The 56405-nt window shown below is 72.3% G+C and carries 39 protein-coding genes and 2 pseudogenes (1 of these 41 running past the window's edge); 11 read left to right on the top strand and 30 right to left on the bottom strand.

From position 1 onward, the window contains the following. Positions 1-168: 168 nt before the first annotated feature. From ACFY23_RS10575 to ACFY23_RS10555, 5 genes are all read right to left on the bottom strand, one after another. A complete protein-coding gene (locus tag ACFY23_RS10575; RefSeq protein ID WP_350819566.1) occupies positions 169-621 on the bottom strand; it encodes an SUKH-3 domain-containing protein in 453 nt (150 codons plus the stop codon). 1 nt (position 622) lies between these two features. Continuing rightward, positions 623-9730, bottom strand: coding sequence for a DNRLRE domain-containing protein (locus tag ACFY23_RS10570; RefSeq protein WP_350819568.1), 9108 nt, complete (start codon positions 9728-9730; stop codon positions 623-625). A 227-nt stretch (positions 9731-9957) separates the two neighbouring features. Further along, positions 9958-10761: a L,D-transpeptidase family protein gene (locus tag ACFY23_RS10565; RefSeq protein ID WP_350819569.1), complete on the bottom strand. Its 804-nt coding sequence runs from the start codon at positions 10759-10761 to the stop codon at positions 9958-9960. A gap of 492 nt (positions 10762-11253) precedes the next feature. Next, positions 11254-11961, bottom strand: coding sequence for an HAD family hydrolase (locus ACFY23_RS10560; RefSeq protein WP_350819570.1), 708 nt, complete (start codon positions 11959-11961; stop codon positions 11254-11256). A gap of 112 nt (positions 11962-12073) precedes the next feature. Continuing rightward, a complete protein-coding gene (locus ACFY23_RS10555; protein ID WP_350684844.1) occupies positions 12074-14779 on the bottom strand; it encodes a glucosidase in 2706 nt (901 codons plus the stop codon). A gap of 42 nt (positions 14780-14821) precedes the next feature. Between ACFY23_RS10555 and ACFY23_RS10550 the strand changes: the two genes are divergently transcribed. The 3 genes from ACFY23_RS10550 (at position 14822) to ACFY23_RS10540 (ending at position 19287) form a co-directional block, all read left to right on the top strand. After that, positions 14822-16765, top strand: a complete 1944-nt coding sequence (locus ACFY23_RS10550; RefSeq protein WP_350819571.1) for an amylo-alpha-1,6-glucosidase — start codon at positions 14822-14824, stop codon at positions 16763-16765. Positions 16766-16905: 140 nt separating this feature from the next. Further along, the gene (locus tag ACFY23_RS10545) at positions 16906-18237 is read left to right on the top strand and encodes a glycosyltransferase family 4 protein (protein WP_350819572.1); all 1332 of its coding nucleotides are present in this window, start codon (positions 16906-16908) and stop codon (positions 18235-18237) included. A 240-nt stretch (positions 18238-18477) separates the two neighbouring features. Then, positions 18478-19287, top strand: coding sequence for a metal-dependent hydrolase (locus ACFY23_RS10540; protein ID WP_350819573.1), 810 nt, complete (start codon positions 18478-18480; stop codon positions 19285-19287). Positions 19288-19303: 16 nt separating this feature from the next. Here ACFY23_RS10540 and ACFY23_RS10535 read toward each other — a convergent pair whose 3' ends face one another. The 5 genes from ACFY23_RS10535 to ACFY23_RS10515 form a co-directional block, all read right to left on the bottom strand. Beyond that, the gene (locus tag ACFY23_RS10535) at positions 19304-20371 is read right to left on the bottom strand and encodes a phosphotransferase (RefSeq protein ID WP_350687312.1); all 1068 of its coding nucleotides are present in this window, start codon (positions 20369-20371) and stop codon (positions 19304-19306) included. A 2-nt stretch (positions 20372-20373) separates the two neighbouring features. Continuing rightward, the gene (locus ACFY23_RS10530) at positions 20374-20928 is read right to left on the bottom strand and encodes a hypothetical protein (RefSeq protein ID WP_350819574.1); all 555 of its coding nucleotides are present in this window, start codon (positions 20926-20928) and stop codon (positions 20374-20376) included. Positions 20929-21136: 208 nt separating this feature from the next. Next, positions 21137-21640 (bottom strand): hypothetical protein, encoded by a 504-nt coding sequence (locus tag ACFY23_RS10525; protein ID WP_387037516.1) that lies wholly within the window; start codon positions 21638-21640, stop codon positions 21137-21139. Positions 21641-21687: 47 nt separating this feature from the next. Beyond that, positions 21688-22281: a nucleotidyltransferase family protein gene (locus tag ACFY23_RS10520; RefSeq protein WP_350819575.1), complete on the bottom strand. Its 594-nt coding sequence runs from the start codon at positions 22279-22281 to the stop codon at positions 21688-21690. Between the two features lie 196 nt (positions 22282-22477). Then, positions 22478-23290 (bottom strand): NAD(P)H-binding protein, encoded by an 813-nt coding sequence (locus ACFY23_RS10515; RefSeq protein WP_350686727.1) that lies wholly within the window; start codon positions 23288-23290, stop codon positions 22478-22480. Positions 23291-23372: 82 nt separating this feature from the next. Here ACFY23_RS10515 and ACFY23_RS10510 point away from each other — a divergent pair, with 82 nt between their 5' ends. Further along, positions 23373-23786 (top strand): helix-turn-helix domain-containing protein, encoded by a 414-nt coding sequence (locus ACFY23_RS10510; protein ID WP_350686729.1) that lies wholly within the window; start codon positions 23373-23375, stop codon positions 23784-23786. A gap of 10 nt (positions 23787-23796) precedes the next feature. Here ACFY23_RS10510 and ACFY23_RS10505 read toward each other — a convergent pair whose 3' ends face one another. From ACFY23_RS10505 to ACFY23_RS10495, 3 genes are all read right to left on the bottom strand, one after another. Then, positions 23797-25470 carry a bifunctional 3'-5' exonuclease/DNA polymerase gene (locus tag ACFY23_RS10505; protein ID WP_387037512.1) on the bottom strand — a complete coding sequence of 558 codons (1674 nt, stop codon included), beginning with the start codon at positions 25468-25470 and terminating at the stop codon, positions 23797-23799. A 60-nt stretch (positions 25471-25530) separates the two neighbouring features. Further along, positions 25531-26751 carry an MFS transporter gene (locus ACFY23_RS10500; RefSeq protein ID WP_350819577.1) on the bottom strand — a complete coding sequence of 407 codons (1221 nt, stop codon included), beginning with the start codon at positions 26749-26751 and terminating at the stop codon, positions 25531-25533. Between the two features lie 75 nt (positions 26752-26826). Then, positions 26827-27309 (bottom strand): hypothetical protein, encoded by a 483-nt coding sequence (locus ACFY23_RS10495; protein ID WP_350686732.1) that lies wholly within the window; start codon positions 27307-27309, stop codon positions 26827-26829. Between the two features lie 163 nt (positions 27310-27472). On the opposite strand from ACFY23_RS10495, the gene ACFY23_RS10490 reads away from it, so the two are divergent. Both ACFY23_RS10490 and ACFY23_RS10485 read left to right on the top strand, forming a co-directional pair. Then, on the top strand, positions 27473-29161 hold the full coding sequence (locus ACFY23_RS10490) for an ABC transporter ATP-binding protein (protein ID WP_350819593.1): 1689 nt from the start codon (positions 27473-27475) through the stop codon (positions 29159-29161). Beyond that, positions 29158-30888, top strand: coding sequence for an ABC transporter ATP-binding protein (locus tag ACFY23_RS10485; protein ID WP_350819578.1), 1731 nt, complete (start codon positions 29158-29160; stop codon positions 30886-30888). Before ACFY23_RS10490 ends, ACFY23_RS10485 begins: the two co-directional genes overlap by 4 nt. A 63-nt stretch (positions 30889-30951) precedes the next feature. On the opposite strand, the gene ACFY23_RS10480 is transcribed toward ACFY23_RS10485, so the two are convergent. The 5 genes and pseudogenes from ACFY23_RS10480 to ACFY23_RS10460 form a co-directional block, all read right to left on the bottom strand. Next, the gene (locus tag ACFY23_RS10480; RefSeq protein WP_350686642.1) at positions 30952-31881 is read right to left on the bottom strand and encodes a carbohydrate ABC transporter permease; all 930 of its coding nucleotides are present in this window, start codon (positions 31879-31881) and stop codon (positions 30952-30954) included. Then, positions 31881-32789, bottom strand: coding sequence for a sugar ABC transporter permease (locus ACFY23_RS10475; RefSeq protein WP_350819580.1), 909 nt, complete (start codon positions 32787-32789; stop codon positions 31881-31883). The genes ACFY23_RS10480 and ACFY23_RS10475 overlap by 1 nt, the downstream gene beginning before the upstream one ends. A 20-nt stretch (positions 32790-32809) precedes the next feature. Further along, complete coding sequence (gene ngcE, locus ACFY23_RS10470; protein ID WP_350686645.1) at positions 32810-34246, bottom strand: N-acetylglucosamine/diacetylchitobiose ABC transporter substrate-binding protein; 1437 nt, start codon at positions 34244-34246, stop codon at positions 32810-32812. A gap of 26 nt (positions 34247-34272) precedes the next feature. Further along, positions 34273-34407 (bottom strand): annotated as a pseudogene (locus ACFY23_RS10465) (sugar isomerase); the annotation flags it as partial. Positions 34408-34424: 17 nt separating this feature from the next. Beyond that, positions 34425-35387, bottom strand: coding sequence for a MurR/RpiR family transcriptional regulator (locus ACFY23_RS10460; protein WP_350686647.1), 963 nt, complete (start codon positions 35385-35387; stop codon positions 34425-34427). 192 nt (positions 35388-35579) lie between these two features. Between ACFY23_RS10460 and ACFY23_RS10455 the strand changes: the two genes are divergently transcribed. Further along, on the top strand, positions 35580-36569 hold the full coding sequence (locus ACFY23_RS10455) for a BadF/BadG/BcrA/BcrD ATPase family protein (RefSeq protein WP_350819581.1): 990 nt from the start codon (positions 35580-35582) through the stop codon (positions 36567-36569). 339 nt (positions 36570-36908) lie between these two features. On the opposite strand, the gene ACFY23_RS10450 is transcribed toward ACFY23_RS10455, so the two are convergent. The 4 genes from ACFY23_RS10450 to ngcE (ACFY23_RS10435) all read right to left on the bottom strand — a co-directional run bounded on the left by ACFY23_RS10450 (position 36909) and on the right by ngcE (ACFY23_RS10435) (position 41709). Continuing rightward, positions 36909-38264 carry a HEAT repeat domain-containing protein gene (locus ACFY23_RS10450; RefSeq protein ID WP_350686166.1) on the bottom strand — a complete coding sequence of 452 codons (1356 nt, stop codon included), beginning with the start codon at positions 38262-38264 and terminating at the stop codon, positions 36909-36911. A 147-nt stretch (positions 38265-38411) separates the two neighbouring features. Continuing rightward, positions 38412-39317, bottom strand: coding sequence for a carbohydrate ABC transporter permease (locus ACFY23_RS10445; RefSeq protein ID WP_350686165.1), 906 nt, complete (start codon positions 39315-39317; stop codon positions 38412-38414). Beyond that, complete coding sequence (locus tag ACFY23_RS10440; protein WP_350686163.1) at positions 39314-40222, bottom strand: sugar ABC transporter permease; 909 nt, start codon at positions 40220-40222, stop codon at positions 39314-39316. Before ACFY23_RS10440 ends, ACFY23_RS10445 begins: the two co-directional genes overlap by 4 nt. A 68-nt stretch (positions 40223-40290) precedes the next feature. Further along, positions 40291-41709: an N-acetylglucosamine/diacetylchitobiose ABC transporter substrate-binding protein gene (ngcE, locus tag ACFY23_RS10435; RefSeq protein ID WP_350686162.1), complete on the bottom strand. Its 1419-nt coding sequence runs from the start codon at positions 41707-41709 to the stop codon at positions 40291-40293. Positions 41710-41904: 195 nt separating this feature from the next. Here ngcE (ACFY23_RS10435) and ACFY23_RS10430 point away from each other — a divergent pair, with 195 nt between their 5' ends. Next, positions 41905-43437 carry an acyltransferase gene (locus ACFY23_RS10430; protein WP_350686161.1) on the top strand — a complete coding sequence of 511 codons (1533 nt, stop codon included), beginning with the start codon at positions 41905-41907 and terminating at the stop codon, positions 43435-43437. Here ACFY23_RS10430 and ACFY23_RS10425 read toward each other — a convergent pair. The 4 genes from ACFY23_RS10425 to ACFY23_RS10410 all read right to left on the bottom strand — a co-directional run bounded on the left by ACFY23_RS10425 (position 43409) and on the right by ACFY23_RS10410 (position 48314). After that, positions 43409-44899 (bottom strand): CoA-acylating methylmalonate-semialdehyde dehydrogenase, encoded by a 1491-nt coding sequence (locus tag ACFY23_RS10425; RefSeq protein WP_350686168.1) that lies wholly within the window; start codon positions 44897-44899, stop codon positions 43409-43411. The genes ACFY23_RS10430 and ACFY23_RS10425 overlap by 29 nt on opposite strands. Positions 44900-44946: 47 nt before the next feature. Then, positions 44947-46251 (bottom strand): aspartate aminotransferase family protein, encoded by a 1305-nt coding sequence (locus ACFY23_RS10420; RefSeq protein ID WP_350686159.1) that lies wholly within the window; start codon positions 46249-46251, stop codon positions 44947-44949. 184 nt (positions 46252-46435) lie between these two features. Then, the gene (locus tag ACFY23_RS10415; RefSeq protein ID WP_350819582.1) at positions 46436-47413 is read right to left on the bottom strand and encodes a hypothetical protein; all 978 of its coding nucleotides are present in this window, start codon (positions 47411-47413) and stop codon (positions 46436-46438) included. Between the two features lie 31 nt (positions 47414-47444). Then, on the bottom strand, positions 47445-48314 hold the full coding sequence (locus tag ACFY23_RS10410; protein WP_350686744.1) for a hypothetical protein: 870 nt from the start codon (positions 48312-48314) through the stop codon (positions 47445-47447). 102 nt (positions 48315-48416) lie between these two features. On the opposite strand from ACFY23_RS10410, the gene ACFY23_RS10405 reads away from it, so the two are divergent. Together ACFY23_RS10405 and ACFY23_RS10400 are read left to right on the top strand one after the other, a co-directional pair. Beyond that, positions 48417-49394, top strand: coding sequence for a hypothetical protein (locus ACFY23_RS10405; protein WP_350819584.1), 978 nt, complete (start codon positions 48417-48419; stop codon positions 49392-49394). A gap of 276 nt (positions 49395-49670) precedes the next feature. Beyond that, positions 49671-49799 (top strand): hypothetical protein, encoded by a 129-nt coding sequence (locus ACFY23_RS10400; RefSeq protein WP_350686741.1) that lies wholly within the window; start codon positions 49671-49673, stop codon positions 49797-49799. A gap of 49 nt (positions 49800-49848) precedes the next feature. Here ACFY23_RS10400 and murD read toward each other — a convergent pair whose 3' ends face one another. Further along, positions 49849-51198 (bottom strand): UDP-N-acetylmuramoyl-L-alanine--D-glutamate ligase, encoded by a 1350-nt coding sequence (gene murD, locus ACFY23_RS10395; RefSeq protein WP_350686739.1) that lies wholly within the window; start codon positions 51196-51198, stop codon positions 49849-49851. A gap of 92 nt (positions 51199-51290) precedes the next feature. Between murD and ACFY23_RS10390 the strand changes: the two genes are divergently transcribed. After that, the gene (locus tag ACFY23_RS10390) at positions 51291-52640 is read left to right on the top strand and encodes a hypothetical protein (protein WP_350686738.1); all 1350 of its coding nucleotides are present in this window, start codon (positions 51291-51293) and stop codon (positions 52638-52640) included. A 12-nt stretch (positions 52641-52652) separates the two neighbouring features. Here the strand turns inward: ACFY23_RS10390 and ACFY23_RS10385 are convergent. The 3 genes and pseudogenes from ACFY23_RS10385 to ACFY23_RS10375 all read right to left on the bottom strand — a co-directional run. Next, positions 52653-54512: pseudogene (locus tag ACFY23_RS10385) on the bottom strand (PucR family transcriptional regulator); the annotation flags it as partial. Positions 54513-54545: 33 nt separating this feature from the next. Further along, on the bottom strand, positions 54546-55997 hold the full coding sequence (gene argG, locus ACFY23_RS10380) for an argininosuccinate synthase (RefSeq protein ID WP_350684029.1): 1452 nt from the start codon (positions 55995-55997) through the stop codon (positions 54546-54548). Between the two features lie 90 nt (positions 55998-56087). Further along, positions 56088-56405, bottom strand: partial view of a TrmH family RNA methyltransferase gene (locus ACFY23_RS10375; protein ID WP_387037531.1) — the 3' end only. Its footprint extends 561 nt past the window's final position; the window shows 318 of its 879 coding nt (coding positions 562-879); the start codon falls outside the window, past its right edge; its stop codon occupies positions 56088-56090.

Here is a 56405-nt window from a genome sequence, read left to right as displayed (position 1 = left end):
AACGGAAAGATCCACTCCTGGCGGGCCGCCGAGATCACCTGCACCCCGCCATGATCCACCATGGACCGGTCACCGAGTTACGAGACGTCCCTTAGTCGGACCACCCTTTCACCGAATGACCAGGGCCTACGCTAGGAAAGACCCCAAGCAGAACCTTACCTCCGAAGACTATTCCCAAGCACCTAGGGGAGGATCCGCAGCAACTCCTTGCACCAATCGCTCAATTGCTTCCGGAGCTCGCCCTAGGCGAGCAATAGTTTCCGCCAAGACATAGATCACTCCGCCTTCATCAATAGCAAGGAAAAATCTTCCATGACCAAGTTCTCCGACAGGAAACAGCCTTCCGCCGACAAACTTGCCGAGTTCACGAAACCTGTCATCCTCGCCAATCGCAAGCGTCGGATCGAATTCAAACGGCTCGCGTGCGCACGAAACTCCTGGACCCTCAACCTCAGAAGCAAGCCCTCCGAACTCGGAAAGAAAGTCACTAGCCGCTTGATGCATCCGGAACCATCCCGACTCCTCCAGCTGCAACCGCCACGGAGCTGTATCGATGTTGCGCCCGCGCTTCCATCCCGCAGCACGGAGAATCCGTGCAGTTTCGTCAGAAAAATCACTCACTTCACTTCGTCTTCCAGCGCAGGCTAAACATTCGGCTTAGAACTTGACAACTTGGGCAAGGTCCGATGCCACGTCCATGATTTCCGTTGGCGGGGCTACGGATCAGGACGGCCGCTGCCGAAGATCCGGTGGGATCAATCCCCTCGCTTAACGCCTCGCTAAGACACTGAGGCAGACCGCACTGTCCATGACCCTTTCCACGCTGCGACGTCGGAATCGCGTTGAGGGCTGCCTGCACGTCTGGATGCAGTGTGGGGGTGCCACCCTTCATGCTAGTTTTCGCAATCATCTGGCCACTGGGCAGTTGTATCGCCTCTGCAACCTGCGGGCGCGGGCGATCCGACTGGGCCCTGTCGGCCTCGGCCCGTGCCGCCGCGATCGGACATTCGTCGGGGTTAGTGTTGTGTACAAGGACCGGCGTTGCCCCTGCCAGGACATAGTAGGTGTGAACGCCTTCGATGGTGAGGTTGTGGACCCGCTGGTGTTGGGTCTGATGCTTGACGGCGGTGACCTGAACCCAGGTGCCAGCGGCGGTCTGCAACCACATGCCCGCCTTGAGATGCTTGGCAGTGACCCAGACACCGGCGTCTGGTACCCAGAACGGGTGTCCGTCGGTGGCCACGATCGTGCCGGTCTTCCGCCCAGTCTCGCCGTCGGTGTCGACAGCGATGCTGTAAAGGTGCTTGATACCGCTTCCGGTGATCACCTTCGCGACCGGTCGCCCCTGCACGGACTCGGACTCGACGTCCTCGGCTGCGACCTGGTCACCGACCTTCAAATCCTCGATGGCCTTCGTGCTCCCGTTGGCAAGCAGTACCTTCGTGCCTGGCACGAAGCTGTTGCAACTCTCCTTGGTCGGCGCAGGCTTGGTGGTGTCGCCCTTGCCTGCCGAGGTGCTCGGGGTGCCGTTGGTGGCGTTGTTCGCGGTTTTGGCGGTGTCGGTGGCGTTGTCGACGTTCTTCGCGGTGTCCGCGGTCGCGGTGGCACCGTCGTAGATCTTCTTGCCCGTCTTGCCGAACTTGACCGCCGAGGCTCCGTACCCCGCCAGAGGAATCGCTGAGGACATCGACAAACCGGCGTCGACGTAGTTGCCCTCGGCCAGATACCAGATGCCGTTGGCGACGTCGGCGACCTCACCGACCACCGGCACCAGGCCGACCACGTCCAGGGTGGCGTGGCCGACGTCCGACCACGACATGCCCCACAGGTGCCCGTCCAACTCCACGAAGCTGATCGGGTTACCACCGGCGAACGAGTACCGGTTGCCCGTGTACGGATCCGTCGCCAGACCCATGTCCGCCATCGCGCCGCCGTACATGTCCCGCGTCAGGAACCGGTTCAACCCCGGGTCGTAGTTACGGAACCCCATGTCGTACGTGCCCGAACCCGAATCCCAACGCGAGGCGTTGAACCGGAACGCGTTGTACGGCTCCTCACCCTCCGGCTGCGCACCCGGCTTGTCCACACCCGTGAACTGCGACTCGTCGTCCTTGCCGTACGCCGTGTAGCCGTACGTCGCCCGGGTCTTGCCGTCCTCCTTCGTGATACCGATGACGTCACCGCGCGGCCGGTAGATGAACTGCGAGTACTCCCGGCTGCCGTCGTCGGAGTGCTTGATCTGGGTCAGCTGCTGACCCCACGGCGCGTACTGGTAGGACTTCTTCGCCTTACCGGCGACCTCCTCCCGCAGCACCTGGTTGTCCATCCCCAGGTACGTGAACACCGTCGTCTTGTCGCCCACCGTCTGCGACACCGTCCGGTCGAACGGGTCGTACGCGTAGGTCGTCGACTTCGCGGTGGCCCCGATGCCGGCGGTGGTCTTCGCCGTGCGGTCGAACCCGTCGTAGTAGTACTTCTGCGCCCGCTGACCACCGACCGACACCGTGTCCAACCGACCCAACGGGTCGTAGTTGTACGTCGACGTCACGCCGCCGGCGGTGGACGAGTGCAGCCGGTTCCGGTCGTACTTGCTGGTGCTGGTCGCGTTACCGATGGTCTGCGACACCACGTTGCTGTTGGCGTCGTAGACGTACGACTCGGTCGACGTGCTGTCCCCGGTCTTGTCGACGCGGGTGACCCGGTCCTGCGGGTCGTAGGTGAAGGTGTAGGTGTTGTCGATGTGGTCCGCCGTGTTGTCGGCGTTCATCAACTTGAGCACGTCCTTGGCCGGGTGCCCGTTGGCCGAGTACTCCAACGAGTGCTCCGCGATCGTCACACCGGCCGAGGTCTTCTCGATCTGGTGCTTGGTCGCGCCGTCCAGGTAGTACTGCAGGTCCACCGTGTTGCCGTTGGGCTTGGTCTGCTTGAGCAGCTGCCCGCGGGCGGTGTAGGTGAAGGTGGAAATCTGCTGGTTGCCCGCCGTCGCCGAGTCGGCGTTGGTCACCTTGGCGACCATGTCCCGCTCGTCGTACTCGATCTTCGACCAGGTCAGGTCGTGGGTCGAGGTGGCCGGGTTGCCGTTGGGGTCGTAGGTGAGCGCGGTGGTGTTCTTCAGCGTCGTGCCGGCGAACTCCTTCACCGTCTCGATCTGGTTGAGGTCGTCGTAGCCGATCTCGTACCGGTCCCTCGTCGCACCCGGGCTGAGGTCCTTGACCTCGACCAGGAGCCCGTTCGGGTTGTACCGGTAGGTGAACTCCTTGCGCTCGTTGTCCGTGTCGGCGGCGTTGTCCCGCACCAGCTTGACCGCGTCGGCGAGCACCTTGCCCGTCGCCGCGTCGGTGAGGGTGATCTTCTGGATGCCGTCCTCGATGAACGGGTAGCTACCGAGGCTCACCCACTGGCCGGTGTTCTGCGTCTGGTTGACGGTCTTGACGACGCTGCCGCCGTCGTGGGTGACGGTGAACTTCGCGTCCGTGGCCGCCCCGCTGACCTGCGGGTAGTGCACGAACACCTCGTAGGTGCCGTTACGGGGGACGGTCAGCTGCCAGTTGAACTGGGCCGCGCCGCTGCCGGCCGGGGCCGTGCTCACGTCGTAGCCGTACTGGCCGGCCGCCGCGCCGCCGGTCCAGGTGCCCTGGGTGGCGGTGTTGTGGGTGTCGGAGTTGTCCACCAGGACGACGTCCCGGCCCACCGGCAGGCCGTCCTCGGAGCGGGCCTTCTCGTTGCCCGAGAGGTAGTAGTCCCAGGTCATCGTCCGCGAGACCGACCCGCCGGCCGAGGTCAGCGTGTTCTTGGTCTGCTGGCCCAGCTCGTTGTAGTCGTACGAGTTGACGATGTCCCACGGGTCCTTGGCCGTCTTGGTCCACCCGTTGTCGTAGTAGGTGTACTCGGTGATGTTGCGGACCGTCTGCCCGTCCGACGGCGGGGCGCTGACCTTCGTCAGGTTGCCGATGGCGTCGTAGGTGTAGATGGTCTTGTCGGGCGTGTTGTAGCGGCTGTCGTCCTTGTCGTACGCCGTCCAGGTCTCCTTCACCCGGTTCAGCGAGTCGTAGACGTTGACCGTCGCGAAGTCGTCGGCGTCGTCGGTGGTGTTCACACCGCGCGGGGTGATCACCTTGGTCGAGTTGCCGACCTGGTCGTACTCGTACTTGGTGGTGCGGTGGGTGATGGTGCCGGCGGTGTCCTTGCTGTGCGGCACCTTCGACTCGACCAGCGCGCCCCGGGCGTCGTACGTGGCCAGCGACTCGTTGCCCTCGGCGTCGGTCGTGGCGACGGTCAGGCCGTCCTTGTCGTACCGGGCGGTGGTGAACTTGCCCAGCGCGTCGGTGGTCTTGACGACCCGGTGGTTCAGGTCGTACTCGAACTTCGTGGTGAAGTCCGTGGTGTCCGCCGACGCCACCTTCTTGGCGTCGTAGAGGACGGTGATGTTGCCGACGTTGTCGTACTCCGAGCGGACCTTCTGGCCCTTGAAGTTCGACACTTCGATCGGCTGGTAGATCGCGTCGTACGTGGTGGTCGTGGTGTAGTCGCCGACGGTCGAGGTCAGGTTGCCCTGCGGCTCGGTGACGGTCCGGACGTTGCCGACCTTGTCGTAGGTCGTCGTGGTCCTGCGCTCCGGGTCGGTCGCCTCGTCCTTCGGCGCCAGCGTCTCGACCACCTGGTCGGCCTTGTCGTAGACCGACGTCGACTCCGCCCCGTTGGACGCGTACGCCTTGACGATGTTGTCGTTGGCGTCGTACACCGGTGCCGGCGTGGTGATGAACCGGCCGGCCGCCGCGTCGAGCGGCTCCACCATGGCCAGCGGACGCCCGAAGGTGTCGTACGACTGGGTGACCTTGGCGTTGCCGCCGTTGCGGACCTCCGTGACGTTGCCCCGCGCGTCGTAGACGAAGTACGACTTGCCGGTGCCGGCGTCGGTGATGGTCCGCGGGTAGCCGCTGACGTGGAAGTCGCTGTAGGCGGTGATGTTGCCGTTGGCGTCCTTGACGCTCTCCAGCTGCCCCCACTCGTCGTACGTGTTGGTGGTGGTGTAGTCACCGGCGGTCGCCGAGGCGGTGCCCAGCGGGTCGGTGACGGTGTGGACGTCGCCCTCGGCGGTGTAGCCGAAGGCCCACTTCCGCCCCTCGGGGCTGGTCTTGGTGAGCACCTCGGCGACGTAGCCGTTGAGCTGGCGCTGGTAGGTCAGCACCGTGCCCGGCGTGCCGTTCTTGACCGCCTCGGCGTCCTTGATCTCGGTCGGGTAGCCGGTCTTGGCGTCGTACGCCCAGGTGGAGACGGCCAGGTTGGCCTCCTCCAGCCGGACCACGTTGTGGTCGTCGTCCCAGCCGAACTTGGTGGTCTCGTTCTTGGCGTTGGTGGTCTGGTACGGCCGGCCGTAGCCGTCCATCTGGTACGCGGTGGCGTGGTTCTCCGCGTCCGTGACCGTGGTGTTGACGTTGTTGCCCTGCGGCCCGTCCGGGTCCACGTACGCGAACTGCGTCAGGTGGCCGAGCCGGTCGGTGTAGGACTTGGTGGTCCAGTGCCACTTCGGGTCGTCGCCGGTCTGCGGGTAGTTGTAGGTCAGCCCGGTGGCGTTGCCCCGCGGGTCGGTGACCTTGACGAGCTTGACGTTCTTGTTCCCCTGCGTCATGTCGTAGGCGAACTTGAACGTCTTCGGCTGGCTGGCACCGGCACCGTCGACCAGCTCACCCAGCAGACCCTTGTCCGTGTAGGTGAAGGTGAGCTTCCGCCCCGAGACGTCCGTGATCTGCGAGATGTGGTCGATGATTTTCGGGTTCGTCAGGTTGGTCGCGGATTTCCGCGTCCAGTCGGCGTCGTCGATGTAGTCGAACGCCTGACCCTTGGCGTAGTAGTCGATCGTCAGCGTCTGCCGGCCGGTCGGGTCGAGCAGGTACTTGAGGAACTTGGTCGGCTTGTTGTTGGACTTGCGCTCCTCGTACACGAAGCGCATCTCGTTCTGGTTGTTGTCCACCACACTGGAGAGGAAGCCCTCGCAGTCGTAGAAGAACTGCGTCCGGTCGGGCTTGGTGAGCACCCAGGCCTTCGGCTCCTGCGTGTTGGGCCTGCAGTCGAGGGTGGTGACCTTCTGCAGGTGCAGGTGCACGCCCTTCGGCGCCTTCCACTCCCCCGCGGCGGCGTCCCAGGTGAACCAGTGGCTGGTGCCGTCGCCGTCGGTCAGCGTGACCTTCGTCGGGTTCGGGTTGGGGTGGAAGTCCAGCGGCGTGCCCAGGCGCATCATCGACGACGCCTGCAGCGACCAGCCGTAGCCGGCGACCGTGTCGCTGGTGTCCAGCGAGTTGTACGCCAGCCGGACGAAGGTCGACAGGCCCCGCGACGGGTTGCTGAACGCGTTGTACGACCAGACGGTGTTGCCGGCGTACAGGTTGTTCATCAGGGTGCCGCCGGCGCCGGTGTTCTTGCCCGCGTACGAGTAGAACTTCTCCAGGCCGAGCTGGTCGGAGGTCGGCTCCTCCACCGCCACGTTCTGCGGCAACGGCTTGATCGGGGTGGTCTCCGAGAGCCACTTTCCGGAGATCTTGTTGCGCAGCTGCCACTGGAGGACGTACTCGGTGCGCTTGTTGCCCTCGGTGGACGACGGCGGCGTCTTCACCTGCGCGGTGACGTCGACCGTGCCACCCGGCGCCACATCCTTCGGGAGCGCGCTGCGCAGCTCAAAACTCTCGTCAGTGGCGTCGACCAGGGCACCAGTCTCGTCCCGCCGCTTCCAGTCGTACGACAGCTCCCAGTCGCTGGTGTTCCACGCCGCGAGCAATGGGTTCGACACGGTTACCGGGAGGGTGTACGTGGCGTTGGGCGTCAGCGTCTGCGGGGTCGAGGCGGCGTAGTAGGTGGACTCGGCGGTCTGCTCGAGGTAGGTGACCTCGAGCGTCGGCCGGAGCAGCCGCTCCGGAGCCTCCGAGCTGAGCATCATGACCCGCTGGTTGTCGGCCGCCTCGTTCTTGAACTTGAGCAGCAGACCGAAGTTGTTGGCGGCGGGGTTGAGCACCCACTTGGCGGCTGCCTTTGTGACGTCCCAGGTCTCCCACTCCGGGTCGTTGGTGTACCCGTTGAAACCGGAGAGTGGAGTCGGGTCGTAGTTGCCGCCGCTCCACGACACGCCTGTCGAGGCCTGGTTCCAGGTAGCGGTGGTCTCGCTGAAGTTCTGCCTCAGCTCGTGCACGTCGACGGTGCCGCTGTCGGGGTCGTTCGGCCCGTAGTTGTAGGCGGTCCAGAGCCGCAACTGCGCATCGACGACCTTGGCGTTGCTGGGAATGCCCGAGAGGTTGGCGAACTTGATCAGGCTGCGGGTGTCACCGTAGACCGTGGAGTTGTTGCCAACCCCGACGTACGGGTCACCGTCGTAGACGCTGAGGTTCTGGTTCGGCACGAGAGAGCCGATGTTGGTGTCGATCACGTCGCCGGCCGTGGCCCCGCGGCGTATGATCTTGGTGATCTGGCCCGCCTTCGGCAGCATCACCGGCTGGGTCGGACCGGCGATGAGCTGGCCGTCCCTGGTCTTGACCGCGACCATGTAGTAGTAGAACTTGCGGTCCATGGGGTTGGTGTTGTCAGCCGCCGTGGGCACCGCGGTGGTGTCCTGATGGGACCGGGCGGACTCCGAAAGCGGCGCGATCAGGGTCGCCGCCGTGGGCGCGAAGACCTGGAACACGCTGCGGTGCACCTGGTATTCCACGACGTCGTCATTCGGCGAGGTGGACGGGTCGACGTAGCCGGGCCAGGTCAGAACGGCGCCGGTGGAGGTGACGGTCGTGGGCGGATCCACCGCCACGCCCGGGCGACCCCAGGTCACGATCAGCCTTGGCAGGTTGTAGTCCCGCCGGTCGTTCATGTAGCGGTACTTGGACGCCTCGAAGATCGGGCCACCCCGCTGCTTCGTGGCCTCGTCCACCGCCTTGACCACGAAGCCGTGATTGGCGGTGCCGTTCAGCCACTGCTGCACGACGTCCCTTACGGCAAAGGAGTTCCAGGCACTCGAGACAGCGCGAGGCTTGTTGGACACGCCCCACCGCGTGAAGCGCACCGCGTCGGCGATGACGCTCTTGCCCGCGACGTCCTTGAGCACGACCTTGCCGGTGGTGCCGGCGTTGAACCGGTATGTGCCCAACGTGGCCCAGGCGCCACGGCCCACGGGCGAGGCCTGGTTGACCGGCGGAGCGTTAACGGTGCCGTTGGCGTGGGTGACGGCGTAGGTGACGCTCGTCCGGTCCGTTTCCCCGACGTAGTGCGCCTCGACCTTGTAGTCCCCGGTCTCCGTGATCGTCGGCGTCCACGTGTGCGTGTCTCCGGCGACGGGGTCGCTGTTGTACCGGTAGTCAGACTTGACGGCCAGCGGGGTCAGCTCCGTGTTGCCGGAGTAGTTCCAAGTACCAGTCACCGAGGTGCCAGTGTCGCCCTCGTCGAGCTGCACCAGATTGCCAGCCGCCGTCGACGTCATGTTGGCGTTCATGTTCTGCCAGGTCGCGCTCTCCTCACTCCATTCCGTAGTGACGCGCCGGGCCTCCATCAGGACGTCGTACTCCCAGTCGGTGTGCGTCTGGTCGTAGTACATCTCCAGGCGCGCGTCGTCGATGGCAGTACCCTGCGGGATGACGCTGGGCGACAGCGGAAACTTGATCAGGGAGCGCCAGGCGTAGGCGTCCGTACCGACCTTCAGCTGGTAGGTGCCGCCCTGCGGAGTGGTCGCGGCGCCCTGGTAGATCTGGGTCTGCTGGGCGGCGTCCGGCACCGGACGGATCTGGATGGTCGGGTCGATGACGACCGGGTAGACGCGGGACTTGTCGGCGAGCCAGCCGGCGTCCGCGCTGAGCGTGATCGTCGACGTGGCGCCGGACTGGATCACCCTCTGGGTGACCTTGTCGCTCCACACCTTGCCGTGCGGCGAGGAGCTGTCGTCCTTGTCGTCGTGCATGAACGGCGGCGGCATCACGAAGACCGGCTCGCCACCGTCGGGGCGGAGGAACGCGATGGAGCCGTCCGGGCGCTGCTGCGCGGTGAGGCCGGCGGTCTCCAACGTGAAGGTGTACGACGCCGGCCCGCTCGGGGCCTCGCGCAGGACGATCTTCTCCTTGAGCGCGGTCGCGGTGACGTCGTAGACGACGTCGGCACCGCCGGCGAGGCCGGGATAGGTGACCGTGGAGCCGGAGACCTTCGGGGTGACGCCCTTGGCCGCCCCGGCCAGGCCCAGCTCGATGCTGCGGCCGTCGCGCTCGAAGCGCACGAGGTCGTCGGAGCTGTCACCGAAGAGGCTGGTGAAGGAATTGGTCCGGTTGCCCTGGACGTATCCCTTGTCCTTGGTCGGGCGCACCGTGGTGTCGATCGGCTGGAACCGGCCCTTGTCGTCCTTGTAGTGCAGCGGCAGCGACGAGATCTCCGCCTGCGTCCGGCCGTCGGAGAGCTGGTATACGCGGCTGTTCTCGGTGCGCTTGCCGGTGAGTTCCTTGACCCGCTTCTGCGGAGGCCAGGCCTTCGCCGGCGGCGCCTTCTCCTGGACCGTGAGGCCGGCGCCGATCACCTCTGGCTTCGCCGGACGCGATCCGCCGTCGACGAGCCCCTTCGCGGCGTCGCCGAGTCGGGACAGCAGGCCGTCGTCCTCGGCCGCGGTGGCGGCGCTGTCCGGTTCCCGCTCGGACAGGACCTGGGTCCCGCCCAGAGTGGCGGCCAACGCCACCACCAGGCCCGCGATCAGCGGGCCCCTTAGTTTTCTCTTCACCCGTCACCCTCCGGTCAAGGGCCAATACGACGGGTAGAAGTTAGGAGTGGCTCATATACCGCCCGCTATCGTCCGACTACTACGGCAACCGACTCCGGCGGGATCGCCGAGGCGGGCCCGATCGGTGGCGACGGCGGGGAGTTCCAACGCCGCCATAGGCGACCAGCCGTGCCGGCCACTGGGCCGACACGGCTGGGGGATCCGCGGGTTCGCGTCGACGGCGAGCGTCAGTAGCGGTCGAGGTTCGCGTACGGGCTGATCACGATGCGCGGCGACAGCGCCGGGTTGAGCCACTTCAGCACGGCGACCAGGTTGGCGTGCGAGAGGCTGACGCAGCCGGCGGTGGGGTTGCCGGCGCTGGTGCTGAACTCGTGCAGGAAGATGCCGCTGCCCGCGTACGGCACGGGCTTCGCCACGTTCGGCGGCATGTTGTAGGTGATCACCGCGAAGTGCGTGTACGCGGGCGTCTCCTGCCACAGCGCCTCGCTGTAGCCGCCGGGGTTGGTGGCGCTGTGCTGGAAGGTGTTGTAGAGCGGGGACTCCGGGTTCTCGTTCCACCAGTCGCCGCTGACGAGGCGGTGGTACGGATAGCGCACGCCAGGGTTGGCCCCGATGCCGTACATGGTGGGGCCGATCGAGTAGACCCCGGTCGGGGTGGTGGGCACCCCTTCCACGTGGTTGTCGCTGAAGCCCTTCGAGCCGACCCGGGCGGGCAGCGCGGCCGACACCCGCCGCCAGTGGCCCAGCACCTTGGCGTACGTCTCGAGGGTCGCGTAGGTGGTGGTGTAGCTGGCGCCGCCGACGATGATGACCTGCTTGCACTCCACCGGCAGCGTCCGCAGCTTGGCGGCGCGGTTGTTCGGGTCGACCCACATGCGCCGGTCGCTCGGGTAGCGGGCCACCGTCGTGGTGGCGCTCCAGGCGTCCCGGGTTCCCGGGCCCGCGGGGGCCGCGGAGGCACGGGTCGCTGGGGCGACGACGGCGGACGCCGCCGCGCCTGCGGCGGCAATGAGGAGGTTTCTCCGGTTCATGCCGGACATCCTGGCAGCCGGCGCACGTTTCCGTGGTCCCCTGGCATCAGATTTCCTGACCCCTCGACGTCGAGCCGGGGTGGAGGAGGCGTGTCCGCTGGGGCGGGTCAGGACCGGGTCCGCAACTCCCCGATCCTGACCCCCAGCCGTCCGGCGTGGTAGCGGACATCACCGAATGAGCGCGCGGGCGTGGCACGCCGCCCACGCCGGGCTCAACACGGCGAGCCTGCCGCCTGCACTCAGCTCCACGGTGCCCAACTACCGGACTTCGGCGCGCCCCCGACTCACCCCGACGAGCCGTGAGCGCCGGATCAGGTTAGGCGCGCGTCTGCGGGCCGGACAAGGACGAACCGGGTCCGAGCGAGCGTGATTGATGTCAAGGTGAAAAAGCGGCATGTCGACGTAACGCGACCCTGCGGACCAGCGCTGTTTCCCGTCGAGGCGACCACTGTGCCGGGCCCTCGCCCCGGCGTCCGCGACCCAGCGTACGGCTCAGAAGTGGAGCAGCAGTTCGGGGAACGCGGACAGCCGCAGCACGCCTCGGTCGGCCGGGTCCAGCTCCTCGTGCTCCAGCACCCAGGTGTTGTCGTTGGGGATGAACACGGCGTTCATGCCGGCCGCGCGGGCGGGCAGGATGTCGGACTTCGGGGAGTTGCCGATCATCCAGGCGAGGGCCGGGTCGATGTCGTGCTCACGGGTCAGCCACCGGTAGGTGTCGACGTCCTTCTCCGGCACGATGTGCGCGGCCCGGAAGTGGTGCAGCAGCCCGGAGGCGTCGAGCTTGCGCTGCTGCTCCTCGGGCTCGCCCTTGGTGAGCAGCAACAGCTCGTGCCGGCCGGCCAGGTCGTCCAGCGCCTCGGCCACCCCCGGCATCAGTTCCACCCGGTGCTCGGCCAGCGCCGCCGCCAGACCCTCGATCTCGCGCCGCTCGGCCTCCGTGGCGGGCCGCTGGCGCAGCCGCTCCAGGCACTCCGCCAGGCTGCGCAGGAAGACCTTGCTGCCGTAGCCGTGCGCGACCGTGTTGGCCCGCTCGATGTCGTCCAGGATGGCCCGGGTCTCGGCGCGGTCGAGGGTGGGATGGTCCAGCCACTCCAGGAAGTCGTCGATGACCCGTTCGAACAGGACGTTGTTCTCCCAGAGCGTGTCGTCGGCGTCGAAGACGAGCACCTGCCCGCCGCGCCGGCGCGTCGTGTCTGCCATGGCTTTCCTCCCGTTGACGGCCGGCGCCACGGTACTGCGCTCGGCCGGCCCGGTCATCCGGGTTCCGCCGCCCGTCGTGCCGGTGACCGGCGCCCGGAGGGGCACCGCCCCGTCAGCGGCGCAGGGTGAGGATCAGGTCGGCGACCAGCGCCGTCCAGCCGGTCTGGTGCCAGGCGCCCAGGCCCGCCCCGTTGTCGCCGTGGAAGTACTCCGGGAAGCAGATCAGGTCCCGCCAGTCCGGGTGGGTCTGGAAGAGCTGGGCGGCGCCGTAGATCGGCCGCCGGCCCCAGCCGTCGCGGGTGAACAGCGAGATCAGCCGCGCGGAGAGGTCGTCGGCGATCTCGTCGAGCGTCCGCTTCACCCCCGAGCGGGTCGGGTACTCCACCTGGAGGTCGTCGCCGAAGAACGCGGCGTAGTCGCGCAGCGCGCTGATCAGCAGGAAGTTCGTCGGCATCCAGATCGGGCCGCGCCAGTTGGAGTTGCCGCCGAACAGGCCGCTGGTCGACTCGGCCGGCTCGTATCCGACGCCGAACTCCTGGCCGCCGAGGGTCACCGAGAACGGCTTGTCCAGGTGGGCCCGGGACAGCGTCCGCAGGCCGTACTCGGAGAGGAACTCGTCGGGGTCGAGCATCCGGGCCAGCAGCGGGACGATCTGCTCCGGACCGACCATGGACAGCAGCCGGTGCTGGCGGCCGTCCGGGCCGAGCCGCCGGGCGCCGACCACGTCGGCGTACTCGGGGCGGTTGGTGAGGAACCAGCGCAGCCGGGCGCCCAACTCGGGCAGCCGGTGCAGGGTACGCGCGCTGAGCCGGGTCGTCGCGGCCAGCGGCAGCAGGCCCACCACCGAGCGCACCTTCAGCGGCACCTTCGTGCCGTCGGCGAGCCGCAGCACGTCGTAGAAGAACGCGTCCTCGTCGTCCCACAGGCCCTGCTCGTACGCGGCGGCGGCGATGTAGGCGAAGTGCTCGAAGAACTTGGTGGCGGTGTCGACCCAGGTGCGGTCGTGCTCGGCCAGCACGATCGCGATGTCGAGCAGGTTGAGGGCGTACATGGCCATCCAGCCGGTGCCGTCGGACTGCTCCAGCACCCCCGCCACCGGCAGCGCCGCCGAGCGGTCGAACGGGCCGACGTTGTCGAGCCCCAGGAAGCCGCCCTCGAAGACGTTGTTGCCGCCGGTGTCCTTGCGGTTGACCCACCAGGTGAAGTTGAGCAGCAGCTTGTGCATCACCCGGGCCAGGAAGTCGTGGTCGCGGCTGCCGTCGATCTCGAACACCTTCAGCGCCGCCCAGGCGTGCACCGGCGGGTTCACGTCGCCGAACGCCCACTCGTACGCCGGGATCTGCCCGTTGGGGTGCAGGTACCACTCGCGGAGCAGGAGCAGCACCTGTTCCTTGGCGAAGCCGGGGTCGACCCGGGCGATGCTGACGCAGTGGAAGGCCAGGTCCCACGCCGCGTACCAGGGGTACTCCCACGGGTCCGGCATGGAGATCACGTCGAAGCTGTTCATGTGCCACCAGGCGCTGTTGCGCCCGTGCCGGCGACCCGGTGGCGGCGAGGACCCGGGGTCGCCCTCCAGCCAGCGCTTGACGTCGAAGTGGTAGAACTGCTTGCCCCACATCAGCCCGGCGATCGCCTGCCGGGCGACCAGGGCCTCGTCCGGGGTCGCCGCGGCCGGGATCACGCCGGCGAAGAACCGGTTCGCCTCCGCCCGCCGGGCCCAGACCACCGCGTCGAAGCCGTCGCCGAGGTCCGCCGGCGGGGGCGGGGTGCCGCCCGGCGGCGGGGCGGTACGGGTCAGCCGCAGCCGGATCCGCCGCTGCGCGCCGGCCGGCACGTCCAGCACGTAGTGCAGGGCGCCCTTGGTGCCCTCCCGGGCCGGGTTGACCGTCGCGGCCCCGTTGACGACGTGGTCGTTGATGCCGTCCTTCGGATAGCGGGAGCGGCTCCGTAGCCCCCAGAGCCGCTCGGCGTTGCTGTCGTTGTCGCAGAGCAGCGGTGTGGGCTCGCCGTCGCCCTCCAGCAGCAGCTGGCCGAGCACCCGGTGCTCTCCGACCAGCCGGGACCCCTCGCCGACCAGCCGGGGCACCCGGTCGCCGCCGGGCAGCCCCCACGCCCAGGTGTTGCGGAACCAGAGGGTGGGCAGCACGTGCAGGGTGGCGGCCCGGTCGCCCCGGTTGGCGACGGTGACGACGACGCACATGTCCGTCGGGGTCGCCTTGGCGTAGTCGACGGTCACCGCCCAGTACCGGTCGTCGTCGAAGATGCCGGTGTCGACCAGCTCGTACTCGGTGTCGTCCCGGCCGCGCAGCGCGTTCACCGCGACCAGTTCGTCGTACGGGAAGGCGGCCTGCGGGTAGTGGTACCGCCAGCGCATCCAGGAGTGGGTGGGGGTGGAGTCCTCGTACCACCAGTAGTCCTTGGCGTCCTCGCCGTGGTTGCCGCCGTCGCCGCCGAGGCCGAACATCCGCTCCTTGAGGATCGGGTCCTTGCCGTTCCACAGGGCGAGGGCGAAGCAGAACGCCTGCCGGTCGTCGCAGACGCCGGCCATCCCGTCCTCGCTCCACCGGTAGGCTCGGGACCGCGCGTGGTCGTGCGGGAAGTAGTCCCAGGCCGTACCGTGCTCGCTGTAGTCCTCCCGTACCGTCCCCCACGCCCGTTCGGACAGATAGGGACCCCATGCGCGCCAGTCCTGCTCCCCGGCGTCGGCCTGAGCCAGCCGGAGCCGTTCGGGGTCGGGCGCGCGGTCGTCGAAGGGCGGCACGTCGGTGATCACTCGCACATCTTCGACGCCGCCGGAGGACTTCACCACACGAGCCATTCTTGTCGTGGTCTGTCGCACGCCGCCGCCGGTGGAGGAAAGTTGATCGACGTTCGATTCGGTCCGCAGGTGTGCGGAGACCTGACCGCCGGGGCGACCCGGGAGTGGCTGGTCACCGACGGCCTCGGCGGGTACGCCATGGGCACGGTGAGCGGGCTGCGCACCCGCCGCTACCACGGCCTGCTGGTGGTGGCCGGCGAGACGCCGGCGTCCCGACGGGTGGGACTGGTCAGCCTGGACCCGGCGGTGGTCCTCCCCTCGGGCGCCCGGGTGCGCCTGGGCGCGCACGAGTGGGCCTCGGGCGACGTCGACCCGTGCGGATTCGAGCTGCTGGAGCGGTTCGACCTGGTCGACGGCCTGCCCCGGTGGCGCTGGCGGATCGGCGACGTGGTGATCGAGCGGGAGCTGGCGATGACGCACGGCCGCCCGGCCGTGGCGGTGGTGCACCGGCTGGTCTCCGGCGGGCCGGTGCGGCTCGACCTGGCGGCGGTCTGCACCTGGCGGGACGCGCACGGCGAGCGCCGCGCCGACGGCCCGGCCCCGCGGGTGGAGCCGGTGCCCGGCGGGGCGGTGGTCGAGGGCGGGTTCCGGCTCACCGGGCCGGACTGGACCCCGGAGGGCCAGTGGTGGCTCGGCGCGCACCACCGCGAGGAGGCGGCGCGCGGCCTGCACCCCGACGAGGACCTCTGGTACGCCGGTCGCTTCTCCGGGGAGCTGGGCGGGCCGGGCGACACGGTGTCGGTGCTCGCCTGGGCCGGCGATCTGGAGCAGGAGCCGCCGCCGGCGACCGAGGTGGTGGCGGCGGCCCGGGCCCGCAACCGGCGGGTCGTGGCGGCGGCGAAGCCGGCCGACCCGGTCGAGGCGACGCTCGCGCTGGCCGCGGACGCCTTCGTGATCCGCACCGGCACCGGCCCGGACGTGGTGGCCGGCTACCCGTGGTTCGGCGCCTGGTCGCGGGACACGATGATCTCCTACGAGGGGCTGTTCCTCTGCACCAACCGCGCCGACGAGGGCCGCGAGCTGCTGCGGTCGTACGCGGCGACGCTGTCGGAGGGGATGCTCGCCAACACCGCCGACACCGGCCGGGTGGAGTACAACACCGTCGACGCGACACTGTGGTTCCTGCACTCGGTGAGCCGGCACGTCACCGTCACCGGCGACACCGACCTCGGCGACGAGCTGCTGCCCGCGCTGCGCGGGGTGGTCGACGCGCACCTGGCCGGCACCCGGTTCGGCATCGCCGTCGACCCGGCCGACGGGCTGCTCACCCAGGGCGGCACCCCGGGCACGGCGCTGACCTGGATGGACGCCCGGGTGTACGGGGTGCCGGTCACGCCGCGCACCGGCAAGCCGGTGGAGGTCAACGCGCTGTGGGTCAACGGGCTGGCCGGCCTCGCCGAGCTGACCGAGCTGGCCGGGCGGAACGCGACCGACCTGTGGCGGCTGCACGAGCGGGCCGTCGCCGCGTTCCGGGACCGGTTCCCCGCCCCGACGGGCTGGCTGCACGACGTGGTGGACGCGCCCGCGCCGGCGTACCCGCTGGGCGGGGCCGCGCACCACGACGACGACCTGCTCCGACCCAACCAGCTGCTGGCCTGGTCGCTGCCGTACGCCCCGGTGGAGCCGGACGAGCCCACGCTGCGCCGGATCGCCGCCGGGCTGCTCACCCCGCTCGGGCCGCGCAGCCTCTCCCCCGACTCGCCGGAGTTCGTCGGGCGGCACCGGGGCGGGCCGGCCGAGCGCGACGGCGCCTACCACCAGGGCACGGTGTGGCCCTGGCTGCTCGGCCCGTACACCGACGCCGCCCGACGGGCCAAGATGCCGGTCGGTGACCTGTTCGTGGGCATCGAGGCCCATCTGACCGAATACGGCCTGGGATCGGTGAGCGAGACGGCCGACGGCCTCGCGCCGCACGGCGCGACCGGCTGCCCGTTCCAGGCGTGGTCGGTCGCCGAGGTGCTGCGCGTGCGCCGCAACGGCCGGTAGCGCTTTACACGACCGCAACGGCGGCGTCTCCGCTGGTTAGCCCGCCGCCGGGAGGATGGGTCCCGATCCGGTCGCGACGTCCGACGGGCACCCGCCACGGTGCCGGTCCGCGCGCTCGGGGGACAACTCAAGGGGGCCCCATGTCACCTGACGCCGACGTGATCGACATCCACCCCGCCCGGCAGCAGCGGGTGCTGATGCTCTCCTGGGAGTACCCGCCGGTCCTGGTCGGCGGGCTGGGCCGACACGTGCACGCCCTGTCGGTGGCCCTGGCCGCCGCCGGGCACGAGGTCACCGTCGTCACCCGGCACGCCGACGGCGCGCCCCTGGAGGAGTACGCCGACGGCGTCCGGATCCTGCGGGCCGCCGAGGACCCGGTGACCTTCCCGCTGGCCACCTCCTCCCTGCTCGCCTGGACGATGGCGTTCAACCACACCCTGACCCGGGCCGCCCTGCGCGCCGCCGAGGCCGGCTCGTACGACGTGGTCCACGCCCACGACTGGCTCGTCGCGCACACCGCCGTCACGCTCGCCGAGCACCTGGACCTGCCGCTGGTCAGCACCATCCACGCCACCGAGGCCGGCCGGCACCAGGGCTGGCTGCCGGAGGAGATGAACCGCACCATCCACGGCGTCGAGCACTGGCTGGCCGCCGAGTCCGGCCGGGTGATCGCCTGCTCCGGCTACATGCGCGACCAGGTCGCCACGCTCTTCGACCTGCCGGCCGACCTGATCGACGTGGTACCCAACGGGGTCGACGACCGGGCCTGGCGGGCGCGGCCCCGGGCGGTCGCCTCGGCCCGCGCCCGGTTCGCCGGCGACGGCCCCCTCGTCGGGTACGCCGGCCGACTGGTCTACGAGAAGGGCGTGCAGCACCTGGTGCACGCCGTGCCGTACCTGCGCGACCGGCACCCCGGGCTGCGGGTGCTGATCGCGGGCGACGGCCCCTACCGCGCCGAACTGGAGGAGGAGGTCCGCCGGCTCGCGCTCGGCCAGACCGTACGCTTCGCCGGCTTCCTGGACTCGGCCCAGCTCCCGGCGGTGCTCGGCGCCACCGACGCGACGGTGGTGCCCAGCCTCTACGAGCCCTTCGGGATGGTGGCCCTGGAGGCGGCGGCGGCCGGCGCGCCCCTCGCGGTGGCCCGCACCGGCGGCCTCGCGGAGATCGTCGAGCCGGGCGTGACCGGCGTGACCTTCCCGCACAGCGACCCGGACGCCCTCGCCGGCGCGGTCGACCAGCTCGTCGGCGACGAGGTCTTCGCCCGGCGGGTGGCCCGGCGGGCCCGCACCATGGTCGGCCAGCGGTACGGCTGGGCCACCATCGCGGCCCGGACCGCCGGCACGTACGCGACCGCCCGCCGCGAGCACGCCCCGGCGCAGGCCCGGCGGGCCGCCGCCCGGCCCGGCGAGCCCCGACAGAAGATCACCATCCCCGAGGGGAACCTCCTCGCGGTCGGCGGCGCCGCCTGCTGAACCGGCCGGCACCGCACCGGACGGCGTGCCGCCCCGCCCCGCGTGGCACGCCGTCCGGTGGCCGACAGAACGGCCCCGCCCGCCCGTCGGCACGCGATACTTCCTGGTGTCCCGGCATCGACCGGCACCCCTCCCCGGCACCGCCCTCTGTGGACCGTCCGGGTGATGCCCCTGCGCCACGGCGGCGAACTACAGTGACGTAGTTTGGGCGCTCAAGATCCCTGGGGAGGGCGAGCCGACATGATGGGACCGTCCCACGCGCTGTCCGGCGCGGCGGTGTGGCTGACCGGGTCCTGGGCGCTGGACCACTTCGCCAACTACCACCAGACCCCGCTGGAACTCGCCGTCGGCACCGCGGTCTGCGCCGGCGGAGCGCTCTTCCCCGACCTCGACCTGTCCGGCAAGGTGACCCGCAACCAGGGCGGAGCCACCGTCGCCCGCACCTTCGGCGTGTTCTCGCTCTTCATCGCCGAGGTGATGGAGAAGATCTCGCTCGGCGTCTACTACGCGACCAAGCTCAGCAAGGACCCGCGCCGCAACAACGGCCACCGGACGCTGACCCACACCATCCCGTTCACGCTGCTGGTCGGCTGGGGCACCACCACGCTCTGCGCCGCGTACGGCAAGTGGGCGGTGATCGGCATCCTGTTCTTCATGTTCGGGCTGGCCCTGCGCGGGCTCTTCGACAAGTGGGCGGAGCGGGCCGGCTGGGTCATCGTGACCCTCGCGTCGGCCGCGGCGGCCTGGTTCACCTTCGCCAATCTGCCCGGCGACCGGGGCTACCCGCTGATCGGCATCGCCGTCGGGGTGGGCTGCTTCGTGCACATCCTCGGCGACATGATCACCCGGGCGGGGGTGCCGATCCTGTGGCCCATCCCCATCAAACGTCGGATGTGGACACCGATCGGCCTGCCGAACAAGATCGCCCTGCGGGCCGGCAGCAAGACCGAGGTGATCGTCGTCCGGGCCGTGCTGACGGCGGTCTCGGTGCTCGCGGCGCTCGGGCTGGTCGCCCCGTCGGTGTTGCAACGCTTCAACATCGAGGGCTGAGCGGCCCCCCGGCCGGTCAGGACAGCGCCTCGGCGGCCCAGCGCACCAGCAGGTCCAGCACCGGACGGCGGCCGGCCATCATCTCCGCCTCGTCCCGCGCGTCGTAGGTGCCGCTGATCGCGGTCCGGCCGAGCCGGCCGAGCATCATCGGCGCCAGCCAGAAGTACTTGGCCGCACCGGTGAGCCGGACGGCCCGGACGACCACGGCGGGCGCGACGGCGCCGCGCAGCCCCGCGACGTAGCGGTCGACCACCGTGGCGGCCACCTCGTCGAGCAGGGCGACGTCGACCAGCCCGTCGAGGAAGGTGTCGAGCACCAGATTCGCCGCGTCCTCGCCGAGCGGCCCCGGCCCGACGCCCGACCAGTCGAGCAGCACCGGGCCGCCGTCGGCGAACACCAGGTTCATCGGCCAGCAGTCGTGGTGGCAGAGCGTGCGGGGCAGCGCGTCGGTGGCCGCCAGCACCTCGTGCCGTCGCCGCCACAGCGCGCGCAGGGCGTCGCGCAGGGGGCGGGGCCAGGCGGCGACGGCGACCGGGTGCTCCCACGGCACCGGCGCGGCCACCGGCCGGGTGAGCGTGTAGTCGCGCAGCCAGTCCCGCGCCAGCCAGTCCGGCGTCCGGCCGCCCGGCAGCAGTTCCCGCGCCTCGGGATCGCCCAGCCAGCGGGCGTGCCCGCCGCCGAGCCGGGCGGCGACCTCGCCGAGGTCGGCGGGCGTGCAGGCGATGCCCGGCCGGCCGGTCGCCTCGGCCAGCCACAGCGCCACCGAGCCGTCCGGCCGGTCGTCGACCGCCAGCGGCGTCGGCGCGGCCAGCCCCGCGTCGGCGTACGCGGCGGTGGCCAGGCCGCTGCGGTACGCCTCCACCTCACGTCGCCAGTAGTTCCAGTGCCCTGGCTCGTCGCTGCCCGCCCAGTGCGCCGGGCCGGGGCGGCCGGGCGGGGTGACCAGCTTCAGCACGGCCGCCCGCCCGTCCCGGCGGGTCCGCCAGATGCCGCCGGTCACCCCGTTGAGCATGTTGTGGGTGAGGTGCTCGGCCGGCACGTCGGCGGGAATCAGGTCGGCCGGCGGACGGTCTGCGCCGGTCACGGTCAGGGCCGCTCGGCGTGGTCGGCCCGGCGCGCCGCCGGCACCGGGCCCTCGCAGCGGTCGGGCGACGGCGGGGCGGGCGCGGTGCCAGAGGGGCCGGTGCGGCGCCAGCGGGCGAGGAGCCGGAGCGCCGCCGGCGACCCGTGCACGACGGCGGCGTAGGCCACGACGGGGCAGAGCACCGCCGCCGCCGTGATCGGCCAGGCCAGCACCGCGTCGGCGGCGGCCGTTCCCGTGACCGCCGCGACGCCGCCGACGTACAGCCCGACGATCACCACGGCGACGGCGCAGGCCGCCAGCGTGCGGGCCCCCGGCCCGTGGCGGCTCGCGGCGGCGTCGCCGATCACGACGGCCGGTGCCACCGCCAGCGGCACGAGCGCGGCACCCAGCAGGGCGGCGACCAGCACCCAGAACGGCCCGGCCAACGGACTGCCCAAGGGGGCGCCGGTGACCAGCGCGTACGCGAACAGCGCCAGGTAGCAGACCACCGCCTCGACGACGAACACCAGCCAGGCGGTCACCGCCCCGGCGACGTGCCGGGCCACCGTGCCGATCATGGCACCTCCCCGTTGCCGGCGGGCTCCCCCGGCCCGCGTCGGCGAGCGGCGACGCGCCGCGCCCGCCGACGCTATCGGAACGACCGCCCGTCGTGGGTCCCCGCGCCGCGGCCCCGTACGACGCGGGGCACGTCGCCGACGGGCGGGAGCGACGTCACGCCCGGCGCCGGGTGGCCGGCGGTGCGCCGGCCCGGTTCGGGGGTCGCGGTCACCCCGCCGGCTCGAAGACGGCCCGCACGCAGCCGTCGAGCCGGTTCCGGAACAGGTGGTAGCCCTGCGGGGCGTCGGCGAGCGGCATGGTGTGGGTCGCGAGGTGTTCGGTGACGAGTTCGCCGCGGGCCATGCGTTCCAGCAGCATCGGAATGTAGCGCTGTCCGTGCTGCTGGGCGCCGCGCAGGGTGAGGCCCTTGTTCGTCACGGCACCGAGCGGGAACCTGTCGACCGGGCCGGCGTAGCCGCCGAGGAGGAACACGCTTCCGCCCTTGCGGCAGTGGTGGATCGCCTCGCGGGCGGCGACGGGACGGTCCGGTTCGCGGCGCAGCCGCTGCCTGACCTGGTCGTACAGGAACTGCGGGCCGCTGCTGCGGGTCTCCATGCCGACGGCCTCGATGCAGACGTCGGGTCCCCGTCCGCCGCTGCGTTCCCGCAGTTCACCGCCGACGTCCTGGGTATGGTAGTTCAGCGTCTCCACCCCGAGGTGGTCCCGTGCCATCCGCAGTCGCTGACCAGACACCGTCACCGACGTCGTGGGCGGGGCACCTAGACGCCGACCCGCTGGGGCGGGACCGTCAGCCCGTAGAGCGCCATCAACTCCGGGGTGTCGACCCGGCTGCCGTCGGCGACCGAGTCGCAGGAGATGTCGACGATCTGGTCCTTGTGGGCCAGCAGGTAGGGCCGGGCGCCGACGTCCGCGCTGGCCAGGGTGGCGATGCCGGGCCAGTGCCGGCGCCCGAACAGCATCGGGTAGCCGCGCAACCCGGCGTACGTGGCGCAGACCAGCACGTCGGGGTACGGCAGCGCAGTCACCCGGCGGACGGCGGCGGCGGTGAGGCCGGGCATGTCGACCGGCACCACCACGACCGCCTCGATCCCCTCGTCGTCGAGCGCGGCCAGGCCGGCCCGGATGGACGAGCCGACACCGGTTCCCCACGCCCGGTTGATCACCACCGTGGCCCGGCTCAGGTCGGCCGTCTCGCGGACCTGGTCGGCCGCCGCGCCCAGCACGACGACGATCCGCTCGCAGCCCGCCTCGGTCATCGTGTCGATCATCTGGTCCACCAGGGGCTTCTCCCCCTGGTGGAGCAGGGCCTCCGGGCCGCCGATGCGGCGCCCCCCGCCCGCGGCGATGATCATTCCTGCGATCCGGTTCAGCTGGGCCCCCTCCAACCATGGAGCGGACCGTGCCGCGAGGGCACGGCCCGCTCCGTCGTACGGACACCGGGAGCAACGAGGACCAGGCGGGCCGGGTAGCGGGGCGAAAGGGGAAAATAGTGCAACTGTTACCGATCGGCAACCCCGCCGAGTCGCCCGCCACGGACTGTGCGGCGGGTCAGGACGACGCCCTCGCGGCGGCAACCGCGACCGGCATCGGGTCACGGGGTGGACGCGGGAGCAGGCGGGCAAGGTCGCCGTGAGTCTCGGCGAGGAACCCGCCCGCCGTCGCGGAGTAGATCGACATGAGCATCGCCGGCTGGAAGGGCAACAGGCTCAGGCCCGCCAGCGCGGCACGACCCTCGCCCAGCGACACCGGACGGTAGGGCACCTCCAGCGCGGCGGCGAGACCGGCCGCCGTGAGCGCAACCGGCCCCGTCAGCTCGTACGTACGGTGGCGATGCGCGGCGGGGTCGGCGGCCACCCGCACGGCCGCGTCGGCCAGGTCCTGCCGGGCCACCGCCGCCAACGCGCCCGCGCCGAACGGGGCGGTCACCGCGCCGCCGACGGGCGCGGCCAACTGGCCGAACAGCTCCGCGTAGAGCCCGTTGCGCAGGATCGTCCAGCCCAGCCGGCTCTCCCGCAGGCGGCGCTCCGTCCACCGGTGTGCCAACGCGAACGCCAGGTGGTCGCCGGCCCCGACCAGGCTCGTGTAGACCACGTGTTCCACCCCGTGCCGCTCCGCCGCCGCGATCACCCGCTCGTGGCGGGCCATGACCACGTCGTCCTCGCCGTAGCCGGCGGAGACCAGCACCAGGACGCGTACGCCCGCGAGGTCCGGCCCCGCCGGGTCGTCGAAGTCCACGTGCCGCCCGGCGTCGGCGAAGCGGCCGGGGGTACGGGTGCCGGCGAGCGGGGCCAGGCCCCACTCGGCCAGCCCGGCGTGGATGAGGGAGCCCAGGTGCCCGGAGGCACCGGTGACCAGCAGCATGAGATGAGCCTTCCGCGTGGTACCGAATCGGAACTAACCTCATCGTCGGGAACCACGGAACCGGGCACAAGGAGGCACTTCCATGTCGGCAGGGCACACGGCGGTAACCGACGCGCTCGAACCCTGCGGGCTGCCCGAGCACCCGGACTGCGGAATCCGCGACGTGCTCGACCGCATCGGCGACAAGTGGACGGTGCTCGCGATCGTCGAACTCTCCTCCGGCGTCCGGCGATTCCGGGAGCTACAGCGGGGCATCCACGGCATCTCCCAACGGATGCTCACCCTGACCCTGCGCCGCCTGGAACGCGACGGCCTGGTGCTGCGCACCGCGTACCCGACCGTCCCGGTGACCGTGACCTACGAGCTGACCGCGCGCGGCCGGAGCCTGACCCACCTCGTCCGGCAGCTGGCCGACTGGTCGCTGGCGCACAAGGACGCGATCGCCGAGTCCCGTCGGGCGTGGGACGCCGCCAACCCCGGATCCGCCGTCTCCTGACCGGGCCCCGTCACGCGGCGTCCGCGTAGCAGCCGACGACGGACAGGTCCAGCGGGAAGCGGACCGGGGTGTCGCCGAAGAGCAGGGCGGCGGCCCGCTCGCCGGCCCGGGTGACCGCCTCGGCGACCGCCCCGGCCCGCTCCGCCGGACAGTGCACGATCACCTCGTCGTGTTGGAAGAAGACCAGCTCGGCGCGGGTGCCGGCGAGCTCGCCGCGCAGCGTCGCCAGCAGGGTCGAGGCCCACTCGGCGGCGGTGGCCTGGATGACGAAGTTGCGGGTGAACCGCCCCCGGGACCGGGCCGCCCGGGCGCGCGGCGACTGCGGGTCGCCGCCGCCGTCGGGATCGGCCTCCTCGCCGTCGCCGAACCCCGCCGTGCCGGGCGGGCAGGTGCGCCCCAGCCAGGAACGCACGAGCCCGCCGGCCTCGCCGGTGCGGGCGGCCGCCTCGACGTAGCCGAAGGCGGTCGGGTAGTTGCGGCGCAGCACCGCCAGCGCCGGCACCGCCGACCCGCCGGTCTGCCCGTACATGGCCCCGAGCAGGGCCACCTTGGCGCGGGCCCGGTCGCCGGCGAAGGCGTCCTGGGCGAGGGCGGCGTAGAGGTCGCCGGCGCCGCCGGCCGCGGCGAGCCGGGCGTCGCCCGAGACCGCGGCGAGCACCCTCGGCTCCAGCTGGCCCGCGTCGGCGACCACGAACCGCCAACCGGGGTCGGCGACCACCGCCCGCCGGATCACCTTGGGGATCTGCAACGCGCCACCACCACGGGTGGCCCACCGGCCCGAGACCACCCCGCCCGGGACGTACTCCGGCTGGAACCGCCCGTCGCGCACCCAGGCGTCGCGCCAGGCCCAGCCGTGCGCCGTCCAGATCCGGTAGAGCTCCTTGTATTCGAGGACCAGCGGCACCGCGGGGTGGTCCACCCCGCGCAGCACCCAGGCGCGGGTGTTGGGCAGCTCCACGCCGGCCCGGGCGAACGCCCGCAACAGCTCCGCCGGGGAGTCGACGTGCAGCTGGCGTACGCCGAACGCGTCAGCGATCCGGGCGGCCAGCTCGGCCAGCCGGCGGGGCGGGCCGCCGACCGGGGACGGCTCGCCGAGCAGCTCGGCGAGGATCTCGTCGTGCACCTCGGCCCGCCAGGGCAGCCCGGCGGCGCCCATCTCCACGGCGATCAGCGCGCCGGCCGACTCGGCGGCGACCAGCAGCCGGAACCGGCCGGGGTGCTCGGTCGCGGCGATCCGGGCGAGCTGGTCGGCGTACACCCGGGTCAACGCCTCGATGCCGGGGCCCGGCGGGCCGGGCAGGGCGTCGAAGAGCGCGCCCTGGCCGTGGCCCGGCGGCGCGGCCGGGCGCGGCGGCGGGTCGGCCGGCACCGGCGCACCGGTGAGCCGCGCCCACGCCGCGGCGAGCGCGCGGGGCTCGCCCCAGCGGCCGGCGTGCCCGAGCAGCAGGGCCTCGGTCAGCTCCACGTCGTGGCAGCGCTCCACCCGCACCCCGGCGCGCAGCAGCGCAGGGTAGACCGTGGCGCCGGACGCCCACACCCAGCGCGGGTGGGCGGCCCGCTCGCGCGCGGCCACCGCGGCGGCCAGGTCGGCCGCCGGCTCGACCGGGCCGACAGGAGCCCCGGCAGCGTCGAGGGGTTGCAGGGCTCCCCCGCCCCGCTCATCCGACACCACCGCCACCAGCACGAACGCGATTCTGCCTCGTTCCTACGACACTCCCCGCGACCCACCCCACCACCACAACGTCTACTGCTGTGACCGCACAGGTGAGCGGGGTTGGCTGCCGAAGCAGTTGGTGGACGCGGTTACGCTCCGCCGCATCGGTGAGCGGTAGAAGATGGTTACGACAGAAGTCAGGCAGATCCCGGCAGCTGCGATGAGTGACGGGCGGCTGCCGAGGTGAACAGCCGCGGAGCCGAGCGGGATCGCCAGAGCGATCGGCGCGAACATCACGGTGTTGGCCGTCGCGGCGACTCGCCCGAGCAACGCCGTCGGTGTGTGCGTCTGCACTGCGGTCACCGCTGCGACCAGGGTCCAGGGCAGGCCGATGCCGGCGACCACCGAGGCGGCAACCGTGACCGGCCACCAGGGCAGGCAGCGTGCCAGGCAGCCGGCTGCGAACAGCACCGTGCCGGCGATGCCGACAGCAACTGGGCCCCGACGGGCGATGAGTGGGCCGACGATCAGTCCGCCGAGGATGGACCCGGCGCCCTGGGCACCGGCCAGCACGCCGAGGAACGCAGGCGGCAGGCCAAGCACCCCGATGACGATCGCGTAGACGGCCGCGGTCGTGAAGCCGGACATGGCAATGGACACTGCGGCGAGTGCGACGGTGACGCGCACCACCGGTTGCCCGAACAGGATGGCGAGCCCTGCGCGGAGGCCGCGCGGCCGCTCCTGCGGACGGTCGGCTGGCGTACGGGTCAGTCGCACTCTCGCGTACAGGATGGCGACCAGGACGGGCACGGCCGCGCTGAGGACGGCCACCACGTGACCACCGTGCCATGCGTAGAGGCCCGCGCCGGCCAGTGGAGCCACGAGCTTCATGCCTTCCTGAGCACTCGAACGCCAGCCGTTGACATGGCCGAGTTCCGCAGGTGACAGCGATGACGGCAGCAGCGCGGTCTCGCCCGCGTCAATCACCACGTGGCCGAGCCCGTAGGCGCACAGGACGGCGAAGATCAGCCAGGTTTCGCCGGGTCCCCGCACCGCGAACAGACTCAGCAGGACGGCGGCCAACGTGAGGTTGACTGCGATGATCAGTGGTCGCGCCGGCGCCCGGTCGAAGAGACCTCCCAGCCACGGGCCAGCAAGTACCGGGGCATACACGCATAGCCCGGCGAGGGCCGCGAGGCTGCTGGAACCGGTGAGGTCAAGGAGCCAGATCCCGGCTACCAGGGACATGACGCTGCCACCGAAGCCCGACAGCAGCGATATCGCCACGAACAGTCCAGCATTGCGGCGCATGGGGCCTCCAAGGTTGAGCCGAGGTGACTCATCCTCATTACTTGAGCCTCAGCAAGGCAATGCCGCTGGCGGCTGTCAAGCTTTCGTTGACAGCCCCGCCTCCAGGCTCGCGGCGACCGCTCGAACGGGCCTCGGCAACCGTTGGCACCCCGCCTCGGCGAGGTCGGCGGCGACATGCGATGCCAGCGCGTAGAGCGAGCCCGGAGCGGCATCGAGCGCGGCCTCTGCCGTACTTCGTATGAGCGCCGCCCGCCGGAACCGGTTATCCCAACCTCGATCCACATCGATCCAGCGATGAAGATCCGCTATCGCGGTCCGCAACGCCGCGATCCGCGGCGAATAGTGAAGATCGAGGTTCTGCCGCCGGGACCACCGGGCTGCCGCCAGACGTTGGCGACGCTGCTCCGCAGCCTGCCGACTACCGAGTCCCAGCGCGGCAGCGATCTGCGCCCATGTCGCACCCTGGTAGCGGGCGCGGTCGATGAGCTCCAACTCCTGCTCGTCGAGTCGGCAACGGGCAGCTCGGATCTCGGCCAACTGACCCATCTCCGGTGTCACACGTCAACGCTACGTCGACGGTGGAAACGGGTCGATGCGGCGACAGCCGGCTCGGTAGCGTGGGCGGGTGCCACCACGGATCCCCCATCCCGACCCCGGAGTTCCGGACACCAGGGGGCCGCTGCGGTACCTGTGGTGGCTGGCCCGCTGCCAGCCGTGGCGGGTGCTGCGGGGCGCACTGCTCGGCACGGCCTGGATGACCGGGCTGTCGGTCCGGCCCTACCTGATCTCCCGGGCCGTGGACGACGGGCTGCGTCCCGGCGACACCCGGTCCCTGACCCTGTGGGTGGCCACGATCGTCGTCGCCGGCGCGGCGGTGGCCTACCTGGGCATCATGCGGCACCGCACGATGACCTTCATCCGGGAGGACGCGAAGGCCCGGTCGTCCGCCGTGGTGCTGCGCCACCTGTCCCGGGTCGGCGCGGTGCTGCCCCGGCGCAGCGCGGCGGGCGAGGTGGCCACGGTGGGCGGCGCCGACGTCGACCGGGCCGCGCAGGTGCTGACGATCACCGGGCCCGGCGTCGGCGCGGTGGTCGCGTACGTGGTCGTCGCCGTCGTGCTCTGGTCGATCTCACCCCTGCTCGCGCTCTGCGTGCTGGTGGGCGTGCCGGCGGTCGGCCTGGTCGTCGCGCCCCTGCTGCGCCGCCTGGACCGGGTGGAGTCGACCTACCGGCAGCAGCAGGGCGAGCTGACCGCCCGCTCCGGCGACATCGTGGCCGGGCTGCGGGTGCTCGCCGGGGTGGGCGGCCGGGGCCTGTTCGCCCGCCGGTACGCCGCCCGGTCCCGGGACCTGCTCGCCGAGGGCTACCGGGTGGGGGCCGTGAACAGCTGGATCGACGCGGCCACGGTCGCCATCCCCGGGCTGTTCCTCGCCGCGGTGGTGTGGCTGGCGGCCCGGATGGCGGTGACCGGCGAGATCAGCGTCGGGGAGCTGGTCGCCGTCTACGGCTACGTCGCCACGCTCATCGTGCCGGTCTGGTTCCTGCTCGAGGGCAGCCACCAGCTGATCCGGGGGCGGGTCGCCGCCCGTCGGATCATCGCCCTGCTCGCCGTGACGCCGGATGGTGTCGGTGGCCCCCGCCCCCTGCCGTCCTCCCCCGGCGCGGCACCGGTTCCCGACGCCCGGCGGCCGACGCGGGCCGCCGCCCCGGACGGCCCCGCCGACCTGCACGACCCGGCGAGCGGGTTGACCGTGCCCGCCGGCCGGCTCACCGCGGTCGCCGCCACCGACCCGGCCGACGCCGTCGCGCTGGCCGACCGGCTCGGCCGGTACGTCGTCGGCGACGTGACCTGGGGCGGGGCACCGCTGACCGGCGTCGGGCTCGACGAGGTGCGGGCCCGCGTCCTGCTCGCCGACCACGACGCGTACCTGTTCGCCGGAACGCTGCGGGAGACGCTGCGCGGGGCCCGCCCCGACGCCGACGACGAGCGGATCGGCGCCGCCCTGCACACCGCGTCGGCCGAGGACGTGGTCGACGCGCTGCCGCAGGGGCTCGACACCCCGCTGCACACCCGGGCCCGTTCCCTCTCCGGCGGCCAGCGGCAACGGGTGCGGCTGGCCCGGGCACTGCTCGCCGACCCGGAGGTGCTGATCCTCGTCGAGCCGACCTCGGCGGTGGACGCGCACACCGAGGCCCGCATCGCCGCGCGGCTGCGGGAGGCCAGGGCCGGCCGCACCACCGTCGTGTTCACCACCTCGCCGCTGCTGCTCGGGCGGGCCGACCGGGTCGCGCACCTGGACGCGGGGCGGGTCGTCGGCGCCGGCGGGCACGCCGACCTGATGGACGCGGACGCGGGCTACCGGCGGCTGGTGGCGCGCGACGACGCCGACGCCGAGCGGGTGCCGCGGTGACCGGGCTGCCGGTCGCCGACCGGGCCGCCGTACGCCGCGCGACGCGGGAGCTGATCAGCCGGGACCGGCGCGCCGTCGCAGCCGTGCTGGCGCTGCACGTCGCCGCCGCGGTCGCGGGGCTCGCCCCGCCGTGGCTGCTCGGCACCGTCGTCGACCGGGTCTCCGCCGGGACGGGCGTCGGCACCGTCGACCGGCTCGCGCTGGCGATCGTGGGCTGCGTGCTGGTGCAGACGCTGCTGTCGCGCTACGCGCAGTACGCCGGCCATCGCTTCGGCGAGCGGGCCGTGGCCCGGCTGCGCGAGGAGTTCGTCGAACGGACGCTGAACCTCCCCGTCGCCGTCGTCGAACGGGCCGGGTCCGGGGAGCTGGCCACCCGCAGCTCGGTCGACGTGGCCACCGTCGGCATCACGGTCCGGGACGTGGTGCCCACGATCGTCATCGCCTCGGTGCAGCTGACGCTGCTGTTCGGGGCGGTCTTCCTGCTGCACCCGGTGCTCGGGGTGGCCGCGCTGGCCGGGCTGCCGACGATCGTGGGGGTGACCCGCTGGTACCTGCGGCGGGCCAGCCCCGCCTACCTGGCCGAGGGGGCGGCCGCCGCCGAGCTGACCGAGACGCTGACCAGCACCGCCGAGGGCGCCCGTACGGTCGAGGCGTTCCGCCTCGGCGACGAGCGGGTCGGGCACGGCAACGCGCGCATCGCCCGGGTGTGGTCGGCCCGGCGGGCCACCCTCGCGCTGCGCTCCGTCTTCTTCACCACGATGGAGGCCAGCTACCCGCTGCCCGTCGCGGCGGTGCTGCTGGCCGGTGGCTTCCTGCTCACCCGGGGCGAGGTGTCGCTCGGCGCGGTGGTCGCCGCGGCGCTCTACCTGCAACAGGCGATCGACCCGCTGGACCGGATCCTGCAGTGGACGGAGCAGGCGCAGCGCGGCTTCGCCTCGTTCGCCCGGGTGCTCGGCGTCGGCGAGGTGCCACCGGAGTCGCCCGGCCGGGCCGCCGCGCCGGCCGGCGAACAGCTGGTCGTGCGCGGCGCCCGGTTCGGGTACGCGGACGGGCCGGACGTGCTGCGCGGCATCGACCTGACGGTGCGCCCCGGCGAGCGGCTGGCGGTCGTCGGGCCGTCGGGGGCCGGGAAGTCCACCCTGGCCCGGCTGCTCGCCGGCATCGACCCGCCCCGGGAGGGGCAGGTCAGCGTCGGCGGCTGCCCTGTCACCGACCTGGACCCGGCCGAGCGGCGGCGACGCATCGCACTGGTCACCCAGGAGCACCACGTCTTCATCGGTACGCTGCGCGACAATCTCGCCTTCGCCGCCCCGGACGCCACCGACGACCGGATGCGCGCGGTGCTGGCCACCGTCGGCGCCGACTGGTACGCCCGGCTGCCCGACGGCCTCGACACCGGCCTCGGCGACGGGGCACACCAACTCGGCGCGGCCGAGGCCCAGCAGCTCGCCCTGGCCCGGCTGGTGCTCGCCGACCCGCACACGCTGATCCTCGACGAGGCGACCGCCGCCCTCGACCCGACCACCGCGCGCCACACCGAGCAGGCCCTGGCCGCCCTGCTCGCCGGGCGCACCGTGATCGCGATCGCGCACCGGCTGAACACCGCGCACGACGCCGACCGGGTGGCGGTGCTGGAGGGTGGCCGGATCACCGAGCTCGGCAGCCACGACGAGTTGATCCGCGCCGACGGCCCGTACGCCGCTCTCTGGCGCTCCTGGCATCCCTGACGTCGCGCGGGCGGGCCGGGCGGTCGACGTCGGCGGGCACCGCGTCGACCCGCCCGGGTCACGTCACTTCACGGCGCCGGAGGTGAGGCCGGACTGGATCTGGCGCTGGAAGATCGCGTAGACGACGATCATGGGGAGGATGGCGATGGTCAGGGCGGCGAACAGGCCCGACCAGTCGGCCTCGTAGCCGGCGTTGACCGAGATGTCGGCGATGCCCTGGGTGAGCACCCACTTGTCCTTGGCGTTGGAGAGCAGCACGAGCGGCAACTGGTACTGCGCCCACTGGCCGATGATGTTGAAGATCCCCACGCTGATCAGGCCCGGCTTCGCCATCGGCAGCATCACCTGGAAGAAGAGCCGGGTGTGCGAACAGCCGTCGATCATCCCCGCCTCGGCGACCGACGCCGGCAGCGTCTTGAAGAACGCGGCCAGGAAGAAGACCGTGAACGGCAGCGAGTAGGCGATGTAGACCAGCACCAGCCCGGTGTGGGTGTCCAGCAGCCCCAGGTTCTTCACCACGAAGAAGAGCGGCACCAGGGCGAGGAAGACCGGGAAGGCCAGCCCCGAGACGAACAGGTAGTAGACCGCCCGGTTGCCCCAGAACTTGTAACGGGCCAGCACGTACGCGGCCATCGAGCCGAACAGCATGGTGCCGAAGGTGCTGCACGCCACCACGATCACGCTGTTCAGGAAGTAGCGGCCGACGTTCGCCTTGTTCCACGCGCGGGCGTAGTTCTCGAACCGCAGCTCCGCCGGAAGCGTCCACGGGCTGCTGAAGATCTCCGTGGTGTTCTTGAACGAGGCGAGGAAGGTCCAGAGGATCGGCACGATCACGATCACCGCCCAGACCGCGAGCGCCACGTGCCCGAGGCCGGCGAACAGCCGGGCCTCCGAGCGTCGGCCCGCGCGCCCGCGCCCACCCGCGGTGCCCGGCTTGACGGTCTTCGGCGGTAGCGCCGCCGGCGTCGGCGGCAGCGTCGTCTGCGGGTTCATCAGTACTCCACGCTTTCCCGCTTGGTCAGCCGCAGCGTCAACGCCGCGAACGTGATGGTGAGGAAGAACAGCGCCACCCCCATGGCCGAGGCGTAGCCGTACTTCGAGTAGACGAAGGCGTTGCGGTAGATCTCCATGGCCAGCACGGTGGTCGCGCCGTCCGGGCCGCCGCCGTCCACCGACAGCACGGAGACGATGGCGAACGCGTCGAACGCGGCGATGCCCAGGTAGACCCACGCGACCTGGAGGGTGTCCCAGAGCAGCGGCAGGGTGACCCGGAAGAAGAGCGTCACCCGGCTCGCCCCGTCGATCTCGGCGGCCTCGTAGATCTCGCCGGGGATGGAGGCCATGCCCGCCGAGAAGAGCACCACGTAGAAGCCGACCGCCTGCCAGACCAGCACCGCGAGGATCGACCAGAGGGCCAGGTTCGGCCGGACCAGGAAGAGCACCGGGTCGAGGCCGAGCTTCATCAGCACGCCGTTGATCAGGCCGGACTCGTTGGGCCGGTAGACCGTCTGGAACAGCACCGCGATGATGGCCACCGCCAGGACCTGGGGGAAGAAGAACACCACCCGGTAGAACTTCGACCCCCAGACCCCCTGGCGCTGCCCGCCGCTGCTCCTGCCGCCCACGTTGAGCAGGAACGAGAAGAACAGCGCGATGGCGATGGTGATCAGCGGCAGGGCAAGCAGCAGTACGCCGTGGTGCTGGACCGCCTTCCAGAAGTTGTCGTCGTCGAACAACCTCCGGAAGTTGTCGAAGCCCACCCACTGCGGGGCGGAGAGCCCCCGCCAGTTGGTCATCGAGATCTGGAACGCCTGCGCGTACGGCGCGATGACGAAGACCACGTACAGCGTGACCGGGACGAAGAGGAACCCGATCACGAACGGATACTTGCCGTGCCGCATGACCCCTACGCTCCGATCGATCAGCGCGTGAACTTGGTGACGGAGCTGTCTTTCTTGATCGCGTCGGCGCGCTTCTGGATCCGCTCCACGAAGGCGTCCGCCTTGATCCGGCCGAACATCAGCTCGTTGGTGGCCGTCCGCGCCTCCGTGTCGAGCTCCTTGTACCAGCCGTCGAAGTACAGGTTGAACACGTCCTGGCCGGCGGCCTTGAGCGCGGTCTGCGAGCTGGCGACACCCGGCGGGAAGGCGAAGCCCTCCGAGCCTGCGGTCACCACCGTCGGGGCCTTGACCACCTCGGTGAAGCCCTTCGCGCCGGCCACCGAGAGCATCTGGCGCATGTACTCCAGGCCACCCTTGGGGTTCTTGCTCTTGGCCGAGACGAAGTAGCCCTCGCCGGCGGTGGCCCGCAGCGCCGTCGCCGGCAGCTTGTCCGACGCGGACAGGCTCGGCACCGGCATCAACTGGTACTCGAAGCCGGACGGGGTGTCCTTCTTCTGCTCGCCCTCCAGCCAGTCGCCGCTGGGGTAGAACGCCAGCTTGTACTGGTTCTGCCGCAGCTGCACGTCGGTGTGCTTGAGCCCCTCGAAGCTCTTGTCGACGTACTTGGCGCCGATCTCGGCCCACGCCTCGGCGGCCTGCCTGACCGCGTCCTGCTGCCAGGCGCCGTCCTCCAGGTTGTCGATGTTCTTCAGCACGTCGGTGCCGCCGATCTTCGCCGCGTGGGTGAGGATCACGTTCCACTGGTAGTAGGCCGCGTTCGCGCCGGCGTAGCCGTACGGCGTGATGCCCTTTGCCTTGATCTTGTCGAGCAGCGCGGTGAACTCGCCCCAGTTCTTCGCCGGGGCCCAGCCGTTGTCCTTGAACAGCTTGCCGGAGTACCAGATGCCGAAGACGGTGGAGACGTAGTACAGGACGTACGGCTTGCCGTTGAACGACCCGGCCTCGACGGTGCCCGGCACCACGGTGTCGCGGACCTTCTTGTTGGGGTCGTCGACCGACGGGGCGTCCCACAGCTCGGTGAGGTCCATCAACTGGCCGTCGGCGACCAGGGCGCCGAAGTCCATCAGCTTCTCGCCGGAGTTGTTCACGAACTCCGGCGGGTTGCCGGAGGCGAACCGCGGCTGGAGCACCGTGGACACGGCCTGGGTGGACTGGTGCTTGACCTCGGCCTTCGGGAACGCCTTCTTGTAGAGCGGCTGGTGCACGTCGGTGGCGTACTTCTCGCCGTAGCCGCCGTTGAAGATGACCACCTCGATCGGGGCGTCCTCGGGGACGCCGAGCGGATTGGTGGCGCTCTTGGTGCCGCCGGCGACCTGCTCGTTCTTCTCGTCACCACCGCTGGTCGCGCAGGCGCTCAGCAGGCCGGCCGCCGGGGTGGCGAGCAGGCCCACCGCCGCGGCCCGGCGCAGCACGGTCCGGCGGCTCAGGTCGGCCGGGTGGTCGGGGGTAGTTGACATCGTCGTCTCTCCTTGTGGTGTTCGGGTCAGGTGGTCCGCCGGAGGCGCCCGGCGTACCGCGACTCGAGGGCGTGGTGGTGCTCGTCCCCACCGGGGACGTTGGCGGAGAGGTAGACAGGGGGTACCTCACCGGCCTGGTGGAACCGTCGTACGACCTCGGCGTACCCCCGCGCGCTGATCATGCGGTGGCCCCCTTCGCGGCCTTGTGCCCGTCGACGGCCTGGGCGGTGCGCCGGAAGGCCGCGTGGGCGCGGTCGTGGGTGCGCTGGGCGACGGCGACGTAGAGCAGGTCGAGCACGACCAGCTGCGGGTGCCGGGCCGACAGCGCGTCGGGGCGGAACGTGGTGGCCTGGCTGGCGGTGAGCAGCACGATGTCGGCCAGCTCGGCCAGCGGCGAGCGCGGGAAGCCGGTCAACGCCACTGTGGTCGCGCCCCGGCTGCCGGCCTCGGCAACCATCTCGATGGTCTCCCGGGTCTGGCCGGTGTGCGAGATGCCGAGCGCCACGTCGCCCTGGCGCAGCAGGGCCGCGCTGGCCAGGCCCTCGTGCACGTCGTTCCAGGCCCAGGCCGCCACGCCGATGCGGTGCAGGCTGAACTGCATCTCCTCGCCGACGAGGGCGCTGCCGCTGGCGCCGAAGATGTTCACCCGGGACGCCCCGGCGATGGCGACGGCGGCGCGTTCGACCTCGGCGAGGTCGAGCAGCGCGGCGGTGTCGTGCATGGCGCGGGTGTCCGCGGCCATGATCTGGTCGAGCACCCGGGAGAGCGGGTCGCTCGGCTGGATCTCGCGTCCGATGTCGACGGTCCAGCCCGCCGAGCGGGCCCGGCCGGTTTCGGCGGCGATGCCCAGCCGCAGGTCGGCGTAGCCGTCGAAGCCCATCGCCCGGCAGAACCGGGTGATCGTGGCCGGGGAGGTGCCGCTGCGTTCGGCCAGCTCGACGATGGTCGCCCGCGCGGCCGCCTCCGGGTCGCTGAGCACGTGCTCGGCGACCCGGCGCAGCGCCCCGGTCAGCTCGCCCGCGCCGGCCCGGACCCGCGCCAGCACGCCGTCGGAGGCGACCCCGAGCGCGGCCCGCCGGTCGACCGCGTCGGCGTCGACCACCGCGGCCCCCGCGGAGATGTCCACCTCGTGATCAACCATGGGACGCCTTTCCGAAAAGGTTCTTTACTGTTATTGGTAAAAGTTCTTACTGAAAGGCCCTCCCTGTCAAGGCCGTGGGCGAAGTTTTCAAACTGTTACCTGGCGCACAGCCCGCGACGGGGTGCCGGCCCTTGCTCTCCGCCGCCGGGCCGACCAGCATGAACGCGGCATTGATCAAGGAGGTGGGTGCCGATGTCCGACACCGTCGTGGTCGGTCTCGACGTCGGAGGTACGTCCACCCGGGCGGCCGCCCTGAGCTTGGACGGCCGGCGGCTCGGCACCGGCCGGGCCGGCGGCGGCAACCCCACCAGCCACGGCGCCGAGCGGGCCGCCGGCGAACTCCTGGCCGCCCTGCGGGAGGCGCTCGCCGACGTCGACCCCATCCGGGTCCGGGCCGGCACCATCGGGCTGGCCGGGGCCGGCCGGCTGCTCGCCGACCCCGCCGGCCGGGACGCCTTCGACCGGGCGTGGCGCGACGCCGGCCTGCGCTGCCCGTACGACGTGCACGGCGACGCCCTGGTCGCGTACGCCTCGGGCACCGCGAGCCCCGAGGGCACCGTGGTCATCGCCGGCACCGGCGCGATCGCCGCACAGGTCCGCGAGCTGCGGCTCGACCGGGTCGCCGACGGTCACGGCTGGCTGCTCGGCGACGCCGGCTCCGGCTTCTGGCTGGGCCGGGAGGCGGTCCGCCGGCTGCTGGCCGACCTGGACCGGGGCCAGGCCCCGGGCCGGCTGGGCACGGCGGTGCTCGTCGAACTGCTCGGCTCCGCCGAGGTGGCGCCCCGGCCCCGGGACACCGGCGACGCGCTCGTCCAGGCGGTGACCCGACGACCCCCGGTGGAGCTGGCCCGGCTCGCGCCCCTGGTGGTCACCGCCGCCGTCGACGGCGAGCCGGTCGCCCGCGGGCTGATCGACGAGGCCGCCGACCACCTGGCGGAGAGCACCGCGCGGATCCGCCCGGCCGGCGATGCCTCCCCGATCGTGCTCGGCGGCGGGCTGCTGACCGGCGACACCCCGCTGGCGGCGGCGGTCCGGGCCGAGATCGCCCGGCGCTGGCCGGACGCGGTGCTGTGCTCCGCCGGCGACGGCGCGGCGGCGGCGGCGTGGCTCGCCGCCCGCGACCTGCCCGAGGTGGCTGATCCCCGGGCCCTGCACGCGCTACTGGTCCCCGCGACGGCCTGACCACGGCCGCCGCCGCGGTCGCCGCCACGGTCGCCGCCACGGTCGTCGCCACGGTCGTCGCCACGGCGCCGTCGCCGGCTGCCGAGGCGACGGAGGAATGAGGGCGGGACGCTGTCGAGCTGAATCGTTCACGACATCAAGCCCACCGAGGCAGCCGTGACAGCGGGCCCGGTCGCCCCACCAGCCGGCCGGGTCACCCCGCCAGCCGGCCAGGTCACCCCGCCAGCCGGCCAGGCCACCCCCGCCAGCCGGCCAGGCCACCCCGCCAGCCGGCCAGGCCACCCCCGCCAGCCGGCCAGGCCACCCCGCCAGCCGGTGCCCGCCCTGCGGGGGACGGGGTCAGATGGGTAGGGCGCCGGGTGCGACGCCGTGCTTGCGCCCCACCTTGGTCAGCGCCAGCAGGCCGTGCCCGCGCATGTCGGTGTCGGGGCCGAGCCCGGCCGGATCCACCGACATGGCGGCCGCGACGGTCAGCGCGTCGCAGGTGTCCGGCACGCCGTACCGGCGTTCGATCTCCGCCCAGCGTTCATCCGCGTCGGGCGCGGCGTGGTCCCACGACGCCCAGGCCTCGTCCGGGATGTCGGGCTCCTCGTGCGGCAGCAGCAGGCCCTCCTCCACCGGCAGTCGGGCGCCGACGCTGCGCTTGGGTTTGTCGTCGTCGTACTGCCGGAGCACCTCGCCGGCGGCACAGATCAGCCAGGCGGAGCCGCCGCCGCGGGCGTCGTACCAGTACGACTGGGCCGCGCCGAACTGCTCGCTCAGCGCCCGGCAGGTCTCGGCCTCCCGTTTCGGGCCGCCACGGAAGGCGTACCAGGGGCCGAGGACGAGGGTCCAGCCGTTCAGCTCCGGGGTGACGAAGACGCGGCTGCGGGCGTACCGATCGTCGGCGCAGTGGCTGTCGTGTGCGGATGCGGCGTAGCCCAGTCGCAGGGTGGCCGGGCGCGGATCGGAGAGCTCCAGCGCGTCCAGGACGGCGGCCTGGTCGCCGGTGGGCAACGCCAGCCACGACCCGCACGGTGCACGGCCGGCCACCGACCCGGGGCGCTCGGCCAGCAGCTTGATCCGGATGAGCCGCTCCACGGCGGCCCGGTCCGGCGCGCTGAACGCCGGCTCGCCGGCCAGCTCGGCGATGGCTCGCAGCGCGCCCGCGCGCAGCCGCCCGGGGCCGTGCCGGCGGATCTCGTGCAGCGCCGGCAGGGCGCCGGCGCCGATGGCGGAGAGCGCCCAGACGGCGCGCTGCCGGACGTCGGGGTCCGGGTCGGCGAGCAGCGGCAGCAGCGCCGGGACCGCGGGGACGGCGGCCGCGCCCCGGTACTGGAGGCCCAGGGCGGCGTCCTGCCGGACGTGCGGGCTCGGGTGGGACAGCGCTGCCGCGTACGCGTCCAGCAACTCCACCCCGAACCCCTGGAACGCCCAGCCGCACCGCCGCCGGACCTCCACCGTGGTCGCGGCGGCGATGGCCGCGACCAGCGGCTCGAACGCGGGCGCACCGATCTCCCGCAGCACCGAGCCCGCCGCACCCGCCCAGTCCACCGGGGACTCCTCGTCGAGCAGCCCCGCGATCAGCGGAGCGACCGCCCCGGACCCGGCCGCGACCAGCGTCCGGTGCGCCTCGCGCCGGCGTTCGGGCTCGGGATCGGCCAGCGCCCGGACGGCTTCCGTGAGGCCACCGGGGACGGAGTTCGTGATCGGCACCGCCGCATCCTAGGCGGACCCGGCCGGCCGCGCGCTCCAGGTTCCGCGCGGCCGGGCACTGGGCAGTACGCCCACCGCGCTCGACGGCGAGGCGACCGCCCGGCACCGGCCGGCGACGATGGTCAGAACCGGACGATGGAGGGAAGGCTACTTGAGCTGGCCGGCGGTCAGGCCGGACTGGACCTGGCGCTGGAAGGCGACGTAGACCAGCAGCACCGGAACCACCGCGATGGTGAGGCCGGCGAAGAGCTGGGCGTAGTCGCCCGCGTAACCCTGGTTGACGGAGAGCGCGGCGAGGCCCTGGGCGAGCACCCACTTGGACTCGTCGCCCTGCATCAGCACCTGGGGCAGCAGGAACTGGTTCCAGTGGTTGAGGAAGTTGAAGATTCCGACGCTGATCAGTCCCGGACGCGCCATCGGCAGCATCACCTGGAAGAAGAGCCGGAAGTGACCGCAGCCGTCGACCAGGGCCGCCTCCGCCACGGAGGTGGGCAGGGTGCGGAAGAAGGCGGTCAGGAAGAACACCGTGAACGGCAGCGAGTACGCCGCGTAGACCAGGATCAGTCCGGTCCAGGTGCCGAAGAGCCCCGCGTTGCGGACCACGAAGAACAGCGGCACCAGGGCGAGGAAGACCGGGAACATCAGCCCGCCGACGAACAGGTAGTAGACGAACTGCTTGCCGCGGAACTCGTAACGGGCGAAGACGTACGCGGCGGCGGCGCCCATCAGCATGGTCAGGGTGACCGAGCCGGCCACCACCACCAGGCTGTTGACGAAGTACTGCCCGATGTGTGCCCCGCTCCACGCGCGGGCCCAGTTGTCGAAGCGCAGCTCGCCGGGGAGCCCCCACGGGTCGGCGAGGATCTCCGCGTTGCTCTTGAACGAGCTGAGGAACATCCACAGCAGCGGCAGCACGGTCAGCGCGCCCCAGAACAGCAGGAAACCGTGGGACAGCACGTTGGCGACGCCGAGCTCGCGGCGTACCGGGCGGTCGGCCGGGCCGGCGGCCTCGACGGGCAGCGCCACGGCGGCGGGCTTGTCCAGAGTCGTCACGAGTACTCGATCCTGTCTCGCTTGCTGGCCCGCAGCGCCAGCACCGCCACCGTGAGGGTCAGGAAGAACATCACCACGCCGATCGCCGAGGCGTAGCCGAACTTGGTCTCGCTGCCGAACGCCGTGTCGTACATCCGCACGCCGATGACGTCGGTGGAGAAGTTCGGCCCGCCATTGGTCATCAGCTGCACGAGGATGAACCCGTCCAGGGCGAAGATGGCCAGGTAGACCCAGGCGACCTGCACGGTGTCCCAGAGCAGCGGGATGGTCACCTTGCGCAGGGTGGTCAGCCGGGAGGCGCCGTCGAGCATGACCGCCTCGTAGATCTCCTTCGGGATGGCCGACATGGCGGCGCCGAAGAGCACCACGTAGAAGCCGACGTTGCTCCAGATCATCACGGCGAGGACGCACCAGAAGGCGGTCTTCGGGTCGCCGAGCCAGGTGGGCGCGGAGAGGCCGACGCTGTTCATGGCGCTGGTGAGCAGCCCCTTGTTCGGATGGTAGACCTCCTTCCAGAGCAGCGCGATGATCACGACCGAGAGCACCTGCGGGAAGAAGTAGACCGTCCGGTAGACCGACGATCCGCGCACCCCGCTGACCCCGGCCCGCCCCTTGCGGCCGCCCATGTTGAGCATGGTGGCGAAGAAGAGGCCGAGCACGATCGTCAGCACCGGCACCAGCGCCAGCAGGACCGCGTTGTTCTTCAACGCGTTCCAGACGTAGTCGTCGTTCCACAGCGCCTTGAAGTTCGCCAGCCCGACGGAGTTGGCGTCGGCGGAGTAGCCGAGCCAGTCGGTCGTGGAGATCTGGAACGCCTGCAGGTACGGCGACACGACGAAGATGACGTAGAGCAGCACCGGCGGCACCAGGAAGGTGACGATCAGCGGGTACTTGCCATGTCTCACGATGAGGTCCTACCTCCGAGCTGCGGCCCGGTGGGAGCGGGGGCTCCGCTCCCACCGGGCCGGGGGTGTCAGACGGCCCGCTTGTACTTCTTGACCGAGCTGTCCTGGGCGATCGAGTCGGCGCCCTTCTGGCACTGGTCGAGGAACTCGGCCGGGCCGATCCGGCCGCTGAAGAACTCGCCGCACGCGGCGTCGACGAGGTTGCGCTCCAGCTTGCGGTAGTAGTTGTTGTAGACCCAGTTGAAGCCGTTGCTGCCCGACGCCTCCAGCGCCTTCACCACCGTGTTCAGCCCGAACGGCAGCTCGACGCCCTCGCTGGCGCCGGCCACCACGGTCAGGCTGGAGACCTTCCTGGTGAAGTCCTGCGCGCCCTTCTTGGAGAGCATCACCCGGAAGTACTCCAGGCCGCCGGCGAGGTTCTTGGCCTTGGCCGGCACCATGAACGGCTCGCCGGCGGTGCCCCGGATCGCCTCGAACGGCAGCTTGTCTCCGCTGCCCAGGCTCGGGGTCGGCTGGATGGTCATGTTGAACCCGGCCGGGGTGACGTCCTTCTGCTCGCTCTCCAGCCAGGAGCCGCAGGAGATGAAGGCGGCCTTGCCCTGGCACCACGCCGTCTGCGACTGCTTGTGGTCGAGGCCGGGCGAGCCCTCGAGGATGTACTTGTCCTTGACGATCTGGTGCCACGCGTCGGCCGCCGCCTTCATCGCGTCGGACTTCCAGGCGTTGGGCTCCAGGTTGTCGATCGCCGTGGCGACGGAGGGGCCGCCGAGCTTGATGGCGGTGGAGATCAGCGGCCAGCTCATGTAGCGGGGGTGCGCGCCCGCGTACGTCCAGGGGGCGATGCCGGCGGCCTTGATCTGCTTGCACAGCGCGATGTGCTCGTCCCAGGTCTTGGCGTACTGCCAGTTGCGCTCGGCGAAGAGCTTCGTGGAGTGCCAGATGCCGTAGGCGGTGTAGGTGTAGTTCATCACCAGGAACTTGCCGTCGTACGAGCCGACCTCGACCGCGCCCGGCAGCAGGGTCTCCTTGACCGTCTTGCCCGGGACGTCGAGGCTCGGGGCGGCGAGCAGCTCGCCCAGGTCGGCGATGGCGTTCTGGGAGACCAGGCCGTTGAAGTCGATCTGACCGGCGCCGGAGTTGTTGACCACGTCCGGCGGGGTGCCGTCGACGAAGCGCGGCTGGAGGGTCTTGCTGATCTCCTGCGTCGCCGAGTGGTTGACCTTCGCCTTCGGGTACTTCTCGGTGTACATGGCCTCGTGGGCCTTCGCGTACTCCTCGCCGAAGCCGCCGTTGAAGATCACCACCTCGAGGGGCGCGTCCTCCTTGACCCCGAGCGGGTTCTGCTCGCTCTTGGTGCCCTTATAGGTGCCGGCGTCGCCCTTGTCGTCGCCGCCACCTCCGGTGGCGCAGCCGGCGAGCAGGCCGGCGGCGGGGGTGGCCAGCAGGCCGGCGGCGGCGCTGCGCCGCAGGATGTCACGCCTGTTCATGGTCTCTCCTCGGATCGGGTCCGGGCGGGCGCCGGATGGGGGAAGGCGGCCGCCGCACGAGGCCAGGGGGAAGTTGTCTTCAGTTTGTTAAGTGTTGCTGAAGAATTTCTACGGCAGTAACCGGCGGACTTCAAGACCCGCAGACCGAACCGTTATCACCACCGATCGGTTCGCGCCTGACATACCCTCAGGGCTATGCGCCGTCTGCGGCAACTCGCCGCGCGCACGCCGGCTGGTCGGGAACGGTACGTCGATCTGCTGCGGGCGCTCGCGATCGTCATGGTCGTTCTCGGCCACTGGGCGGTCGCCGCGATCAGCGAGGACGCCACCGGCCGGCCGACGGCCCGCTCGGCGCTGCCCGACCTGCCCTGGGCGTACCCGTTGACCTGGGTGGCCCAGGTGATGCCGGTGTTCTTCCTGGTCGGCGGCTACGCCAACGCCGCCTCGCTGGCCGCCCGCCGGGCGGCCGGCGGCGACGGCGTCTCCTGGCTGCTGGGCCGGGGCGCGCGACTGCTGCGCCCCACCACCGCGCTGCTGCTGGTGATCGCCGCCGGCTCCGTCGTCGCGTCGCTGGCCGGCGTCGAGGCGACGCTGGTGCGTACCGTCGCCTGGTTCGCCACCATCCCGCTGTGGTTCCTCGCGGCCTACCTGGTGGTGGTGCCGCTGACCCCCGCGATGTACGCCCTGCACCGGCGCTTCGGCCTGCTCGTCCCGCTCGTGCTGGCCGCGCTGGTCGCCGCGGGCGACGTCGGACGCGCGCTCGGGCCGGCCGAGCTGGCGCTGCCGAACTACGTCTTCGGGTGGCTGGCCGTCCACCAGCTCGGCTTCGCCTGGCGCGACGCCCGCGCCGAGCCGCCCACCCGCCCCGACACGGCCGCCGGCCCGGGCGCGCCCGCGCGGCGCGGCGTCCTGACCCACCGGCTGCCGCTGTCGCGGCGGGCCGGCGGGACGGCGCTGCTCGGCGGTCTGGCCACGACGGTGCTGCTGACCGCCGGGCCGTACCCGGTCAGCATGCTCAACGTGCCGGGCGAGCGGCTGGACAACGCCGCGCCGCCCAGCCTCGCGCTGCTGACCCTGACCACGGCCCAGCTCGGGCTGATCCTGCTGCTGCGCGACCCGGCGGAACGCTGGCTGCGCCGCTCCCGGCCGTGGCAGGCGGTGATCGCGGTCAACGCGGTCGTGCTCACCGTCTTCCTCTGGCACCTGACCGCCGCGATCCTGCTGGTCGGCGCGCTGGACGCGGCCGGGGCGCTGCCGACCCCGCCAGTGGGATCGGGCGCCTGGCTGGCCTGGCGGGTGCCCTGGGTGCTGATGCTGACCGTGGTGCTGGCCGTCCTGGTCGCCGTCTTCGGCCCCGTCGAGGCCCGCACCGGCCCGACCGGCCGCGCCCGGGACCGCCGGCGGGCCGACGGCGGGGCACCCACGTCGGGCCGTGAGCAGGCCGCCCGGCCGCGCCGCGACGACGGGCGGGCGCGCGACGGGCGGGCGCGCGACGACGGGCAGCCGCTCGACGACGGGCGGCCCGCCCGTCCGGGGTGGTGGGGCAGCGCCCGTGCCGCGCTCACCGCCGCCGGTTTCACCGCCGTGGTGTACGCCCTGGTGGTCAACGCCGAGACGCCGAGGTCGGCGCCCGAGCCGCTGGGGGTGCCGGTCCCGGCGCTGGCGGCGTACCTGGCCGGGGCCGGCGCCCTGCGACTGCTCAGGTCTGGGTGGGGAAGCCGAGGTTGACCCCGCCGTGCCGGGGGTCGAGCCAGCGGCTGGTGACCACCTTGCCCCGGGTGAAGAAGCGCACCCCGTCCTCGCCGTGGGCGTGCAGGTCGCCGAAGAGCGAGGACTTCCAGCCGCCGAAGGAGTAGTACGCCATCGGCACCGGGATCGGCACGTTGATGCCGACCATGCCGACCTCCACCTCGTGCTGGTAACGCCGCGCCGCGCCGCCGTCGTTGGTGAAGATCGCCGTGCCGTTGCCGTACGGGTTGGCGTTGACAAGCTCCACCGCCTCGTCGTACGAGCCGACCCGCAGGACGCCGAGCACCGGGCCGAAGATCTCGTCGGTGTAGATCGACATGTCCGGGGTGACCCGGTCGAACAGCGTCGGGCCCAGCCAGAACCCGGCGGCGTCGCCGTCGGGCTCGACGTCGCGGCCGTCCACCACCGGCACCGCGCCGGCGGCCACCCCGGCCGCGACGTACGCGCGGACCCTGTCGGCGTGGGCGGCGGTGACCAGCGGGCCCATGTCGCAGCCGCGCCGGCCGTCGCCGGTGCGCAGCCGGGCCATCCGCTCGGCGATGCGGGCGACCAGGGCGTCGCCGACCGGCTCCACCGCGACCAGCGCCGAGATCGCCATGCACCGCTCCCCCGCCGAGCCGAACCCGGCGTTGACCGCCGCGTCGGCGGCCAGGTCCAGGTCGGCGTCCGGCAGCACCACCATGTGGTTCTTCGCGCCGCCGAGGGCCTGCACCCGCTTGCCGGCGGCGCTGCCGCGCTGGTGCACGTACCGGGCGACCGGGGTGGAGCCGACGAACGACACCGCTTTCACGCCGGGGTGGTCCAGCAGCGCGTCGACGGCCTCGGCGTCGCCGTTGACCACGTTCAGCACCCCGTCGGGCAGGCCGGCCTCGGCGAACCACTCGGCCAGCAGCAGCGCCGCGCTCGGGTCCTTCTCGCTCGGCTTGAGCACCACCGCGTTGCCGCAGGCCACGGCCACCGGCACGAACCACAGCGGCACCATCACCGGGAAGTTGAACGGGGAGATCACGGCGACCACACCGAGCGGCTGGCGCAGGCTGTACGAGTCGACCTCGGTGGAGACGTTCTCGCTGAACCCGCCGCGCAACGCCGAGGGGATGCCGCAGGCGTACTCGATCACCTCCAGGCCGCGCTGCACCTCGCCGGCGGCGTCCGCGAGCACCTTGCCGTGCTCGGCGGTGATCACCTCAGCGAGCCGGTCGCGGCGGGCGTTGACCAGCTCGCGGAAGGCGAAGAGCACCGCCGTCCGCCGGGCCAGCGACGCGTCCCGCCAGGCCCGGGCCGCGCGCTCGGCGGCCTCCACCGCGACCGCGACGTCCGCCGCCGAGGCCAGCGCCACCCGGGCGGTACGCCGGCCGGTGGCCGGGTCGAAGACGTCCCCGTGCCGGGTCGACGTGCCGCCGAACCGCTTGCCGTCGACGAAGTGCGACACCGTGGCCAGGTCCGTGGTGGTCGCCCCGGCCGTGCCGGGCCCGCCGTTCGCCACGGTCACGCCGCCACCGCCGCCGCGCAGGAGCGGATGGCGTCGACCATGACGGCCAGGCCCTCGCGGGCCTCGTCCTCGGTCAGCGTCAACGGCGGGCCCATCCGCAGCACGTTGCCGTACAGGCCGCCCTTGCCGACCAGCAGCCCGCCGGCCTTGCACGCCTCCAGGACGCGGACGGTCAGCGCCGGGTCCGGCTCCGCGGTGCCCGGGCGGACGAACTCGACGCCGAGCATCAGCCCCTTGCCGCGTACCTCGGCGACGCAGTCGAGGCCGCCGACGGCGGCGCGCAGGCCGTCGGCGAGGATCGCGCCGGTGCGGGCCGCGTTGGCCTGGAGGTCGTGGTCGAGCAGGTAGTCCAGCACGGCGTTGCCGGCGGCGGTGGAGACGGGGTTGCCGCCGAACGTGCAGAAGCTGATCGCCGGCACCGACTCCAGCACCTCGGCCCGGCCGACCACGCCGGCCAGGGCGAAGCCGTTGCCGATGCCCTTGGCGAAGGTGAGCAGGTCGGGGGTGACGCCGTGCGCCTGGTAGCCCCAGAAGTGCTCGCCGGTGCGCCCCCAGCCGGTCTGCACCTCGTCGGAGACGAACAGGATGCCGTGCTCGTCGAGCACCTTCTTCCAGGCGGCGAAGAGCCCGTCCGGCGGGTGCACGAAGCCGCCGACGCCCTGGATCGGCTCGGCGATCAGGCAGGCCACGTCGCCAGCGGTCTGGGTGGCGAGCACCTCGCGCAGGTCCTCCACCGCCGCGTCGACCCGCTCGGACTCGCTCAGCCGGGCGAGCAGGCCACGCAGCCGCTCACCGGAGTGCAGCCAGGCCACCTGGAGCGGGTTGAGCGCGCTGGCCGACCAGCCGCGGTTGCCGGTCACGCCCATCGTCGCGTACGACCGGCCGTGGTAGCTGTTGCGCACCGCGAGGATCTGCGCCGAGCGGCGGTGGTTGGTGGCGAACAGCAGCGCCGCCTCGTTCGCCTCGGTGCCGGAGTTGGCGAAGAACACCCGCGCGTCGGGGATGCCGGAGAGCCGCGCGACCTTCTCGGCCAGCTCGACCTGCTGGCGGATGAGGTAGAGCGTGGAGCTGTGCACGATGCCGGTGCGGACCTGCCGCTCGACCGCCTCCCGGATCTCGGGGATGTCGTAACCGATCATCGAGGTCAGCACCCCGCCGAAGAAGTCCAGGTAGGTGCGGCCCCCGGCGTCGGTGACCCGGCGACCCGAGCCGGAGACCAGCTCGATCGGCTCGTCGTAGTAGAGCGGCATCCAGGACGGGAGCACGGCCCGGTGCCGGGCCAGCAGATCGTCGGCGGTCATCGTCGCACCCTCTCAGCGGCGTTCGCGGTAACGGCACGCTCTCATCACCGGGCGGCAGGGACAACTGTCACTGTGTAGCGCAGCGGCGGCCCCCGCCTGACACCGCGTCAACCGGATGCTGCGATTTCCGGGGTCGGACCGGGCTGACACCCGGATTTCGGTTGTCGATGCGGGCGTACACGACTCATTTCGCATCCGGCTCGGCGGCGGAGGCGGCCCGGCCGCCCGTCGCGACCCGGGCCGTGCCCGGCCTCGGCGCCGCCCGCGGGACCGCCCGCTCGCGGCCCCCGTGGGGCCCGTCGCCGCGCGTCGGGCGGGCCCGCCGCCGCGTCAGGTTGAGGACGGCGGCGAGCAGGGCGAACGCGGCCCACCCGCCGGCCAGCGCGGCGACCGGCGACAGGTCCTGCAGGTAGTGGTAACCGGCGAGGAAGCCGACCAGGGCCAGGCTGTTGCGGGCGAAGTGCCGGCTGAACTCGACCAGTTGGCGGCGGGCCTCGACGGCGACAAGCACCCCGGAGTACGGGAAGGTCACCACCATCCCGCGCAGCAGTTGACCGAGCAGCCCGGTGAGCACCGCGCCGACGAAGATCACCACCAGCTTGGCGGGCGCGGGCAGGCTGTCCCGGCGGGGATCGACCGGCTCGGCCCGGGCCGCCCGCTCCCTGCCGATCCGGCTGGCGTCGCCACCGGTGCCGGTGGTCGCGGCGCTGCCGGTCGTGGCGGTGACGGTGGCGCCGACCGTGCTGGCGGTGGCGGCGGTGACGGTGGCGCCGACCGTGCTGGCGGTGGCGTCGCGCGCGTGGCGGCGCAGCACCACCATCGCCGCCAGCCAGAGCAGCACGGAGCCCGCCAGCGCCAGCTCGAACGGCACCGGGACCGCCAGCAGCCCCGCGCTCAGCGCCACGTACGCGGCGACGCCGGCCAGGTCGGCGAAGAGGATCGGCCAGCGCCACCGGTGGTGGGTCACCGCGACGGTGACGAAGAACAGGTTGAGGCCGAACACGCCCAGCACCTGGGCGCCGTCCACCGAATAGCCGGTGGTCACCAGGGCGAGGGTCATCGGCAGCGGCAGGCTGTAGACGAAGGCCCGCAGCCGCACGGAGCGGATCAGGCTGACCACCCACACCACCGCCGTCACGAGCAGGACGGCGCTCCACGTCATGGTCGGCCCGCTTCCGGCGCGTCGCTGTCGCTCACTGGTAGGTCGCCTCCCGTGCGCAGGTGGCGAAGGCGGTGCGCAGCCGCTCCAGGTCGCCGGGGTTGACGGAGAACTGGTTGAGGGTGATCTCGCCGTGCGCGCTCATCGTCGGCTCCCAGGCACTCGTGCCGTCCCAGAGCGCCAGGTTGACGTGCAGGTCGGGCCGCACACTGCCCCAGCGCAGCAGGCCGGCCCGGACCCCGGCCCGCCGCTGCGTCTCCACCAGCTCGGACAGCTCGTCGGAGACCCCCGCGTGGACGAAGATGCGGGTGATCCGTACGCCCCGCTCCAGCGCCTCCAGGTTGGCCGCCCAGTAGGCCCGGCCGATGTCGCTGTGCCACCAGCTCAGCTCGCCGCTGACCCGGGGCATCACGTGGGTCACCGCGTCCAGGTAGCGGACGCAGTCCGCCAGGCCGGCGAGCAGGTCCTCGTAGTCGTCGCCGGGCCGGACGATCCGGCCCGCCCGGAGCTGCTCGGTCTCGACCCGGAACCGCTCGAAGCGGCGGCGGGCCTCCTCCGCGACCCGGGTGCCCGGGTGCGCCTCCACCGCCTCCCGGGCGGCGGTGACCAGCGGCGGCACCCCGTGCACCAGCCACGGCGGGCCCTCCAGCAGCGTACGCAGGTGGAACCGGCGCTCCGCGCGGGCCAGCGAGTCCACCAGCAGCGAGATGGTGATGCCCATGAGCCCGGCCAGCAGCGACTCCACGCCCGTGGCCGCGTTGGTGAGGTCCAGCGTGACCGACAGGGAGATCGACAACGCGATGCCGATCAGCGCCACCGGGTCGGTGTGCACGAACAGCCGGACCAGCCCCCTGGCGGAGCCGACCCGTTCCCTGGGGTGTCGGCGGAGCACGTCACCTGCCATGGGCAACCTCCGGTGTCGGTGATGCCGCCCAGCGTATTTGCGGCCCACAATGGCACGCCGTCCCTACCGGCTCCGGCACGCGACCGCCGGTACGATCCGGCGGTGCGGATCGGGGAGGTGGCGCTGCCCACCGGCGCTGCGGGCACCGGCGCCAGGGAGATCACGGCCGGCGTACGGGCCTGGGTGGACTCGGCGCCGCTGCGCGCCCTGGTCGGGCACTTCGGCGGCCACTGGCCGGGCGGGGACCTGGCGGCGGTGCTGGCCGGCCTCGACGCGTTCTCCGCCCGGCACTGGGACTTCCGGGGCGGCCGGGAACGCCCCGACGCCCGCGAACCCGCCTTCGACCCGGCCACCGCCGGCCTGGTGCTCGGCGCCGCCGCCGCGCTCGGCCTGGTCCGCCCGGCGGCGCCGGCCCGGTCCGCGTACGCCCACCTGGTGGTGCTGGGCGGGCTGTCGCACGCCTGCCAGCGCCGGGTCGCGTACGCGGCGCACCTGCTGCGCGCCGGCACCCGGGTCGCCGGCGAGGTGGCCGCGCTGGGCAGCTTCCGGCCGCTGTCCGAAGTGGAGTGCGCGGGGCTGACGGCGGCCGGCGTCCCGCCCTGCGACACCGAGGTGGAGGCCCTGGACGCGGCGGTGCGGCGCGAGTTCGGGGTGGCCGCCCCGGCCGAGGAGGACGGTCACGACGGGGGCCACCCGCACCACTCCTGGTCGTCGCGGACCTACCGGCCCGCGGGCGGCCCGCCCGTCCGGGTGCTGGCCGCCCCGTCCGGCGATCCCGCGCGGCGGCGGGCGCACACCGCCGACACCCAGCGGTTCTGGGCGGAGCACGTCCGCCTGCGCGCCGGTGACCCGGTGCTGATGGTGACCGCCCCGATCTACGTGCCGTTCCAGCACTGCGACGCGCTGCGCACCCTCGCCGTGCCGTACGGCTGCGGGATCGAGACCGTCGGCGTCGACCCGGCCCTGCCCGACCTGGCCGGGCTGCCCGAGCCCACCCTCACGCCCGGCCGCTACCTCCAGGAGATCCGCTCGGCGATCCGGTCGATGCGCGCCCTGCACACCGCCGTCGTCCCGGCCTGAGCGGGCCCGTCGCCCGGCGGCCGGCGGAAAGCGGGCTGCGGCGGCCACGGGCCGGCCGGTAGCCTTGCCGGCACGGCGAGGGCGGCTCCTGGGCGTGCTTCCTTCTCATCCTGTCTTGGTTGACCTGCTAGCGCGCCCGATCTCCGCGACGGCGGGACCTCGGCCTACCGGCGCGAGCCGGGCGAGGATGACGCGGCGTTCGCCGGCCGGCTGGCCGCGCTGGGGCCCACCGACCTCCACGACGTCCCGGCCGCCGCGCCGGCGTTCGCCGCGCTGGTGCGCGGTGACCTGCCGCTGGCGGAGGGGGCGCAGGCGTACGCGCTGTACCGCGCCGGGCTGGACGGCGACCGGGTGCGGCTGTTGGACGCCGCCGACCTGATCGCCGACCTCGCGCCCGGCGGCTGACCGCCGGGGCGCCGGGTTCGCCCGCCGGGACGGGCGGCCGGGACGGCGGTCAGCCGGCGGCGGTGTCCCGGACGGCCTGGGCGAAGACCTCGGAGCGGTGCTCGAAGTTGCGGAACCGCCCGTAGCTGGGCGCGGCCGGGGAGAGCAGCACCACCCCGTCGGCCGGGGTCAGCCCGCGGGCCAGCCGGACCGCGTCCACCAAGTCGTCGACCACCTCGGCGCGTACCTTCGGCAGCCCGGCGAGCGCCTCGACGATCCGGGCGCCGCTGTCCGGGATGCCGATCACGGTGATCTCGCGCTCCGCGAGGTGCTCGCGCAGCGGGGTGTAGTCCAGCCCCCGGTCGGTGCCGCCGACGATCACGGTCAGCGGCCGCCCCTCGTACGCGTCGATGGCGTGCATGGCCGCGTACGGGCTGGTGGCGAGGGTGTCGTCGACGAAGGTGAGGCCGGACGGGTCGGCGATCTCGGTGAGCCGGTGGGCCAGCCCCTGGAACGCGGCGACCGCCACGGCCAGGGTGTCCCTGCGGGCCACCACGTCGACGCCGAGCGCGTCGAGCACCGCGAGGGCGACGCAGAGGTTGCCCTCGTTGTGCCGGCCGACCAGCGGCAGCACCGCGCGCGGGAACAGCGGCCGGTCGCCGAGGTGGAACCAGGGCGCGCCGTCGGGGCCGCCGGCCACGTGGGCGGTGTCGGGCAGGCCGGCGCGCACGGCCGCCCGGTCGCCCAGTTCGAGGGCGAGCCGCGGGTCGGCGCCGTTGACCACCACGGTGCGCGGCCCGTGGGCGAGCAGGTTGAGCTTGTCCCGGTAGTACTCGGCCTCGCCGCCGTGCGCGTCGAGGTGCTCGGGGAAGAGGGCGGTGACCACCGCCACCCGCGGCGAGTCGGTCAGGTCGCTGCACTGGTAGCTGGAGAGCTCCAGCACGTACAGCTCCGCCTGCGGCAGGTCCAGCGTCGGCACGCCGATGTTGCCGCCGAAGACGTTCGGCCGGTCCACGGCGGTGAGCAGGTGGCTGATCAGGCTGGAGGTGGTGCTCTTGCCCTTGCTGCCGGTGACGCCGATCGTGCGGTCGGCGTGGTCGGCCATCCACAGCGCCGTGCCCTGGGTGACGGTCACGCCGCGCCGGCGCAGCTCCACCAGCCACGGGTGGGTCTGCGGCACGCCGGGCGAGCGGACCACCACCTCGGCGGCGGCCAGCCGGGCGAAGCCGTCCTCGCCGGTGACCAGCGGCGCCGCCTCGGCCAGCGCCCCCTCCCAGGGCAGGCTGAGGAAGTTGGCGCTGTCGTCGACGGCGACCAGGTCGGCCGGGCCGTGCGCGGCGATCGCGGTCACGGCGGCCCGGCCCTCCCGACCGGCGCCCCAGACGGCAACGGTACGTCCGCGCAGGTCAGACAGGCGCACAGGCTTCTCCTCAGGGGGTGTCGGCGGGCGAGGCAGCGGCGGGGTCCGGCACAGCCGGACACGGCCGGACGAACCAGGGCCTAGTATGGCGTGTGCCCAACGAGCAGCTCCGGCGGATGGACGCCTTCACCTTCCCGTCCTACTCGATCGATCTCTCCACCGGGGAGGTCCTGTTCGACTACGCCCTCACCGGCCCCGACGGCGAGCAGCGGTTCACCGAGGTGATCACCCTTCCGCTGCCCGACGCGCCGCCGTCGGACGAGACCGTGGCGGCCCTCGGCCGGGTCCTGGAGCTGCTGCACGTGGTCGCCGGGGTCAGCTACTACAAGGCCGCCGCGCCGCCCCGCGTGGTGCTGCCGGCCCCGCTGGGCGCGGCCGCCGCCGAGCTGGTCACCGCCGTCTACACCAAGGGCCTCGCGGAGTACGCGTACCGCAACCAGCTGCCGCACGTGCTCCAGCTTCGCCCGGAGGTGCCGGCCGGCACGGTCTCCCCGGCCCCGGTGTACGACGACTCCGACCGGCGTCCGCTCTCGGCGGTGGGCGGCGGCAAGGACTCGATCGTCAGCCTGGAGGCGCTGCGTCGGGCCGGGTTCGACCCGGTGCCGTTCTCGGTCAACCCCAACCACGTGATCGTCTCGGTGAACGAGGCGTCCGGGCTCACCCCGCTCGCCGCCCGGCGGCGCATCGACCCGGTGCTGTTCGAGCTGAACGCCGCCGGGGCGCTCAACGGCCACATCCCGGTCACCGCGATCAACTCGCTGATCGCGGTCGCCACCGCGGTGCTGCACGGGCTGGGCCCGGTGGTGATGTCCAACGAGCGGTCGGCGTCGGACCCGAACCTGGTCTGGAACGGGCACGAGATCAACCACCAGTGGTCCAAGGGCGTGGAGGCGGAGGGGTTGCTGCGGGCGGCGCTGGCCGAGCACGCCGGGCTGACCGAGCCGTACTTCTCGCTGCTGCGCTCGCTGTCGGAGCTGCACATCGCCCGACTGTTCGCCGAGATCGACCGCTACGACGACGTGGTGACCAGTTGCAACGCGGCGTTCAAGCTGCGCGACGCCAGCGAGCGTTGGTGCCGGAACTGCCCGAAGTGCCGGTTCGTCTTCCTGGCCATGGCGCCGTTCATGTCGCGCGAGCGGATCACCCACATCTTCGGCGGCGATCTGCTCGCCGACCCCGCCCAGGTGCCCGGCTACCGCGAGCTGCTGGGCGTGGACGGGCACAAGCCGTTCGAGTGCGTCGGGGAGGTGGAGGAGTCGGTGGTGGCGCTCAGCCTGCTCGCCGAGCAGGAGCAGTGGCGCGACGCCCCGGTCGTCCGCGCCCTCGTCGACGCGGTCCCGGCCACGGCCTGGTCGGCGGCGGCCAACTCCGACGTCTTCACCCCGGGCGGCCCGAACCACGTCCCCCCGCCGTACGCCAAGGCCCTCACCGCCCTCACCTGACCGGGGCCGGGGTCACGGGGTGCGGATGGCGTCCAGGGCCAGCAGGGCGACGTGGAGGGAGAGGCAGGCCTCGACCGAGTCGAGGTCGACGTCGAGCACCCGGCCGATCCGGGCCAGCCGCTCGTAGAACGCCGGCCGGGACAGGTGCGCCGCGGCGGCCGCCGCCGACTTGTTCCGGCCCTGTTCCAGGTACGCCCGCAGGGTGCCGAGCAGGTGCTCGCGGGGGTGCTGCGCGTCGTACGTCAGCAGCGCGCCCAGCTCCCGCTCGACGAACGTCTGCACCCGGGGCTCGTCGCGCAGCAGGTGCAGCAGCCCGGCCAACCCGACGTGCGGCAACCGGAAGATCGGCAGGTCCCGCCGGTCCCGCCGGGCGGCGTCGGCGACCTGCCGGGCCTCGATCAGCGACCGGCGCGCCTCCCGCAGGCTGCCCACGCCCGAGCCGGCCGCGATCAGCACCGCACCGCCCGACGGCGGCCGGGCCGCGCCGTTGCACGGGACGTCCCGGGGCAGGCCGTCGAGGCGTCCGGGGGCGGCGACACCGACCCGGTCCGTCAGCGCGCCGGTGTCGGGGCGGCCCCGGCGCAGCGCGGCGGCGAACGCGGCCAGCGCCCGCTCCTCGGCGGCCGGATCGGTCAGGGCGAGCAGCACGCCGACGGCGTGGTCGTCGACGGCGCTGCTCAGCCCGGTCAGCCTCGCCTCGTGCAGCGCCTGGCCGACGGCCTCGGCCAGGTCGCGCAGCCGCGCCGGACCCGACTCCGGGTCGCCCGCGCCCGGGTCGCCCGGGTGTCCGGCCTCACCGGCATGGCCGCCCTCCCCCGCCGGGTCGTCGGCCCGGTGCCGGACCACCACACCGACGAGGTGCCGCCGCTCCAGCACCACGCCGAGCGCCCGGGCCCGCAGGGCCACCTCGTCGACCGGGCGGGAGTGGTCCAGCAGAGCGGTGAGCAGCGTCCGGTGGATCTGCCGTTCCAGCCCCTCGGCGTCGCGCCGGATCAGCCGGCCCAGCGCCAGCGTCGAGGCGGCGCGTTCGACCAGGATGGTCAGCCGGCTCGGCGGGGCGCCGGCGACGCCCACCCCGCCCTCGACCGCCGGGTGGAGCACCCGCCGGCCGGCGGCCAGGTCGCCCCCGCCCGGCCACCGCAGCAGCAGCCGGCCCCAGTCGTGCCCCCGCGCGCCGACGGTGGTCACCAGCCAGCCGCTGTCCGCGTCGTACGCGGTCCGCCCGGCCGGCCGGATCCGGCGGGAGTGCTGCTCCCAGCCGTCCAGCAGCAGCTCGGCGCTCTCCCCCGCCGGGTCGTACGCGAGCACCTGCCGGGAGAGGTTCTCCAGCACCACGGGGCAGCCGGAGAGTTCGGCGGCCTGCCGGACCACCTCGCCGGGGCCGGCGCCCTCCACCGACAGCTCGGTGAAGCGCTGGTGGATCTCCTCGGTCGCCCGCAGCTCGGTGAGCTGGGCGTCGACGATCAGCGCGTGCACCGCCTCGGTGATCCGCACGAACGGGGTGGCCCGCCGCAGCTCGACCAGCGGCAGCCCGCGCCGATCGGCGACGGCCGCCATCACCCGGGGCACCCCGCTGACGTACCGGCGGCCCAGCTCCACGACCAGGCCGGAGACCCCGACGTCGGCCAGGTCGCCGATGAAGGCGCGCAGCCCGGCGTCGTCGGCGGGCAGCCCGATGCCGGTGGTGAGCACCAGCTCGCCGCCGCCGAGCAGGGTGGCGATGTCGGGCACCTCGGCCACGTGCACCCAGCGCACCGGGCGGTCGAGGCCGGCGTCCCCGGCGACCAGGCGCGGAGCGCCGTGGCGGACGGGATCCAGCGCGAGGACCTCACGGACGGTAGGAAACACGGGCGACACGCTACCGTCCGTGATCGCATTTCTCGACAGCCCGCCGGGGGCAAGGGCTCAGTCGACGCCGAGCTCCATCGCGGCGCGGTCGAGTGCCTCGTCGGCGGCGGAGGAGACGCCCCGGGAGGCGATGGCTTCCGCGCCGCCCTGCGGCATCGCACCGATCAGCCCGGTCGACGCCGCCTGCGCGGCGCCGACCATCCGCTGAGGGGCCGCGCCGCCGACCAGGCCGAGGGTGGCGTACTGCTCCAGTTTCGCCCGCGAGTCGGCGATGTCCAGGTTGCGCATGGTGAGCTGGCCGATCCGGTCCGACGGGCCGAACGCCGAGTCCTCGGTACGCTCCATCGACAGCTTGTCGGGGTGGTAGCTGAACGCCGGGCCGGTGGTGTCCAGGATCGAGTAGTCCTCGCCCCGGCGCAGCCGCAACGTCACCTCGCCGGTGACCGCCGTGCCGACCCAGCGCTGCAACGACTCGCGCAGCATCAGCGCCTGCGGGTCCAGCCAGCGCCCCTCGTACATCAGCCGACCGAGGCGGCGGCCCTCGGTGTGGTAGTTCGCCAGGGTGTCCTCGTTGTGGATGGCGTTGACCAGCCGTTCGTACGCGGCATGCAGCAGCGCCATGCCGGGCGCCTCGTAGATGCCCCGGCTCTTGGCCTCGATGATGCGGTTCTCGATCTGGTCCGACATGCCCAGGCCGTGCCGGCCGCCGATGGCGTTGGCCTCCAGCACCAGGTCGACGGGGCTGCCGAACTCCTTGCCGTTGATCGTCACCGGGCGACCCTGGTCGAAGCCGATCGTGACGTCCTCGGTCGGGATCTCCACCGACGGGTCCCAGAACCGCACTCCCATGATCGGGTTGACGGTCTCGATGCCCGTGTCGAGGTGCTCGAGGGTCTTCGCCTCGTGCGTGGCGCCCCAGATGTTGGCGTCGGTGGAGTATGCCTTCTCGGTGCTGTCCCGGTACGGCAGGCCGCGTTCGAGCAGCCACTCCGACATCTCCTTACGCCCACCCAGTTCGGTGACGAAGTCGGTGTCGAGCCACGGCTTGTAGATGCGCAACTGCGGGTTGGCCAGCAGGCCGTACCGGTAGAACCGCTCGATGTCGTTGCCCTTGAAGGTCGAGCCGTCGCCCCAGATCTGGACGTCGTCGGAGATCATCGCCCGCACCAGCAGGGTCCCGGTCACGGCCCGGCCCAGCGGGGTGGTGTTGAAGTACGCCCGCCCGCCCGAGCGGATGTGGAAAGCTCCACAGGTCAACGCCGCCAGGCCCTCCTCGACCAGGGCGGCGCGGCAGTCGACCAGTCGAGCGACCTCGGCGCCGTAGCTGAGCGCGCGACCGGGCACCGAGGCGATGTCGGGCTCGTCGTACTGGCCGATGTCGGCGGTGTAGGCGCAGGGAACGGCGCCCTTGTCGCGCATCCACGCGACCGCGACCGAGGTGTCGAGACCGCCGGAGAAGGCGATGCCGACACGTTCGCCGATGGGAAGGGAGGTGAGAACCTTGGACACGAGGATGATTATTCAGAATTACGCATGAGCATGCAAGTGGACGTGGTCCGTGGTCCTGGCGGAGACCTCAGGGTCGACCACCCGCGGCGGCTACCCGTCGCCGAACGGTGGATCGGTGCGACCCAGTTCCCAGAACGCCACGGCCGCGGCAGCGGCGACGTTCAACGAGTCCACCCCGCGCCGCATCGGGATGACCACCCGCACGTCGCTGGCGGACTGGGCCGCCACGGTGAGGCCGGGGCCCTCGGCGCCCAGCAGCAGCGCCGCCCGCTCGCGCTGCGCCGGAGTCAACCGCTGGATCGGTACGGCGTCCGGAGCCGGCGTCAAGGCGAGCACGGTGAAGCCCGCCTCCCGCACCTGGTCCAGGCCCGCCGGCCACCGCTCGATCCTGGCGTACGGCACCGCGAA

Origin of the sequence: Micromonospora sp. NPDC000121 (assembly GCF_042899165.1) — a bacterium.
GTDB lineage: Bacteria > Actinomycetota > Actinomycetes > Mycobacteriales > Micromonosporaceae > Micromonospora.
Note: the sequence above shows the minus strand (reverse complement) of the source record. Positions and strands in the feature narration are given on the sequence as shown.

What these genes read in the sequence shown, in the direction of transcription:
- ACFY23_RS10565 (WP_350819569.1), bottom strand. Translation starts at nt 10,761, where the DNA reads ATGAACCGGAGAAACCTCCTCATTGCCGCCGCAGGCGCGGCGGCGTCC.
- ACFY23_RS10560 (WP_350819570.1), bottom strand. Translation starts at nt 11,961, where the DNA reads ATGGCAGACACGACGCGCCGGCGCGGCGGGCAGGTGCTCGTCTTCGAC.
- ACFY23_RS10555 (WP_350684844.1), bottom strand. Translation starts at nt 14,779, where the DNA reads ATGGCTCGTGTGGTGAAGTCCTCCGGCGGCGTCGAAGATGTGCGAGTG.
- ACFY23_RS10545 (WP_350819572.1), top strand. Translation starts at nt 16,906, where the DNA reads ATGTCACCTGACGCCGACGTGATCGACATCCACCCCGCCCGGCAGCAG.
- ACFY23_RS10540 (WP_350819573.1), top strand. Translation starts at nt 18,478, where the DNA reads ATGATGGGACCGTCCCACGCGCTGTCCGGCGCGGCGGTGTGGCTGACC.
- ACFY23_RS10530 (WP_350819574.1), bottom strand. Translation starts at nt 20,928, where the DNA reads ATGATCGGCACGGTGGCCCGGCACGTCGCCGGGGCGGTGACCGCCTGG.
- ACFY23_RS10525 (WP_387037516.1), bottom strand. Translation starts at nt 21,640, where the DNA reads ATGGCACGGGACCACCTCGGGGTGGAGACGCTGAACTACCATACCCAG.
- ACFY23_RS10520 (WP_350819575.1), bottom strand. Translation starts at nt 22,281, where the DNA reads ATGATCATCGCCGCGGGCGGGGGGCGCCGCATCGGCGGCCCGGAGGCC.
- ACFY23_RS10515 (WP_350686727.1), bottom strand. Translation starts at nt 23,290, where the DNA reads ATGCTGCTGGTCACCGGTGCCTCCGGGCACCTGGGCTCCCTCATCCAC.
- ACFY23_RS10510 (WP_350686729.1), top strand. Translation starts at nt 23,373, where the DNA reads ATGTCGGCAGGGCACACGGCGGTAACCGACGCGCTCGAACCCTGCGGG.
- ACFY23_RS10500 (WP_350819577.1), bottom strand. Translation starts at nt 26,751, where the DNA reads ATGCGCCGCAATGCTGGACTGTTCGTGGCGATATCGCTGCTGTCGGGC.
- ACFY23_RS10480 (WP_350686642.1), bottom strand. Translation starts at nt 31,881, where the DNA reads ATGAACCCGCAGACGACGCTGCCGCCGACGCCGGCGGCGCTACCGCCG.
- ACFY23_RS10475 (WP_350819580.1), bottom strand. Translation starts at nt 32,789, where the DNA reads ATGCGGCACGGCAAGTATCCGTTCGTGATCGGGTTCCTCTTCGTCCCG.
- ngcE (WP_350686645.1), bottom strand. Translation starts at nt 34,246, where the DNA reads ATGTCAACTACCCCCGACCACCCGGCCGACCTGAGCCGCCGGACCGTG.
- ACFY23_RS10460 (WP_350686647.1), bottom strand. Translation starts at nt 35,387, where the DNA reads ATGGTTGATCACGAGGTGGACATCTCCGCGGGGGCCGCGGTGGTCGAC.
- ACFY23_RS10455 (WP_350819581.1), top strand. Translation starts at nt 35,580, where the DNA reads ATGTCCGACACCGTCGTGGTCGGTCTCGACGTCGGAGGTACGTCCACC.
- ngcE (WP_350686162.1), bottom strand. Translation starts at nt 41,709, where the DNA reads ATGAACAGGCGTGACATCCTGCGGCGCAGCGCCGCCGCCGGCCTGCTG.
- ACFY23_RS10430 (WP_350686161.1), top strand. Translation starts at nt 41,905, where the DNA reads ATGCGCCGTCTGCGGCAACTCGCCGCGCGCACGCCGGCTGGTCGGGAA.
- ACFY23_RS10420 (WP_350686159.1), bottom strand. Translation starts at nt 46,251, where the DNA reads ATGACCGCCGACGATCTGCTGGCCCGGCACCGGGCCGTGCTCCCGTCC.
- ACFY23_RS10415 (WP_350819582.1), bottom strand. Translation starts at nt 47,413, where the DNA reads ATGACGTGGAGCGCCGTCCTGCTCGTGACGGCGGTGGTGTGGGTGGTC.
- ACFY23_RS10410 (WP_350686744.1), bottom strand. Translation starts at nt 48,314, where the DNA reads ATGGCAGGTGACGTGCTCCGCCGACACCCCAGGGAACGGGTCGGCTCC.